This is a genomic window from Paenibacillus senegalimassiliensis (assembly GCF_001486585.1).
Lineage (GTDB): Bacteria > Bacillota > Bacilli > Paenibacillales > Paenibacillaceae > Fontibacillus > Fontibacillus senegalimassiliensis.
In genome coordinates this window covers 439488-496851 of sequence record NZ_LN909044.1, presented here as the reverse complement: position 1 = coordinate 496851, position 57364 = coordinate 439488, and the positions used below count along the sequence as shown (strand labels likewise).

The following is a 57364-nucleotide window of genomic DNA, read 5'->3' as shown; positions in this document are numbered from 1 at the left end:
CCCGAGACAACAACCGTTTTGCCTGCAAAGCTTTCGCCCCGGCTGGCCAGCATCTCTGCTGTAAAGTAGACCAGACCGTAGCCGGTAGCTTCTGTGCGGGTCAGACTGCCGCCGTAAGGCAAGCCCTTGCCTGTCAGTACGCCCGTTTCATTGCCATAAAGGCGTTTGTATTGTCCGAACATGTAGCCAATTTCCCGCGCGCCAACGCCAATATCCCCCGCAGGAACGTCGGTGTCGGGACCGATGTATTTGGATAACTCGGTCATGAAGCTTTGAGTAAAGCGCATGACTTCCAGATCGGATTTACCTTTAGGGTCAAAGTCCGATCCGCCTTTACCGCCGCCAATCGGCAGGCCGGTCAGCGAGTTCTTGAAGATTTGCTCGAAGCCGAGGAACTTGATAATACTTGCATTCACGGACGGGTGGAAACGAAGGCCCCCTTTGTAGGGTCCGATCGCGCTGCTGAATTGGACGCGGAAGCCGCGATTGACTTGCACCTTGCCTTGATCATCGACCCATGGCACACGGAACGTAATTAATCTTTCCGGTTCAACGATCCGTTCCAGGATGCCTTGTTCTTGAAATTTCGGATGCTTCGCGAACACAGGAACCAGCGAATCCAGAATCTCCTTAACGGCTTGATGGAATTCATGCTCCCCCGGATTTCTTTGCTGTACCGCTTGATACACTTGCTCTACATAATGGCGTGCGCTGTCCAAATTCACTTCGCGCTGCTGCGTAATCGTCATGCCAAGCTCCACCTTTCTCTGTCCATAATGAAGATGAGTACGTTCACCTTTTCACGATAATTATGACCTTTATTGTAATATCGATGTAAGCTTTAAACAAAGCTAAATTGAGATCAAGTTGATGATCTAGTGAGATGAACTATGTAAAAGTGCGTAAAAAAACACCTCCAAAGCGGCCCCATATCGTAAAGTATGGCGGCTTGCGCTTGAAGGTGTTGAATCAATGCATGACTGATTGGGTACGCGTGAAAAGTTTACTTATTGAAGGAATTCCAATAGGTTATGTCATCTACGGAAAGGCGTGGCGATGGATGCGCCGGCTTGGCGGCCTTGCCGAGTGCGATTAATATCGTTGGCTTCAAAGTCTCGGGAATTTCAAAGACTTCGGCAAATAGCTCGGGATTATATCCGCCCATAGGCACGGTATCGTATCCTCTGGATTTAGCCAGCAGCATGAGCTGCATAGAGACGAGTCCCGCGTCAAACAGATTGATTTGATGTAGTCGCTCAGGCCCGATATCGCCATAATTTTTCTGTATCCGTTCAAGGTTGGTCTTCTTGATCTCCTCCGTCATTACGCCAAGCTTCACGGTTTGACTATAAATAGTATCTGCTTGTTCAAATGAACGAAGATCACTCAAAACCGCGATGATTGCCGCAGAATTCACCACTTGCTGCTGGTTATTCGTGATGGGCAGCAGCTTCTGCTTGAGGTCGGGCTCATCGATAATCAGGAAGCGCCATGGTTGCAGGTTGGAGGAAGAAGGCGCAGAGGTGGCAAGCTCTATAAGCTCCCGCAGCTCCTCACGCGAAATTTTTACCGAGGGGTCATAGACACGTACAGCATGGCGATCTTGGAGTACAGTATGGAAGTCATTTAAATTGGGCTGATCTGTAGAATTCATATGGGTTCCACCCTTCTTTATATCTTGATCTACGAGGTTATCCAACATTCAGTATAAATCCTAACGGTGGTTACAGCAAACGGGCATACGAGTGGGAAATCCTCCTGCTAATTTGCCCAAATCGGCTGATTTTCGAGGTTTAGCTGGAAAATCTCCCTATAAATCCGCGGATTAAACTCATTTCGGGCCATTAGAGCCGCATTATATGGAGGAATTCCAGTTAATTGCTTGGAATGGTAATACCCCAAAGTTTTAGCTGGAGGATTTCCTGCTAATGATCCACAACCCCACAAACCTAAACTCCGGCTCCCGAATTTCCCCTAAACCAAGCAATTTTCAGCAAACTTGAACACACATTCTACTTTTTCACTCTCCGCTGCGTCAGTAATCAGGTTTAAGCAATAGAGGCTTGAGCTTCTGAGGAAGAACCGTTATCTTAAGGAGGTAAGAAAACGCAGTCATGAACAAGGAGGATGGCATATGGCACTACATATCGGAATTATTGGCACGGGCTGGTTCAGCAAGGTGCATGGAGATAACTTGGCCGCGATGGACGGGGTTCAGATCAAAGCCGTAGGTGGAACGAGTGCAGCCAAGGCGCAGGCCCTGGCAGATCGTTATCCGGGAGCCATCGGCTTTGGTAATTTGGCGGATATGCTGGATGCGCAGAAGCTGGATGCTGTCTACATCTGTGTTCCTCCTATGGCACATGGCGAGATCGAGGCTCAATTGATCGAACGGGGCATTCCCTTCTTTGTTGAGAAGCCACTGGCTACGGATCTGGACACGCCTTTGAGCATCTTGAATAAGTTGCAGCAAAAACCTTTAATCCATGCGGTAGGCTATCATTTGCGCTACAGGGAATCCATTCGCAAGATGAAGGAGACTTTGGAGGGGCGAACTATCGGCATGGCGCTGGGGACCTGGATGGGGGATATGCCTCAAGTAGCCTGGTGGAGAGATTTGCAAGGTTCGGGTGGTCAGTTCGTAGAGCAGACCACACATATCGTCGATCTGCTGCGCTATACGGCAGGAGAGATTGAGGAAGTTTACGCCGCCTTTGGCAGCCGGTTGATGCATGAGGTGCATGACAACGTTACGGTTCCCGATGTGGGAACGGTGACGATGAAGCTGAAGAATGGAGCGGTAGCAACGGTATCCAATACTTGCATCTTGCCGGGCGGAGTGCACGAGGTGGGACTGCATTTGTATACGGATATGGGTATTCTCGACTGGAAGTCGCAGCAACTGGAAGTTACGGCTCCGGACCAGAAAACGACGTATCATATGCAGGACGATCCTTATGTAGCGGAGACGGAGGCCTTCATCCATGCTTTGCGTACCGGAGATACGTCCAGAATTCTGTCGGATTACGCCGATGCTGTAGAGACGCAGCGCGTTACTTGTGCGGCATTAGAGTCAGCTTCTACAGGCCAGCCGGTGCGACTGAATCCATAACAAGATTTTATGCAAAAAAACATGGCTACAATCATACAAGGCTCCTTTCCACTACGGAAAAGGAGCCTTGTTCGTGCTGTTCAGTCCAGCGTAATATTGTAGGTTACAAGATAAGCATCCTGTTCTGAATGATCTACTTCCACGTTCCCCTCAAGCAGATGGATAATTTGAATTAATGGGCCGGTTAACCGGTCATTATAGATTTTGGCCGGAGCTTCCAGCTCCGTTTCCTGACCGTTCACGGTGGCGATGGATGCATCTACCGCGATAGAGACTTTCTGATCGCCATGGGCCAGATCTACCGTCTTCTCCTCGACATTATAGTTAAAGTCAATTCCGGCCGCCAAGGCGAAATCCTTCAGCGGTACTTGTACCTGATCGCCTGTGGAGGGAGGAAGTTCTTCAAAGGCAATCTGCTTGCCATTCACATTGACGGCAACGGAGAATACAGCCCCTTCCTCGTTAATGACCAGGCTCTGAATTTGCTCCTCCAGCAAGTGATTATTCACATCCACATTTTCCGCAGTCACCACATGCGTACCCGCGGCAATCTCCTCCACAATTTGGCGGTTAATAGCTGCGGAATGGTGCGACAAATCCTTAAACTCATCCAGATTGTAGGTGATGGAGCTATCGCTCTGGAAGTCATGAATTTGTACGTTACTGTAAGCGCTGAGGCGCTCAAACATATATGTCTTCATCTCAAGTTGATTGGCGAACCGCTGCGGGTTGAGATCGTACCACATTTGCTGACGCAATATGGAGTAAGGCGGGTAATAGAGCATAAATTGAATGTCCGGATGGGCTTCAATCAGGCTGATTGTATTTTCCTCAAAATTTTGTTTGACCGTATCGAGGGGTGGTTCGCTTGCAGCATCAAGCTGTTCAGCCGAACGGGCCTCAACCCATTTAGCGAACACCTTATCCGGGCCGTAGGTTGCCTTGACATCCCAATTGTTCAGCATATCTAGGTTCCGTAGCTCGGTTAAGCTGTTCTTCGGAAGCAGCCATGCCGCAAACGCATGCTTGACGTCAGAAATATTAAAAAGATATTTATAATCATTCCAGATATTATTGTCATACAAATAGAACGGAAAGTTGGCTTCATCCCTTACGGTATTGGTACGGAAGGAGAAGTAATCAATCCCCCATAGCACCTTCTGGACCTGACCGGTACCGATAGCGACATCGGCGATCATCCGTTGCTCCTTGGCGGTTGAGCCCTCCATCGAGAGCTTGATGACGTCGCCCTCCAGGATGCTTCCAACCTCTGAAGGAACAAAATTCTCTGTCATGGAGCTGCCCAGGATCAGGGTATCATAAGTATAATTCTTGGCCAGGCCCGGATTCTGGTAACGCTGCTGCTTGGTGAACAACGGAGTATAGGACGCTTTCCGGTAGAGCTGTAGCGGGTCTACCGTGAAGACGAGTGTTCCGACCAGAGCAGCAAATAGCAGAACGAAGGCCATAAACCAGGCGACAAAGCGAATGTTCTTCAAGGCGTAATCTCCTTTTTAGCAGTGTGTGATAAGGGCGTGCCCTAGAAAGTGAAATATAAGAATTCACTCACCTGATTAAAGTACAGGAGCGAGAACACGAACAGTCCGGCAATAATAGCAGCATATTTTACGGTAGGCTTGAACCTGGCGGTCCACTCCATGGAATTATGAACGAACAGAGCGACAGCCGCGGCTGCGGCAATAAGCAGCACTTGACTAGCCAAATCCAGGGAAAAGTGAAGCCCATCAAAGCTGAACATTCCGCGAAATACCTTCAGGGCATCATCCCATGTCTTAGCCCGGAAGAATACCCAGGTAGCATTAATGAACAGGAAGGTAATCAGCCAGCCGCACCAGCGCGGCAAGGCGATGCCTGTTCGCTGCCATAATCGCTGCGATACCTGGGCTACTCCGTGCAATAATCCCCATATGATAAAGGTCCAGCCTGCGCCATGCCAGAAGCCTCCAATCAGGAAGGTAGCAATCAAATTGAAGTAAGTACGGTAGGTCCCTTTACGATTGCCACCAAGAGGAATGTAGATGTAATCCTTGAGGAAGCGGCTTAACGTCATATGCCAGCGGCTCCAGAAATCCTGAATACTGACAGCCTTATAGGGAGAGTTAAAGTTGATAGGCAGCTTGATGTTGAACAATAGTGCGATCCCTATTGCCATGTCCGAATATCCGCTAAAGTCGAAATAGAGCTGGAAGGTATAGGCGAGCGACGTCGTCCAGGCTTCGATGAAGCCAAGCCCGGAAGAGACATCAAAGCCCTGAGTAGCAATCGGGGCCAGCGTATCCGCAATCACAACCTTCTTGAACAGGCCGATGCAGAAGACAAATAAGCCGCGAGCCACGTTCCCTGGGATGATGTGTTTACTGCGGACGCGGTCAAACTGCGGCATCATTTCTTTGTGGTGCAGAATGGGGCCGGCGATTAAGTGAGGGTAGAATGTTACGAACAGCACATAGCTGACGATGCTATATTCCTTGGCATTGCCGCGATAAGCGTCAACCAGATAGGCGATTTGGGTGAAGGTAAAGAAGCTGATTCCGAGGGGCAGTGCCAGCTCCAGCAACCGGATATGTGAATCGAACAATGAGTTAACGTTGGTAATGAAGAAATCGGCGTATTTATAATAGCCCAGAAGCAGCAAGTTCCCCGTAATTCCGACAGTCAGCAGCGCCTTCCGCAGCCGGATTGGCTTCGCGGCGGCATGGCTGATCGTTCGTCCCATCACATAGTTGAAGGCGATGGAGGCCAGAATCAGCGGTAGCGACTTGATGCTCCAATAACTGTAGAAGAATAAAGAAGCTACAGCCAGCCAGAGCTTGCCGACCAGAGGAGGGCAGAATCGATTGAGTAGAAAATACACAATAAAAGAGACAGGCCAAAAAATGAAGATAAATTCATAGGAATTAAATAACAAGGATGAGAAGCTCCCCTCTTGTCTCAGTAATTGTAACGAAGTAATCATATAACAGTTACATAAACCGGACAATGACTTTTAAAAAAAGAGACCCCAACGCAAGGCGGGGGCCGAAGAGAAATCATCTATTTAAATTTAGGAGAAACCTGGAGTTAGAAATGCAACAACGATATCATCAGAGGTGCTACACCAAGCGTAAACAAAGCAGCCAGAATCATGGAGATACTGGAGATAGTGCCGGTGAGTGAGCTCAATTCGAAGGCGATGGAGGTACCGGTGCCATGGGCACTGGTGCCGAACAGAACGCCACGTGCTACCTCTCCTTCAATACGGAACAGCTTCATTACCCAAGGTCCCAGCATGGCGCCAAGAAGTCCGGTCAAGATAACGAAGACCGCTGTAATATTGGGCACGCCACCGATAACCTGCGATACGCTCATGGCAATTGGCGTCGTTACGGAGCGGGGAATCAGGCTGGTAATCAGTTCACTATCCAGATGCATCCATTCTGCCAGTAAGGCGGATGAGAACATGGCGACCATCGATCCGCTCAACACACTAATGAAAATTTCCACAGCATGTTTCTTCAATACGTTGTAGTATTTATAAAGCGGTATGGCAAAGGCAATAGTAGCGGGCTGGAGCATATTGCTCAGCCATTTGCCCCCGGAATGATAGGTTTCATAAGGAATCTTAGCCCACAGCAGGACGACCACGAGTACGACAGGGGTCACCAGCAGGGGGGAGAAGTATATTCTCGTCCGGACTTTATATAAACGGGTGGACAAGCGGTAAACGACCAATGTAAAGATAAGGCATAAGAGACCGATAATCATGAGGTATGACGCTCCTTTCGTTTCCCGATGCGGGAGGCGATAAGCCCGGAGCTGACCATCACGATGACGGTGCTAGAGACCACAACGACCAAAATCCGCAGGCCCTCGCTTTCGAGCAAGGGAATATATTGCATCACGCCGACAGCGGAGGGGATGAAGAAGAGCAACAATTCGGCTAGTAGCCAGTTAGCACCTTTCTCGATCCACGACAGCTTGACGACCTTCGTCTTCAAGAGGAGGAATAATACGGCAATCCCCAGAATCGAACCGGGAATCGGTAAATGGAGAAGCTCCGCTATAGCGTTCATGGCAATGGAGACAAAGAACAGGATGCTGACTTGCAGGATGATGTTGCCAATCGTTTTCATTCGATGCATGGGAGCAACTCCTTTCTGTTTATGGTTGGTAATGAAATCTTACACCGATTGTTTTCATGAGTAAAATGAATATACTGAATGATTAGCATTCCATTTGGTTATGGATACATAATACGTATATAGTGTGTGTTCAAAAAGTCGGGTTTTCAGGACCAAGAAGGTTGGATGAAGCTAGGGACTGAGTAGCGGAGCGTAGACAGATCTACGTGAGCAACGGAAGGCCCGGCTGAATTCAAGATTCGATGTCGAATTTACTCCTCGAACTGCTTCGTTCTGGAAAGACGACTTTTTGAACAACCTCTACAAAGGAGTGCAAGGCTGTGGATATTCGGCAAATGCAATATCTGATTGAAGTGGCTCGGCTAGGAAGCTTTACGAAGGCCGCCCAAGCTTTGTATATCACTCAGCCAACCATTAGCAAGACGGTGAAGGCGATGGAAGAAGAACTGGGCGTGGTGCTGTTTGATCGGGTCGGCAAGAAGATCGAGCTGACGGACGCAGGACAGATTATCGTCTCGCAGGCTCAGCAGATCGTCACCTCCTTCCAGAATCTGATGGCAGAACTTGATGATTTGCGAAATATGAAAAAGGGACATATCCGCATTGGACTACCTCCTATGGTAGGCTCCAGCTTTTTTCCTAAGGTTATCGGGGAATTTCACCAGCGCTATCCCGAAATTACGATTCAATTGTTTGAAGATGGGGCGAAAAAGGTAGAGCAGGGGGTGGCCAGCGGAGCTCTTGATGTTGGCGTGGCCGTACTGCCTACCGTAGAGGAAGAACTAAGCTACTTCCCGTTTGTGGAGGAGAAGTTGAATCTGGTGGTACATCCTACTCACCCTTTGGCGGAGCAGGCCAGTGCAGATTTGGCCGAGTTAGCGCAGGATGGGTTTGTGCTGTTTCGCGAGGATTTTACATTGCATGACCGAATTATTAGTGAATGTGCCAAGGCCGGATTTCAGCCCCACGTTATTTATGAAAGTTCACAATGGGATTTAATCAGTGAAATGGTGGCGGTAGGGCTTGGCATTACCCTGCTGCCTGAGACGATTTGCCGCGAAATTGATGACGACAATGTACGAATTATTCCGCTCGTCAAGCCAGTCATCCCGTGGAAGCTGGGCATTGTATGGCGCGATGATCGTTATCTTTCCTTCGCTACGAGGGAATGGATTCGCTTTGCCAGAGAAGTTTTGCTGCCCCGGGATGAGGAGAACTAAGCAGTTGTGACTGGGTGTGTCTGGCAGTTCTGTTTGAATATTGACATACAAAATGTGAGTTGGTTACTTGTACAATTCAGGAAGGGTGCCTATAATTAGCGAAATGACTTGCTAAAATTGACATTAGGGGACAGATATTTCATGAGCTTCTTACGAAAAAAATCGATTGCCTCCATGCTTATGGAGAAGCAGTCGGCCGGTTCCGGCGGCTTGAAGAAGGAACTGGGCGTGTTTGACCTCACCATGCTGGGAGTAGGCTGCGTGGTGGGTACGGGGATATTCGTACTGACGGGCGTCGCCGCGGCGCAGCATGCCGGTCCGGGTCTTATCCTATCCTTTGCCTTGGCGGGAATTGTCTGTGCATTCTGCGCCTTGTGTTATGCCGAATTTGCTTCCATGGTACCGGTCTCAGGGAGTGCCTATACCTACAGCTACGCAACCTTCGGTGAATTGATTGCCTGGATTCTCGGCTGGGATCTTATTCTGGAGTATGGCTTTGCCGCCTCTATGGTGGCGAGCGGGTGGTCCGGTTATTTCCAGGGATTGATAGCGGGCTTTGGCTTTACGATACCTCCGACGATCAGCAGCGCGTTTGACCCGGCCAACGGGACATATGTCGACCTTCCGGCTATTCTGATCGTGCTGACGTTAACCTTCATCGTCTCCCGGGGCTCCAAGGAGTCGTCCCGGTTGAACTCGATTATGGTTATCGTCAAGATTGCCGTTATCATTCTGTTCATTGTTGTAGGCGCATTTTACGTGAAGCCAGGCAACTGGCAGCCGTTTATGCCGTTTGGCTTCAGCGGGGTGGTGACGGGGGCAGCGACGGCCTTCCTGTCTTATATTGGTTTTGATGCGGTGGCGACAGCCGCCGAAGAAGTGAAGAACCCGCAGAAGGATTTACCCCGCGGTATTCTTTGGTCGCTGGTCATCTGCTCCATTCTCTATGTGCTGGTGACGGCTGTATTGACCGGGATTGTGCCTTATCAATTGCTGGATGTGAAGAATCCGGTTGCTTTCGCCTTGCAGTATATCAATCAAACCTGGGTAGCAGGCTTCATCTCACTCGGGGCAATTGTAGGGATTACTACCGTACTCTTCGTGCTCTTGTTCGGACAAACTCGGCTGTTGTATGCCATCGGCCGTGACGGCCTGTTGCCTAAGCGGCTGGCCAAGCTGAATGCCAAGACCGGAGCCCCGTCGAGCAGCACCTGGGTGACGGGAATCGTGGTTGCGATCTTTGCAGGCTTGATTCCACTGAACAAGCTGGCTGATCTGGTCAGCATCGGGACGTTGTTCGCCTTCATTTCCGTTTCACTAGGTGTCGTTATCCTGCGTCGCACGCGGCCAGACTTGAAGCGTTCCTTCAAGGTGCCATTGGTGCCGTGGATTCCACTGCTCGCCGTGGTAACCTGTGGTTACTTGCTAATCAGTCTTCCGGGTATTACCTGGATTGCCTTCCTGATCTGGATGGCCATTGGACTGGCTATCTATTTCAGCTATGGTTATAAGCATAGCGGACTGTCGGGAGAATCCAGTCGCAAGGCTGGAAAATAAATGTGTATAAGTTGAATTAAGCAAAATCCTCTACCTGCCTTCGAGACCTGGTTCCCGGCGGCGTGGCAGGGGATTTTTCTGCATATTTCTGTCCTCTCCTGCAAATAGTATGGGCGATATTATGTGAAGGGAGCGCCAACTTTGAAACTTGCTTTGATCTGCTCGTTGTTGGCCGGTTTGCTGGTTGGCCAGGGAGCTCCGGCTTCAGCCCTGGCTGATGTTGCTCACCATTTCGGATTCAAGAAGAGTGTCGAGGGACGGATGCCCTCCATTAACGAGGAAGGATTCAAGGATATCATTGACAAGAACGGAGCTATCTTTCTTGGTGATACAACACGCAAGGAGCTCTTTCTTACCTTTGATAACGGCTATGAGAACGGGTATACTGCGCCTATTCTGGATACCTTGAAGGCCAAGAAGGTGCCAGCCATCTTCTTCGTGACGGGTCATTATGTCAAGACACAGCCTGAGCTGCTGAAGCGGATGAGGGCGGAAGGCCATCTGATTGGGAACCATTCGTGGAGTCACCCAGACATGACCACCATCTCGGATGAACAAATTCGGGAGGAATTGGAGAAAGTGAAGAGCGCTGCTGCCCAGGTTACGGGACAAACGGAGATGATCTATCTTCGTCCGCCACGGGGGATTTTCAGTGAGCGTACGTTGCAAGTCACTCGGGAGCTCGGATACATTAATGTTTTCTGGTCGGCTGCGTACAAGGATTGGGACGTTAACGCCCAGAAGGGGGCCGATTATGCCTACCAGAAGGTAGTATCCCAGCTCCATCCTGGGGCTGTTCTACTGTTACATGCTATATCGAAGGACAACGCAGAGGCCTTGGGCGCTATTATCGACGAAGCACACCGGCAGGGGTACGAGTTCAAGAGTCTGGATGCACTCGGACAGCCGCATTTATAAAGAGCACTATAAGAATACGAAGTCGTGGGAGACCGCAGTCGTCAGGTTTTTTCCTGTGAACTGCGGTTTCTTTATGTCGATAATTGTCCAAATTTTGACGGCGCTTGATTTTGCCTATCTCACCCTCTTATAATTAGGGATGCGAAATAATAGCATAGCTAATTATTAAACAATGAAAATAAAAAAGGGGGTTTGCCACTTGTTTATCGGTGAGAATCCACAAGCACATAGATTGCTTAAGGCGTTCCACCGCTTCCGGAAGCTGGATATGAGGCAGATGATGTCGCCATCGGTGAAATATAAGCCCAGTGAAGTTCGGCTCTTATTCGTAATTGCCCATGGCTTGGAGATGGATGAGCGCGGTGTGAAGGTGTCAGAGCTAAGTGCGATGTTAGAGGTGGCTCCACCCACAGTGACGCCACTGATTCGCAGCCTGGAGGAACATGGACTGGTGCTGCGACGCAACGATGAGGAAGATCGGCGGGCGGTAAGAGTCCTGTTATCCGACCAGGGTCGGGCCGTACTCCACGAGACGGCCAAGAAGCGATCCGAGGAGCTTATGGGTCTCGTTGAATATTTGGGGGCAGAGAAGAGTACCCAGCTTAGCGAGCTGTTGGAGCAAGTCTATACGTATATGGAAATACAAGTGAATGGCAATCAAGCAGACAAAGACTAGAACATGTGGAGTGATGGGAAATGATTAAACTTTTCCGTAATTTGAAACCCTACCGCTGGGTGGTAGCGGCCGTACTGGTGTTGGTCTTCTTCCAGACCTTATCCGAACTCTATTTACCAACACTGATGGCCGATATCGTTGACAAGGGGGTAGTGACTGGAGATACGCCTTATATCTGGCGTGTTGGCGGCTTGATGCTGCTTGTGGCGTTAGGTGGCATGATCTGTTCCGTAGCGGCGAGCTTCTACTCATCCAAGGCAGCCACCGGCTTCGGGAAGTTACTGCGGGGCAAAGTCTTCAAGCACGCGTCCAACTTCTCCTTGGAGGAGTTCGACAAGATTGGCACTGCGTCGTTAATTACACGCACTACCAATGATATTAATCAGGTCCAGCAGGTGCTCATTATGATGCTGCGGATGATGGTTATGGCACCGATGATGTGTCTGGGCGGCATTCTGATGGCTGTGTCCAAGGACGCTACACTGTCCTTAATTCTTGTAGTCATCTTGCCAGTACTGGCCTTGACAATCTGGCTCATCGCCAGAAAAGGTCTGCCGTTATTCAAAGCGATCCAGAAGAAGATAGACAAGTTGAATCTGGTCATGCGCGAAAGCTTGACCGGCATTCGGGTCATTCGTTCGTTTAACCGTACTGATTATGAGAGCAAGCGCTTTGACGAAGCCAACCTGGACTTGACCGATACCTCGATCAAGGTCAATAAAATCATGGCGTTCATGATGCCGGTGATGATGCTGGTTATGAACTTATCTTCCGTAGCCATTATTTGGTACGGAGGGTTACGTATTGATGCGGGCCATATGCAGGTAGGGGATTTGATGGCTTTCCTGCAATATGCGATGCAAATCATGTTCTCCCTCGTGATGGTATCCATGATGTTCGTTATGATTCCACGGGCCGCAGCTTCGGCTGTGCGGATTAATGAGGTATTGGACATGGAGCCGATCATCAAGGACACGGTTACTGGGAAGAATCCAACCCAGGCAGGGCAACGTGGTCTGGTGGAGTTCGACAATGTGTCCTTCAGCTATCCGGGTGCTGAGCAGCCTGCCATACAGAATATCTCGTTCACCGCTAAGCCGGGGCAAGTGACGGCGATCATTGGTGGTACGGGTTCCGGTAAATCAACGCTGATCAGCTTGATACCCCGGTTCTATGATGTGCAGGAAGGAAGCGTTCGTGTAGGTGGTGTGGACATTCGTGATCTGACGCAGGAGGAACTGCGGAGCAAAATCGGCTTTGTACCACAGAAGGCGGTGTTGTTCTCCGGAACCATAAGCGAAAATATCCGATATGGCAAGGAGGACGCCAGCGACGAGGAAGTACGCCATGCTGCACAAACTGCCCAGGCCAGCGAATTTATTGGCAATATGGAGGAAGGCTTTAATTCGTTGATTGCTCAAGGCGGGACCAACGTATCGGGCGGTCAGAAGCAGCGTTTGTCCATTGCTCGGGCGCTGGTGCGTCCTGCGGAAATTTACATCTTCGACGATAGCTTCTCAGCACTTGACTTCAAGACTGATGCCAAGCTGCGCGCGGCGTTGAAGCAGGAGACCCAAGAGTCCACGGTAATGATTGTGGCTCAGCGGGTGAGCACGGTGCTGGATGCCGATCAAATTATTGTTATGAACGAAAGTCAAATCGTAGGCATCGGCAACCACACCGAGCTGATGGAGACCTGTGAGGTTTATCAGGAAATCGTCCGTTCGCAGCTTTCAGAGGAGGAGATCGCATGAGCCAGGAACAAAAACAAAGAAAACGCGGATTTGGTGGACCTGGCGGCAGACACGGTGGTCCGGGCGGCCCTGGAGGACCAGGCATGGCAATGCCGGTAGAGAAGGCCAAGGACTTCAAGGGCACATTGAAGCGGTTGATTCAGTATTTGAAGCCGCATCGGTTCTATTTATTCGCCGTCATGGTGATGGCTATCTTAAGCACAATATTCAGCATTCTTAGCCCGAAGGTCATGGGGAAGGCGACAACCAAGCTGTTCGAAGGCATTGTGGCTAAGTTCCAGGGAGTTCCGGGAGCGGAGATTGATTTTCAATATATTTGGCAGATTATTATGGTTCTGATTGGACTTTACGTGCTTAGTGCTCTCTTTGGTTATATCCAGCAGTATCTGATGGCCGGTGTGGCCCAGAAGACGGTATACGATTTGCGGCGGGACGTGAACACGAAATTAAACAAGCTGCCGCTCAAATATTTTGATGCTCGGACCCATGGGGATATCTTGAGCCGGGTCACGAATGATGTGGATAATATCAGCACCACGCTTCAGCAGAGTTTAACCCAGTTGATTACGTCGATTCTGACGATTATCGGGGTTATCGTGATGATGCTGTCAATCAGCCCACTGTTGACCTTGATTGCAGTATTGACTTTGCCAATTAGTATTATTGCCATTACCTCTATTGCCAAGCGTTCACAGAAGCAGTTCGTTCGTCAGCAGAAAGAGCTGGGGCAACTGAACGGTCATGTAGAGGAAATGTATACAGGACATAAAATTGTGAAGGCCTTCGGCCGTGAAGGGAAGTCGCTGGAGCAATTCGATGAAATCAATGAACGGCTGTATGAATCGGGTTGGAAAGCGCAGTTTATCTCCGGGGTAATCATGCCTATCATGAGCTTTATCGGTAACATCGGTTACGTGTTAATCTCCGTGGTTGGCGGTATCCTGGTGACCAAGCGTTCGATTGAGATCGGGGATGTGCAGGCCTTTATCCAATATGCCCGTCAATTCACGATGCCGATTACGCAAACGGCGAACATTGCCAACATTATTCAATCTACCGTCGCTTCGGCGGAACGTATATTCGAGATTCTGGACGAAGAGGAAGAGGTTCCTGAAGCAGCCAAGCCTGCTGTGCTGAAGCAGCCTCAAGGCAATGTGATCTTCGATCACGTGCGGTTTGGGTATGACAGCGAGAAGCCGCTCATTGAAGACATGAATATCAACGTCCATCAGGGACAGACCATTGCTATCGTAGGTCCAACAGGAGCGGGGAAAACGACGCTAATCAATCTGCTCATGCGCTTCTATGAGCTTAACGCAGGCTCCATTACCGTAGATGGTGTGAGTATCGCGCAGATGAGACGCGGAGATTTGCGCAGCCTGTTCGGCATGGTGTTGCAGGATACTTGGCTGTTTAATGGCACGATTCGCGATAATATCGCCTATGGCCGTGAAGGAGCTACCGAAGAAGAAGTTGTCAGTGCGGCAAGAACGGCGTATGCGGACCACTTTATCCGCACCTTGCCGGGCGGCTACAACACGGTGCTGAATGAGGAAGCCTCCAATATCTCGCAAGGGCAAAAGCAGTTGTTAACCATTGCCCGCGCCATCTTGGCTGATCCGGCCATCCTCATTCTGGATGAAGCAACCAGTAGCGTAGACACGCGGACCGAGTTGCATATCCAGCAAGCGATGAATGAACTGATGAAGGGCAGAACCAGCTTTGTGATTGCGCACCGCTTGTCAACGATCAAGGATGCCGATCTTATTCTGGTGATGAATCATGGCTCGGTCATTGAACAAGGTACGCATGAGGAATTGCTGGAGCTGGGCGGCTTCTACGCCGACCTGTACAACAGCCAATTCACCCATGGTGAATTTGAACCCGAGGCAGGTTAAGTTACAGACCGACTGTTGCTGGCCGGACACTGCTGGCCTGATATAACTCCATGGCGGCGAAAAGGAATGGCTTGTAGCATAGCAAATGAGATGGAACTACAGGAAACGGCGATGCAAGGGACACTATGTCCTTACATCGCCGTTTTGCTGTTATTTATGGCTGGTGATATGCTTGCACCTAGTCTGCCGTTTAGCCCTCCCCGGCCAAGCGGTGTAAGGCAGGCTCATCAAGGAGACGGAGCTCGCGACGCGCGACCGAGAGAATGCCACCTTCACTAAGCTGACGCAGCTTGCGGCTGAGCGTCTCCGGCGTAGCGCCAATCAGTCCGGCTAATTCTTTCTTGGACACAGGTAGCGTGAAGGCATCAGAGGTGGGAGCAGCTTTCTGGCGGAAGTACAGTAGCATCTTGGCCAGTCTGCGGTCAGCTTCCAATAGCGTCAGCACCGCGGCCCAAGCATCAGCTTCCTCCAATTGTGTACTGAGAGCGGTCATAAAGCGGGCGGACGTGTCCGGGTCCCGGCGTAAAATATCGAGAAAGTCGCCCCGATGTATCCGGCAAACTCCGGTAGTATCGGCAGCATAAGCACTGGCATAGTGTGGCTTCTCTTGCAAAAGAGCAAATTGCCCGAAGAAATCGCCAGGGAACAGTAGCCGAATAATATGCTCCTTGCCGTTGTCCTCCAGCTTGGTCAGCTTAATGATGCCTCGATTGACAACGTACAGCGATTCAGAACGATCTCCCTCCCGAAAAATCAGCTCTCCCTTGCGGTATTGGGCAGTCTGCATAACCGAATGAAGCAATTCTACCTCGCTGCTGCGTAGTCCGGTAAATACCGGGACATGGGCCAGGCATGAGGGGGTATTTTGATGAGTCGTATGGGTTTGGCAAGCACAGGCTTTCACGCTGTTCCCTCCTTCCGGGTTATCCAGGTTACGTTAATTTAACCCTATCAGTGGCTAGGACCCCTTCAGGTGATTTATATCACAAAACAAGTGTCCAATTCTTGATATGAGTCAAGATGGGGTGCAGCTCTATATAAGCTAACTCAAAAAATAAGCAGAACAAGCCAGCGGGAAAAATGATCCTGAGAACGATTATGGCATTCTGATAAGAAGGATATTACCGGTGAAGCTTGATTCAAATCAAGGCTCGTTCCAGAGAAGTATGGAAAAATGAACCTATCATATGATCCGGACTCATACGGACAGATAGGGGGAACTAACTATGAAGAGCTTCACATTTGAGGATTTGCGTCATATCGATCGGTCTACGCTTGGGGGTGAGGTACCGCTGGAACTGTTCCGGGCCATCCGGCTGATCGGAATGCAGCAGGGCTTGCCGATGGAGGGCAAGGGGACAACCGCTTCCATTGGCCGCAAGATTGGAGAAAACCTGCCCGTGAGTACGTTAGAGGAACTGCTTGCTTTATTTGCAGAGCTACGTATTGGACTACCACGTGTGGTGGAGCGCACCGAACGATTGATTACCATCGCCGTGGATGATTGTTTCTGCAAGGGACTTCCTCTGATTGAAGAGAAGAAAGTCTGTGATCTGGAAGGAGCCATCTTGGAAGGAGCACTGGGGCGCATTCTGAACCAGAAGGTCAGCGTGCGGGAGACCAAGTGTAATGTATGTGGGGATGAGCATTGCGAGTATGAAGTCCGAATCTACGCTCAGTAGATTCTGAGTTGGGTAGCACGGGCAGCAACCGTTATAAATGTGGTAAAAAAGTGTGTAAAAAAATGTGGCCAAAAGCGTGGTAACCAACTGTGTGAACCAAGTATCCAAGTGTGTGAACAAGTGAATAAACAAGTGAATAAACAAGTAAATAAACAAGTGTGTTAAACAAGCTACCGCTAGCCAGTGTGGGAAGATGCAGAAACGGCGAGTGTAAGTCCGTGCCGAGCGAGTATCAATCCGTACCAGATATGAATTAACGGGAAAAACTCCCTACAATTCGTATGGAATGGGACGTTTAGAGAACTTAACTGGAAATGCTCCCTATAAATCAGGCGAGTATCGGCATTTACGGCTGAAACAGGTAAATTAACATGATGATTTCCCGCTAAATGGAGAAAAATTGGGATTTTCGGAAAATTAGCTGGAGGATTTCTCGTTAGCTGGGGGATTACTAGCCCAGCTACGCTGGGGAAAAAAGAAGAAGGTGGCATCCAAAGCTATACACGCTTTGGGTGCCACCTTCTATGGGGTTGACTAGGGTGAGCGGGGGATGGAATCCGCTCGCCCTAGTCATCCAGCAGCGCTACGTACTGCGTAAGTAGCGCATCCACGCGGAGCTGCTGAGAGTTGCGAAGCTCCAGCAGCTCCGCGAGCCGCCTGGCCTGCGGTTCCAGGCGGCTCGCCGCTCTGCCTGGCCGGTTCGCTTCCGGCTCGGCCAGCCTCCTTCCGGGCCAGCTCAGCCCGGAAATCGTCGTACCCGCCCAGGGTGACGCTGAGGCGCCCGCCCTCCAGCGCCCAGACCTGACTTGCTACTTTGTTAATAAAGTAGCGGTCATGGGACACCGCCAGCAAGGTGCCGGGGTACTCCTCCAGCGCCTCCTCCAACGCTTCGCGGGCATCGATATCCAGATGGTTCGTCGGCTCGTCGAGCACCAGCAGATTGGGCTTCTGATGCATCAGTACAGCCAGACGCAGCCGGGTCCATTCGCCACCTGACAAGCGGCTGACCTTCTTGAATACGTCCGCGCCGTAGAACAGAAAGCGGGCCAATTGACCTCGAGCCTCGCCAGTCTCAATACCGATGTGGTCCCGGAAGAATTCCAGCACGGTCTCTTCGTGATTGGCAGGTGTGGCCTGTTGGGCCAGGTAACCGGGTTCCACACGGGAGCCTAACTGGACTTCGCCTTCCTGCGGGGGCTCGGTCCCCAGAATATTTTTTAAGAGCGTACTTTTCCCCGTTCCGTTATCTCCAATGAGCACAGCAGCATCGCCATAACGAAGGGTATGGGTTAACTCCCGGTACAGCCAGCGGCCACCTCTCTGATCACCCACCTCGCGCAGGACAATGGCGTCCTTGCCTGAGCGGTCTCCTTGCTGGAGTTGCAGGTCAATGCGCTGCCGCTCCAGAATGGGCTTCTTGAGCTTGGTCATACGATCCAACGCTTTTTGCATAGAAGCGGCCCGGCGGTGAAATCCAGCGTTCGGTGGATTGGAACGATTGCCCCATTCAATCAACTGCTTGATGGATTCCTGCATCTTTTTGATCTTCTTTTGCTGCTCCTGATAATCTGCGAATTGTTGCAGCAGCCGCTGCTCTTTCTCTTCCTTGTACGTACTGTAATTGCCGAAATAGGTGAAGGCTTCACCATCCTCAAGTTCAATGATTTTCTCAGTCACCGCATCCAGGAAAAATCGATCATGTGAGATGACCACCGTGGTCCCAGGAAAGCTGCGCACAAATCCCTCCAGCCATTCCGTAGCAGCCATGTCGAGGTGGTTGGTGGGTTCGTCAAGCAGCAACAAATCCGGAGTTCTTAGCAGCATAACCGCAAGGCCCACCTTCGTCTTCTCGCCGCCAGAAAGGGAGGCGAAGCCACGACCGAACTGCTCCTCTGTAATGCCAAGACCCCCGGCAATGCGCAGAATGGAGGCCTCCATTTCATACCCGCCACCACGCTCGAAGACTTCTTGCAGTGTGCCATATTGGCGCAAAAGTTCATCCAGCGAGAGAGAAGTTGAACCGGAAGCCCCACCAGGCTTAGCAGCCATCTCCCCGTTGTCTTCGCTGGGTTCAAGGGACAACCTGGACATTTCAGCTTCCAGTCGCTTCATCTCAGCCTGCACTTGGCGCAAATCGTCGTAGGCTCCAAGCAAAACATCATAGACGGTATCCTCTCGGCCATAATCCGGAATTTGTGCCAAAGTACCGATGCAGGCGTTCCTGCGGATATGAATTTGCCCTTGATCAGGCGGCTCGCTTCCCGCTAGTAGCTTCATCAGGGTCGTTTTACCCGTGCCATTACGGCCGATAAGGCCTACCCTCTCGCCACTTTTAATTTCAAATGTAACCTCATTTAGCACCAACTCGGCGCCATAATATTTCTGAACATGCTGACATTGGATCATCATGGATATATTCTCCTTCAATTCCCATGCCGTCCAGCCCGATCCTGTCGTTAGTTATAGACAAGCAAATGCCGACAGAGGCGGCGAATGCTCTTATGTGTCTATATAAAAATAAAGAAGGCAGCAGGAAATCCTGCTGCCTTCTTAGGTTCACGGACAGTGAAGTTTAAGGTAGGAGCGGCATTTCGCAATTTGTTATGGATATCGAGTTTGTAAAAATGGACAGACTTCTCCCGTGATGGGCTGTCACATGAACAATGCCAAACATTGCCAGCGGCAGTTGGCTCAATCGATTCCACACAAATTTGCGATCCACACTCCTCACCTCCTTCACAAATAGTTAGTTTGATTATAGTAGCTAAGGGTAGAGAAAGCAAGCCATCGGGAATAGGGCTGGGCCGTTCAGCGGGGCTATGTCCATTTTGTGAAGGAGCTTCTTAAATTCGACAAAAAAATCCAGAAAAAGGGATTGACGAGTATGGATGCAAAGTGTAATATTCAACTATCCCGAGTTAAATTGTAGGGAATAAAGAGTAGAGATGAAGGGGATGGATGTACATGAAAAAATGGAGTTTACTGGTGTTAACGCTGGCGCTGACGGTTTTGGTCGCGGCTTGCGGCAACAATACAAATAGCGATGCGACATCCGGCCAAGGGGCCAATACAGACAAAGCAAATAACGGAGGCAATACGGCGGCTGCTACAAATCTGCTGGAATCAGTTAAAGCCAGCGGCAAGCTGCGGGTAGGTACGGAAGGAACCTATGCCCCATTCACGTACCATGACAAGGATGGGAAGCTGACAGGCTTCGATGTGGAAATTGCCGAGGAAGTGGCCAAGCGTCTTGGTGTGGAGGCTGAGTTTATTGAGACGCCTTGGGATGGTATCTTCGCCGGTCTGGATGCCAAGCGATTCGACACAGTGTTCAATCAAGTAACCATTCGTGATGACCGTAAAGAGAAATATGATTTCTCTGATCCTTATATCGTATCCCGGGCTGTGCTGATCGTAAACGACGACAATGAGGAGATCAAGGCATTTGCCGATCTTAAAGGGAAGAAAGCCGGTCAATCCTTAACCAGTAATCTGAGTGATATTGCCAGAGAGAACGGGGCGGAGATTGAAGCGACAGAAGGCTTTAATCAAGCCATTGACCTACTATTGTCCAAACGAATCGATGCGACCGTCAATGACGGGTTATCGTTCTTCGACTTGAAGAAGCAAAGACCTGATGTGAAGCTGAAGATCGTGGATGAGCTGCCGGATGCGGCAGAAAGTGCGGCGTTGTTCAATAAAGGCAACGAAGAACTCATTGAGGCAGTTAATCAGGCGCTGGCGGACATCAAGAGCGATGGCAAATATCTGGAGATTTCCGAGAAATACTTCGGAGAGGATGTTTCCAAGTAAAGAGCGGCACAAAGTTAAAATAGAAACAAGCTCAACATGAATTAGAAGCGGCCAGTTTGGGGGCCGCTTCTATATGGAAAAGGATGCTTACGATGGATGAAAGAATCTGGAACATTATCGTAGATTCATTTTGGCCGCTTCTGCGAGCAGGGGTTGCCTTTACAGTTCCGCTGACCCTGATTTCCTTTGCGCTTGGCTTGCTGCTGGCGGTGTTGACTGCACTTGCCCGGCTGTCAGCCTTATGGCCGCTGAGGCAGATTGCGAAGTTTTATGTTTGGATTATTCGCGGAACGCCGCTATTGGTGCAATTGTTCGTCATTTTTTACGGACTGCCCTCCTTGGGAGTGACCTTGAACCCGTTCCCGGCAGCGGTGATCGGGTTTACACTGAGCGTAGGCGCGTATGGATCGGAAATCGTACGCGCGGCTATCTTGTCCATTCATGCCGGACAATGGGAAGCTGCCTATTCGGTGGGAATGACCCGTATGCAGGCCTTGCGCCGCATCATTTTGCCACAAGCCTCCAGGGTATCCGTGCCACCGCTTGCCAATTCCTTCATCAGTCTCGTTAAGGATACGTCACTCGCGGCGACGATTACGTATACGGAAATGTTCCGCACAGCACAGCAGATTACGGCTACCACTTACGAGCCGCTGGTTGTATATGTGGAGGCGGGGCTGATCTATCTTTTCTTCAGTAGCCTGCTCTCCGCACTGCAAAATGTTTTGGAGAAACGGCTGGACCGTTTTTCCGCCCGATAAGGAGGGACTTATATGATACAGGTGAGTGGTCTGCACAAATCATTTGGAGCACAGGATGTGCTCAAGGACGTTGACCTGCAAATTGACCCAGGCAAGGTGCTGGTCATTATCGGCCCTTCCGGCTCGGGAAAGACAACATTGCTGCGCTGCCTGAACCTGCTGGAGACGCCAGATGGAGGCTGCATTCAGATTGGTGACATCAGTCTGTCCTTTGGCCAAGGTGTGAAGCACAAGCAAAGTGAAATTTTGGCTCTTCGCAAGAAATCGGGCATGGTGTTCCAAGCCTATTATCTGTTTCCGCATATGACCGCTTTGCAAAATGTGATGGAGGCCCAGGTTCAGGTGCAGAAGAAGAGCAAAGCGGAGGCTCGCTTACGTGCCGAGGACTTGCTTGACAAGGTGGGGCTGGGTGACCGCAAGGACTTCTACCCACACCAGTTATCCGGTGGACAACAACAGCGGGTAGGTATCGCCCGGGCCATGGCGGTTAGTCCCGAATTGCTGCTCTTTGATGAACCGACCTCTGCGCTTGATCCCGAACTGGTTGGGGAAGTGCTGAAGGTGATGAAGGAGTTAGCCCGCGAAGGCCGTACCATGGTGGTAGTGACCCATGAGATGAAGTTTGCGGCTGAAGTGGCGGACCGGGTCGTTATGATGGACGACGGGAAGATTATCGAGTCCGGCACTCCTGAACGGGTACTTGCGCACCCCTCCAGTGAACGGGCGCGCGCCTTCCTGAACCGGATCGCCCAGAAGGATCTGATCTGAGTTTTATTCGGGCCAGCAGTGTCCGCTTGCTTGCTTTTGCTTTCAGCGCTGCTGCTCTATAATAATGACAGAGGAAATGACGTCGAGGCCTCGTATTCTTACTCAAAGCAAGGGGAGTTACGTGAACAGAAGGAAAGCACGGCAAATTATTCGCGAGCTGCTCGACCGTTCGGACGCCGAGGTTGTAGTTCGCTTGCATAACCATTACCCCGGACCACGCATGATTGGTGGCAAGTATAGCATGGGGGATCGTTCAGTAACGATGTACCTTGGGGAAGTAAGGAAACAATGTCGGTTGTTATTTGGTTCCGCCGAAGGGTGGAGAACGTTCTTTGCCATCGTGTTTGCCCATGAACTCGGGCATGCCAGAGACCCGGAGCTTCCGGCGCTATGTGAGCGGCTGGACTCTTGCGAGAGTGAACGAGAGCGTAGCGAGACTGCATTGCGGATTGAAGAGAATGCCTGGAATTATGCACGAACCTTGATTCCGGATATCGATCCGGGAATGCTGGAACGAGTTATCGATAATTCGCTGCTGGCATACCGGCAAGCGGTGGCTGATAAGCTAGAGGGATCACTCGAAGTATAGAAGTGAATTGATCCTAGGCCAAGACAAAGAACAAACAAGCGAGAGACGGGAGTGAAGTTGCTACTCCCAAGCTCTCGCTTGTTTTCATTACCTAGGTTCTATTTAATTCGAATATTGCCAGCAAGTGACCGCACCTTGATGATATCTTCGGTTTGTCGCAATGACTCAGGTGCGGTGATCTCACCCGCTCCGGTTTGCAAGTCATACCAGCCTTTAAACGCCGCATCTGTCGACAGCCTGATCCCACCAAACTGAGCGGAGATATCCAGATTGTCTGCCCTTTGATTGTTAAGCGTTATATTTCCTGAGGTGGTCTTCAAGACACCATCGCCGGTGAAGTTATCTAAATCAATATTGCCAGCCCCCGTGCTAGCTCGGATCATGCCCGCCATATCCCGGGCAGAAATGTTACCTTGCATCGTCTCAGCCGTCAGGGCGCCTTGCAGCGTATCCACCTGGATGCGTCCGGAACGGACCTTAATCTCCATATCTCCCGTGATTTGCTTGGTCGTGATGTTGCCTGCCTCGCTTGTCAAATGCAAACGCTGAGCAGTGATGGCTTCAGCCTTCAAGTTGCCGCTGGAGGTGGATAACGTGATGGTGTCTGCCCGTAAGTTTCGAAACTGTCCATTAGCTGCATGTGCTGAATAGCTGATGTTTTGGAGTGAGTCTGAACCTGCAAGTGCCACCGTAATCTGTTGCCGCGTGGATTGAAAGTTAAGGGAGAGAAAGCTCCCTTTCGGCGAATGCTGTAGCGTGAGTTGCAGGGAATCCCCCGAGAGGTCGGTGTCATTCAAGTGATCAATGATTTCTTGATCCATGTTACCACTAATTTCGACATAGCTGGTCCCGTCCGGGCTATCAATGAACTGTACGTCCACACTGTAAGAACTGTCGATAGACAGGTTCTTGAGTTGTCCCTGTTCAAAGGTCCATCTTTGCTGATGGGTGGGAAGGGTATCACCAAAGTCGAATTTTTGCCAGGCCATTCCTACAAATCCGACGAGAATGAGCCCCAGACCTATCAGTAACCATTTCTTATTGCTGTTCATGTCCAGCATCTCCTTTCACCAAGCGCTTGTTCCATTTGAAATAGGAGACGCTCAGGGCGAGCATAGTCTTGAGTAGCATACGGGCAGGAAGAGATATAAGAATGCCCAAGCCCACCATTGTCACCGAAGCAAAGAGCTTGCCCCAATGGAAATTGTCATGCACCGCGTATTCCAGGCCCACCAGAAGCGGACTCAGGATGAAGCTCAAGGTGGCGAGCCCCAGGCTCACAACCAAGCACCAAAGGGTTAATAAAAAGGGGAGTCCCACAATATTCAAGAAGAACAGCCCTATATAGACGAGCGCCTGAGTGAAGGGATTTCGCCGGGCAATCGGGATAGGGCGGTTCGACATTCCCGTAGCGCTGCTTGCTTGCTGTTCACTGGTCTGGTTGGGCCCGCCATACCAATATATAGGTTCATCAGGAACATAACGGTTACCCAATGCTTCCTTAGCCAACTCAGCCGGATCACCTAACTCGGCAACGATTTCTTCCTCAGATCTGCCGCTTTGAAGCCCGAAGGCAAAATGATTTTGATAATCCTCCAGCAGTTCTTGTTGTTCTTCTGGCGGAAGAGGGGACAAGTGGACTCTGAGGAGTGCTAAAAACTCACTTCTATTCATATCGTGCTTCCTTTCTCAATTAGGGTTGATACGTTATGCACAAATTGTCTCCACTCCACCACTAGTTTCTTGGTATGAGCCTCGCCTGTGGCCGTAATCTTGTAATACTTGCGTGGAGGGCCGCCCGTTGATTCTTGTAAATAAGTAGTACAGAAGCCTTCGGCCACCAGTCTTCGAAGCAGTGGATATAGCGCACCTTCGGCGACTTCGATATGCTTCGAGACGGACTGGGCCAGTTCATAACCATACCTGTCTTGCTCGCGAATCAGTACCAGGACGCAAAGCTCCAAGGCGCCCTTCTTAAACTGAATGCTGATATCCAAGGTTGCTCCGCCCCCATATTGTTTATTAAATACTGCCTTAATATTTTAGAACTCATGTAACCGAGGTACTGAATAATAATTAATACCGTGTGTATACAGTAACACACACTACTGATCAATGCAAGGTAGTGAAAATTAAACGTTAGCTGACCATTTGACCCAGGGTTGTTCCGTTGACTTACTCTGAAATAAGACTTATACTAATTCTAAAAATAAAAACAAGGATTTGATCATATATGAAATCATTAAATCTTACGACCCAGCGTCAAGCTGTGTACGATGTAGTTCGCAATGCCAACGACCATCCGACTGCTGCGGAAGTGATGAACCGTCTGGTAGAGAAGGGTTATAATTTTGCCTACGGAACTGTATACAATTCGCTGCGTTATTTAACGGATAAAGAAATGATTCGCGAGCTTAAGCTGGGGGAAGCCGCCAGCCGTTATGATGCGAAGCTGGATGACCATCAGCATATCCTGTGCGAGGTGTGCGGACGGGTGGATGAGGTAATGAGTGGCTTGCCGCCGGAATGGAGCAGTACCGTTGCTAAAGAAACCGGGTATGAAGTCCATCATGCCCATGTCGTATTCGGGGGGGTGTGCCCGGCATGTCAGCAGAAGAGATAACATCAGAAGAAGAACAGGTAGAAGGAAGAATGGCTTGCCCGATTACCCAACGGGTTATTCTGATCAGCCCGTTCCCCCGTGACGTTCATGAACTTGTGCGGGACTTGTCGGAGGAGTGCTTTGATGTATTGGTGTTCCATCACTGGGAACAAGGCCTGCGCAACTCGCTGCACGCCGATCTATTGATCTTTGACGTGACCTCCTGCCGGGAGGGCGAAGAGATTGAGACGCTGGCGTCGTTAACAGAGCAAGAGACGGGTGGAATTCCCTCGTTGTTGTTAGTTCACGAGAAGATGCTATCCTCCTTGGGCCAAGGATTGACCAATCAGGAGCTGCTGGTCTGGCCTGCTCGCCCGAAGGAAGCGGTGTATCATGTCCAGCGGATTATACGGGCACATGGAACTCTTCCCCGGCCTGTCGCTTCCCAGCTTCTCCCCGGTACTTCCCCGGCTATCTTTAAGGACCTGTGGGTAGACCGGAAGAAAATGTCTGTCTACCGGAGTGGTGCCCGAATCGAGCTCACGAAGACGGAATACGAGCTATTGGTGAAGCTGCTGGAGCAAGAAGGAGCCGTCCTGACGCGGGAAGAGCTACTCGCAGAGGTGTGGGGAACTTCCTTCCTTGGCGGAAGCAACGTGGTTGACGTGCATATTAAGAGTCTGCGCAAGAAGCTGGGAGATAATGCGGCACGACCGATGTACATTACTACCGTTCGGGGCGTCGGATATCGACTAGCCGATTAATTTACCCAAGATCAGTTTGACCAGATATACAGCCGCTTTTCCTTTAGGGAGGGCGGCTGTTTTGCATATTTCAAACCAGAGAAGGAACGAGTATAATTAGGAAGATAGACCTACTAAATATTTCTAATAGAGAAGGGATCAGAAGACGATGAACAAGCGTGTAAGGCTGTCTCTGTTATCAACAACGGTTATTGCCGCTCTTATTCCATGCATCTTGGATTTGCTGTTGAACGGCGAAGTGGGAGGAACCTGGTTCCTGATTGCTGGAATATCCATCGTACTTGCCGCTGTGGCGGCATCGGTGAATATTTGGTTGGTGGTTGTGCCGCTGGATCGATTAGGCGAGACGACAAAGAAGATCAGTGAAGGCGATTTGACAAGACGAGTGGATTATTTACAGCGCAGAGATGAGATCGGAACGTTGGCTAATCAGGTTCAGCGTATGGTGGACAACCTCCATGACATGATCACAAGCGTCCAAAATACAACAAATCAAGTTACGCTATCAGCCGGTCAACTCTCTGCCGGGGCGGGACAAACCACGAAGGCGATTGAGCATGTGACGGTGGCCATTCAGGAGATGGCTACCGGCAGCGACCAGCAGCTGCAGCGGGTAGAGAATGGTGCGGGCGGTGTGGAAGATATGTCGCGTCAGGTCGTGACGATGTCAGAACAGATTCGGGCCGTGACCGAGACGATGGAGCAAACGACAGGGGTAGCTGAAGAAGGTAACAGCTCGGTGCTTAGCGTAGTGGAGAAGATCGAGCATATTCAGCAGACGGTTGAACAATTGGGTTCCGTTATTCAAACGCTGGGTGAACACACCGACAACATTGGCAATATTGTTGAGGTCATTACAGGAATCGCTCAGCAGACGAATCTGCTCGCCCTGAATGCTTCCATTGAAGCCGCCAGAGCAGGTGAAGAAGGCCGGGGCTTTGCCGTTGTTGCCTCTGAAGTGCGCAAGTTGGCCGAAGGCTCCGAGCAGTCCGCTCAGCAAATCGCCGATTTGGTAGAAGGCATTCAGACGGAGATGCAGCGCGCTGTCGCTTCGATGGAGGAAGCCAAACAAGGTGTTTATGACGGCATCCTGGCTGTCGACACGTCCGGGCGCTCGTTCTCCCGTATTCGCAAGGCCGTTCGTGGAGCAGCGGTTAAGATGGAAGACGTGGCTAAGGCGGCTGCCGAACTGGCTGTTGGAGCCGGTAAAGTTACGGATTCGATTAAGGACATTCGTTCCATCTCGGAAGAAACGGCTGGCAATACACAGACCATTTCGGCCGCCGCCGAGGAGCAGCTTGCCTCTATAGAGGAAATAGCCTCTTCCTCTACAGACCTGTCGCGTATGGCGGCTGATTTGAAGGAATTGGCCAGTAAATTCAAGGTTCACCAATCATAGGTGAATAAGATGGTTACATGAAATAAATAAAGTATTAAGCTTCCGGTGCTCCTGGTTCTCCAGGAGCACCGGAAGCTTGCTTATAAAGTAACTTACCCAACAGTATCAGCGTATCAGACAGATCTATTATGATTGTCCGTTAAACGGAGACAATTCCTTATCCGCTCTTTTAATTGCAGCTTCCATTAGATGTTGTGGCTCAAGTGCCAAATTTCCATGACCAGGTGCTATCAGTGAAGGTTTCAATTCTAACAGTTTGCGGGCGGTCTCAATACTTGTTCTTTTGTCCCAGGTTGATAGAGCCGGAAAAGGAAATAACAGTCTCATCTGTCCGGCAATGGCTAAACCTCCCCGAGTTTGAAAAGCATCCCCCACAATTAATGATCTATTTCGAGTATCCATAAAAGCCATTTGTCCTGGTGTATGCCCGGGGGCTGCAATCGAAACCAGGGAACCAATTATATCCCCTTCCTTCAATAATATATCTGGCTTGGCCTTCATTGGTCCAGGTTTTGCTAGTCCACCTCGAATCGGAACGTTAGCCTCGCCTTCAACGAGCGATTTGTCCCCGGCAAGTAACTTGGCTTCGCGCTCTGACAGGTACAATTGCACTTCTGGTAGCAGCCATTTCAAATGATCAACGGCACCCACATGATCGACATGGGTGTGGGTCAACAAAATGCGAGTTATAGGCTTGCCGATCCGCCTTGCGGCCTTAACTATATCTTTTGCATTTATGGGCCAGCCAGCATCTACTAACGTTAAACTATCTTGTTCTTCCACCAAGTAACAGTTTACCGGAAATACATAGGGTAAATGAGTCAGTTGAACAAGATGTTGATGACGAATAAATCTCATGCCTTTCTCTCCTCCACGGCTGATCATTTAAGGTAAACTTTTAATCTAAGCAGGTCCTTAAACGACGGCCCTCTTTTTTGCCCGCTCATCATGTAGCGACATACTTTCAAGAGTTGTATTATTAACATAGCTTGTTTGTGAACCAAGTATATGGCAACTAATCAGAGGGGATCAATACAGGATTTCTGAAATGTTACAGAAAAGGAGATATTGTAATGTCCCATGGATCTCTTGACTTAAAGAAGCAAAAGACAACGGACTTGTTCTATGTTGCGTTAATGGATCTGATGAGAACTAAAAACTTGAATTCAATATCGATTACGGAGCTGTGTAAGAAGGCTGGCGTATCCCGGATGACATTTTACAGATATTATGACATTCTCGAAGATGTGATTTTAGAGTATATTGATCAAATATTTAACAACTACTTCGAGTTAGTTGCAAAAACAGATTCAATCAATAATTACAATATCACCCGCTTGTTCTTTAAGCGCTTCAGGGAAGAGAAGACATTAATTGTTAACTTAATGAACTCAAATGTATCCCAGATATTGCTTGAGAAATGCAACAACTATTTATTCACGTTAACGAGCAGAATTGTCGGAGAAAAGTTGTATGAGAAGCAGAAGGAAAATTATATTGTCAAGTTTATAGTAGGCGGTTTTTTTAACACATTAATCGAATGGACTTTAAATGATATGAACGAAAGCGACGAGTATATGGCCGACATTCTTTATCAATTTTGCGATTAAAGTGGCGGTTTGTATTATTACTTCAAATAGGATTTTTCTGTCTTATGTCGAATAACATACTCGGAGTATACCTTGCTTAGGAGGCACGATATGGCACGGAGACTGGAAGGGAAAAGAATTGCACTCACAGGTCCGCGCCGGGCGGAAGAATTGGGCAAGCTGGTGGAGAATATGGGCGGTATTCCGTTATACCGACCTGCCCAAGGAACGGTGCTGCTGGATGATGAGGATTTGCGCAGCGGGCTTGTTCATTGGATTCAGCATCCCCCGGAATGGTCGATTTTCACGACAGGCATGGGGCTGGAAGCGATATTCAGCATGGCAGAGAATATGGGGGTTGCCCAGCAACTGTGGGACCACCTGCGAGCCTGCTCTATTGCGGCGCGGGGTTATAAGACCGTCAACGCCTTGAAGAAACGGCAACTACTTCCCATCGTTCGTGACGATGATGGCAGTACGGAGGGCTTGATTCGTGGCTTAGCGGAGCACCAGTTGCAGGATCAGGAAGTTCTGCTGCAATTGCATGGCGATCCCGCTCCGCGGCTGGTAGCCTGGCTGGAGGAACAGGGGGCGGTGTGTCGGCAGATTTTGCCTTACCGTCATATTGCGCCAGCGGACGAGCAACTGACGCAGTTACTTGCCGACCTCATTGGTGGACAAGTGGATGCGGTCACGTTCACCAGCGCCCCGCAGGTGCGCTTTCTTATGGAGCACGCCGAGAAGCAAGGTCAACTGAACGAACTGCTGGCTGCACTTGAGGGGCCGGTATTGCCTGTGGCGGTTGGTCGAATTACAGCCATGGGCCTCTATGAAGCAGGAGTGCCACGCGTCCTTGCGCCCAAGGAGGAACGCATGGGCAGCATGATGGTGGAACTGGCCCGTTATTATGCGGGAGAAGCCCAGCCGCTTATGCGTACGCCTGGCTAGAGCGTGATTGAGCACCTTGAGGGCGGAAGCTTGAGATCAATTGCTGGCGGGGGTGGAATTGTTCTTGGCTTTGCAGCCTTGCGTGGTACCCCCTCGGGCGGTACTCCCTTGAGCGATACCTTCCCTACACCCTAGCCTTGTGCTTTAACCTAATGAACTAACCTTGAAGGGTTTTTGCACATGTTTGGGAAATAGACCCACTAATCTGTGGGTTTGGACGGGTTTTCGATAATTAGCGGGAAATTCTCCCGCTAATTTGCGCAAATTTGCTATTATTTCATATTTAGATGGAAAACCTCCATATAAATCAGTGTGTTTGGCCCATTTGTGATGCTTGGGGCAAAATTATATGGAGGAATTCCTGCTAATTGCCTCTAATGGTGAAATAAATAGAATTTAACTGGAGGATTTCCTGTTAAATAAGGGATTTCCTGCTGTTCTAAACTTAAACGTGCGCTCCGCTACTTTCCTCGAAAGATTCTTTTTTTAAAGCCTATCTTCAAAAGCCTATCTTTAAAAGCTTCTTCTTCAAAAGTTTCTCCTCAGAGGGCTTATTCATAAAAGGTCATAATCGAAGGTTATATTGAAAGCCTATATCTAAAGCCTATCCTAAGTTCGGCGTTTTGAAAAAGGCACTCCGGAGACTGTACTTGGGAGCTGCAACTTAACTTTTGGGACAGGCTAGAAGGTTAAGGAAGTCGGGCAAGTCTGGTTGAAGACGCGTGCGCTGGTTCACAGAACTTCCAGAACTCTTTCAAATCTCGAATTATGCATCCATCCGTAACTGATTGCCCTTGGGTGCGCCGTAACTCTTTTGAAACTTGGAAGGGTTCTGTTACAATAAGAGGGCCATTTCCTTAAATAAAAATATTGAGTGGACAAACACGAATTGAGATAGGTTGAGGTGAACTTGTTGACAACTTTTGAGAACATGGGTCTGTCGCCAGCCGTATTGGGTAAGCTGCAAGGGCAAGGCATTACGACGCCAACTCCGGTTCAGGAGGCATCGATTCCGGTGCTGCTATCCGGAGAAGATGTAATTGTACAGGCGCAGACCGGGACAGGCAAGACACTTGCCTTTTTGCTTCCCATTCTGGAGAAGATTCGTCCCGACCGGACTGACGCGCAGGCGCTAATTATTACGCCGACTCGCGAACTGGCCATTCAGATTACAGCAGAGGCTCGTAAGCTGGCGGGGGCCCTTGAAGGGTTGTCCGTTCTGGCTGCTTACGGCGGTCAGGATGTGGAGCGCCAACTTCGCAAGCTGAAGAATGGAACGCAATTGGTCATCGGCACGCCGGGTCGGCTGCTGGATCATTTGCGCCGTGGCTCGCTGACGCTGGGCTCGGTCCGCATGCTGGTGCTTGATGAAGCAGATTTGATGCTCCATATGGGCTTCCTGAAGGAAGTGGAAGAAATTATTTCACTCGTTCCCCGCAGTCGGCAGACGATGTTGTTCTCGGCGACGATGCCAGACAATGTAAAGCGGCTGGCGCGAGCTTATATGAAGCAGCCGCGTGACATCCGTATAACGGAGACAGCGCGGGTGACGCTAGACAGCATTCGCCAGGTTCTGGTGGAATGCACGGATCGCACCAAGCAGGCTGCGTTACTGGAGATGATTCGCAAGGATCGTCCTTATCTGGCGGTGATTTTCTGCCGGACGAAGCGCCGCGCTAGCACGCTGAACGAAGCGCTCCAGGGCGAGGGATTCCAGTCCGCCGAGCTGCATGGTGACTTGTCGCAGGCGAAGCGCGAGCAAGTGATGCGCGCCTTCCGCGACGCGAAGCTGGAGCTGCTGGTAGCCACGGACGTGGCGGCGCGCGGGATTGACGTGGAGGGTGTGACCCACGTGTTCAATTACGATATTCCGCACGATGTAGACAGCTACATTCATCGCATCGGGCGGACGGGCCGCGCGGGAGAAAGCGGCGTGGCGGTGACGTTTGCAGCGCCGAAGGATGTTGAGGAGCTGCGCCTGATCGAGCGGGGCATCGGCCGCAAGCTGGAGCGCCTGCAAGTAGGGAAGCCGGGCGCAGGCGATGGTGGCGAGGGGCGCCGGGGAAGATAACCCGGCGCAGCGCGGTTGCCTGCGGGAGCGTGAGCCTTGGGCCCTGACGCTGCTGGCCTGGGGGCCAGCCCGAAGGGGCCGGAGCATACGCTCCCGCATTTTACCATGCAACATCCTGGACGGGGATCGCCGTCTAAGGGATGTAGAGCACAACAAGAACCGGTCACCCCTGACCGAAGAAATAGGGGCGGCCGTCAGGGAGGAACGACAAATGCATAGCAGGAAGAAAAGTACGTTTGCCGCTGTGGTCGTACTTATGCTCCTTACCGTGATATGGATTGCAGGCTGTGGCGACAAGCAAGCTGAATTACCGCCGACACCAAATGAGAATGGGGCCAATGTATCCGGTGAGAATCAAGGAACACCAGAGAACGGCAGTAACGCGGAAGGATCAGATCAGACGGGAACCGACGACGGAGATCAGGCCGAGGCTCCAAATGACGCTGGGGAAGAGGAGCCAACCTCGGACGGTGCTACGGGACAAGAGCCAGGGCAGGATGGTGCCGGGGACGTTAGTGGCAATACTGGCAATGATGCAGGTCCTGATCAAGCGGCGGCAGCCGACCCGCAGAGCGTGGCCGTACTGATTAACAAGCAATTGGCACTGCCGGAGGACTATGAACCGAAGGATTTGGTCTATCCCGATGTGCGCTTTACGTTCAAGGAGAAAATCGAGAAGCGTATGATGCGCAAGGAAGCTGCTGCTGCTCTTGAGGAGCTGTTCGCGGGAGCGGAGAAAGATGGCATTTATTTGGCCGGGGTATCCGCCTATCGTTCCCACAAGACGCAGACGGCATTGTTTAACCGCTATGTGGCCAAGGATGGCGAGGAATTGGCCAAGACCTATAGCGCTGTGCCTGGCCACAGTGAGCATGAGACGGGCCTGGCTATTGATGTTTCCGGCAGCGATGGCAAGTGTGCGGCAGAAAGCTGCTTCGGGGATACCAAAGAAGCGGCCTGGCTAGCCGATCATGCGGTGGACTACGGCTTTATCATTCGTTATCCAGAGGGCAAGGAGAGCATTACGGGCTACAAATATGAACCATGGCATCTTCGCTACGTCGGTAAGGAAATATCTACCGATATCGGTGAGCATGACATTACGCTGGAAGAGTATTACGAGGCGGTTCCGGTGTCCGGACAGCCTTAATCTCTTCGGTCTGTACATGAACATCATAATAGCAGAAGGTGGGAAAGGAAGGCTTGGCAGATGACAACGGTCTTCCTTTCTTTTTTATATTCCATAGGAACAAGGCCTTGAACCTGGCAAAATAACGGTTGACATATGATAATGATTATCAGTATCTTTAGTTGTAGATGAAAAAATAGATTGCACTTGAGTTGTTTATTAGCTATATAGCCGTATTACGGAAAGGAAGAGTGGTATGGGTTCCTTAAAGACTTCCCATTTAGATATTGCTTATGAAGATCGTCTGATTGTTAAGGATTTAAATATTTCTATCCCGCAAGGTAAAATTACTGCACTGGTAGGGGCCAATGGCTCGGGAAAATCAACGGTGCTGAAGACGATGGCCCGGATTCTGAATCCCAAATCAGGCAGCGTGCTGCTTAATGGGAAATCCATTCATAAGCAGTCGACAAGGGAGGTCGCCAAGCAACTGGCGATTCTTCCGCAGAATCCTACAGCTCCGGAAGGGTTGACGGTCTATGAGCTGGTGTCTTACGGCCGATTCCCTCACCAGAAAGGGTTTGGGGGATTGAAGGCTGAAGATCGTCAAGTGGTAGAATGGGCGATTGAAGCTACCCGCATGGAAGAGTTTAGCGACCGTGCTCTGGAGCAGCTATCCGGTGGGCAACGGCAACGGGCCTGGATTGCAATGGCGTTGGCGCAGGAGACGAGTATCCTGTTCCTTGACGAGCCCACAACCTTCCTGGATATGGCGCATCAGTTAGAGGTTCTGCAACTGTTGGAAGAATTAAATGCCGATTCCGGCCGTACCATCGTGATGGTGGTGCATGATTTGAACCATGCGGCCCGCTATGCTCATTATATGATTGCCATCAAGCAAGGGCAGGCCGTCGCTTCAGGAAGTCCGGAGGAGGTCGTTACTTCTCCTGTGTTGCGGGATGTGTTCGGCATCGAGGCGGATATCGTGACTGACCCACGTAGCGGCGTGCCGCTGTGTCTTCCTTATGAGTTGTACCGTGCAGCTACCGGGGGCAAGGTGCGCAAGAGTAATAACGACGGTCCCGAGATGCCGCCAGTCGCGGCCTCTGCTCAATAGATGTGGCATTTGGCGATAAGCGGCAGGAGGGAAGATCATGCAGGTTGAGGCTCAGATGCTGGAGCAACAACTAGGAATTGTAATGAAGGAACGTACAGATGCGCTGTTCACCATTCCGGCGGCTATTTTGCTGGATCGTGAGCAGCTTGCTGCTTTTCTGGAATTTTATCAACAGCAGATCAAGGGTCGTGACTTGCAGGTAGCAGCAACATATTTTGCTTCCAGTTGGCGAGTGGTATGCGCGGCGCTGCACTATGCACTGGCAGTAGCTCCCGGCAAGTTCAGGTTCTCACTGGACCAGCTTACTGTCCAAATCGTTATGGTGAACCAGTTCCCTTGGGTTTATTATGTCATGAACGGGGAAGCGGGTGAGCCTTGGCCGCTTCGGAAGCATCAGGGTGCCGAGGAGCTTGAGCTTACAGGCTTCTACGATGAGGTGCTACGGCCCGTGTTTGAGCAGCTTGCTGCTGTCTCAGGCTTACCCGTAACGCAGCTATGGGGGCAATTGCCACTTGGGGTGCGGTATTATGTCCAGGCGCTCTCTGGCCAGCTAGAGAGCACCGAGCAGCGTTCCCGGCTACTGGCCAAATTCGAGCTTGGCAAGCAATTGCCGGGAGCGAGCTTTGGCCTGAAGCGCAATCCCTATCTTATTAAAGAGATCAAACTGGATGATCCTTACCGACCAGGGGGGCAGACAACCATGAAGCCAACATGCTGTCTTGCCTACCGGACCGAAGGGGATCACGGCTATTGCTATGGCTGTCCCAAGCTATCCAAGACGGAGCGTGAGGCCAAGCGCCAGAGCATTGTTGAGAGATTGGCAGCAGCGAAAGCGACGTAAGCGCGCAGCTTCCCTAGGGAGGCGGCGCTTTTTTTCTGCCAATGCTTTCTGGAAGCGAGATTGTGATTTATGTTACTTATCCAGAAAAACTGGCGGGCTACAATAGATTGGACAGAAAGAATCGAAACTTTTAAATGGATAAAGGAGATTGGATCATGGCGTATTATAAACCTGCGCAAATTGCTGAAATTACCGTAGAGAACGGGATCAAGAAGGCGCATAACCCGCTGTTGACCGTGCTTATTCTTGGCTTTCTGGGCGGCGCATTTATTGCTCTCGGCTTTTTGCTTGATATTCGCGTCATCAGCAATACCCCGGCAGAGTGGGGGAGTATGGCCAACTTTGTGGGGGCAGCGGTGTTCCCGGTTGGGTTGGTACTTGTCCTGCTGGCAGGAGGAGAACTGCTCACAGGCAATATGATGGCTGTGCCGCTTGCCAGGATGGCGAAGCGGATTACGACCTTAGAAATGTTCAAGAACCTGGTGCTTATCACACTCAGTAACTTTGCAGGTGCTTTGTTCGTTGCTTATTTCTTCGGCCATGTTGTTGGCTTGACCGCAGAAGGACCTTACCTGGAGAAATTGGTCGATATGGTGGCTCATAAGCTGGATGATGGTTTCCTGCAAGCCTTTATTTCCGGTATCGGATGTAACTGGCTGGTTGCTTTAGCCGTATGGCTGTCTTATGGTGCTGATAATATGAGTGGAAAAATCATGGGCATCTGGTTCCCGACGATGGCTTTCGTAGCTATTGGGTTCCAGCACGTCGTGGCCAATATGTTCTTGATTCCTGCAGCAATCTTTGAGGGCTATTATTCCTGGGGCGACTACTTCCGTAATTTCGTTCCGGTATGGCTTGGTAACCTGACCGGAGGAGCGATCTTTGTAGCGGGAGCGTACTGGGCTTCTTATTTGAAGGATAAAGGACATGCGCAGGCTGCTGGACAATCAACCGAGTCGGCATCTATCGGCAAATAACCTATCTGATCCGACTGGATTATAGAATTTACTTTTGGCAAAAACAGCGCAAGCTCCCTGGCCGATTTTGGTGGGAAGCTTGCGCTGTTTGTCTCGTAAATCAGGCTCTTGGAGCCTGAAAATAATTTGATTATCGCATAGGCCGATATTTCTGTTCCAGGTTTTGCACGTAGGATTTGGCATCAGCCAGTGACATCCCGGTAGCCACTCTGACTTCCTTGATAGCCCGGATTGTTTGATTCTCCATAATAAGGGCATGAAGCTTTTGTTCCAAGTCGGGGTTAATGGCTGAAGTAATGGACGAGGGCGCATATGCATTTCCGGTAGTGCCCGATTGCCACTTCAGCGAGCTTAATTCCTCTTTGAGCGAATTCAACTTGCTTTCCAAACTAGATAAACGAATCCACAGCACAACAACAAGTAGGATAGCTACAATTCCAACATACTCCATAACAGCTTTCAACCTCCAATATTCCAGTTCATTATTTAATATCTACCTTAGCATGTTATAACTGTATGGTAACAGGAACTAATGTCATGGCACCGTAGTCACATACGTTATTGGCGATGAATGTACTTGCCTGCTCTGTCGTTTTAAGCGATACTATTCTAATCTGTCTTATATACTGACGTTGATACAGAAGGGAGTGGATAACATGAAATGGCTGCAATCCTATCCACGTGAAGTCAAAATTTTTCTGGTTGCCAGCTTGATTAGCTCGGCCGGGGGCTCATTGATGTGGCCTTTGGTGACGATGTTTGTATTCAAAGTGCTCGGTCGCACCGTTACGGATGCTGGTCTGGTTATTTTGGTCATGTCCGTTGGCGGGATCGCTGGACAACTGCTGGGCGGTGCGCTGTACCACCGTTTGGGGGTGAAGCGACTGATCGTGGGCGGCATCGGCTTCAATGCGCTGTTTCTGTCGCTCCTGCCCTACGGAAGTGGACATTGGCATCTCTTCATGCTGCTGATGCTGCTGGTAGGCTTCTTTAATGCCACCTCAATGCCGGCTATTCAGGCATTTATCGGCTTCCGCTTTGCCGAGCGTCGCGGAGAACTATTCAACGTAATCTATGTTGCCAACAATATCGGCGTTGCTCTGGGGACGGCCATGAGTGGCTTCCTGGCGCAAATTTCCTATAATCTGAGCTTTGTGTTGAACGGCCTGACTTCGGCGGCATTTGCTGTTTTCTTCTGGATTTATTTGAACAAAGTTCAAAAAGATGAGGGCGAATTGCATGTGCAAAAACGCAAAAATACCGTTGAGGGCGAAAGCGTTAAGAAATTGCTACGCCGTTACCCCGTTTATCTGTTTATGGGAGTCGGCTCGTTTTTCCTATGGCTAGGCAATTGCATCTGGAATAATGGTGTATCACCATTTACGATATCCCAGGGGATGCCGGAATGGAATTATAGTATATTATGGACATTAAATGGAGTATTGATTTTCTTGGGACAACCGTTCATTCTGTGGGTAAAACGGGTGTTTGCCGGCTCTGCTCAAGCGCAGATGACGGTCAGTGCCTTATTCTATATGATGGGTTATGCCACCATTCTCGGTTTTCATAATTACCCCAGCATGATTGCAGGGATGATCTTTGCGACTTTTGGAGAAATGTTGATCTCTCCGGCTATTCCGGCCTTTGTATCTGATCGGACAGGCAAGGCGGCGCCATTTTACCTTGGAGTGGTTGGAGGGATGGGAGCAGCGGGCCGTGTAGTTGGTCCCTATGCTATGGGCATGCTATTCGACTGGAACGGACTGATTCCGGTGGCATGGCTGGCCGTCGGCATTGCTGGATTATCTGCGTTGTCCTTCCTGATTCATGCTGTGATGAACCGGGATGATGATCAGCCAGCCAGTCTCACCTCCTGACCTTGGCTCATGAGAATCGTAAGCATATCTATTTGAAGTTAGTTAGAGGGGGTTGATCGGATGAAGCACGAATTCAGTACGCGACTGTCAGAGATGCGTGATGCGGGGGCGCTTATGGACATCGACAAGCTAACTTGGGATCGCCATAATACGCCCGCCGAAGTATTAAGTTGGAATTCGCGCGAGCATTATTTGAAGAACTGTCCTCCTGGCAGTCAGATTGTAGCTTGTCTGGGAGAACAGATATGCGGATATATTGGCTTTAAATCCCCTACCTCGTTACCCAGCAATCGGCATGTGCTTGATTTGAATATCGCTATTCATCCGGCTTACCAGCGACAGGGCCTGGGTCGTCTTCTGATGAATGCCTTTCTTGATTGGGCGGCTGCGCAGGGTGTAAGCAAGCTGTCACTCCGCGTATTGTCCAGCAACCCAGGGGCGATTGCTTTTTACGAGAGTTGTGGGTTTACCGAGCAGGGCCGGTTGATTGAGGAGTTTCTCATTCAGGGGCAGTATGTGGATGATGTTCTGATGTGGCGAAGAGTATAGGCAGCCAGGCATTGAACTATTGGAAATATATCGGTATATTTAGAAGAAGAAAAATCGGGGAAGCATAAACCAATATTTATTGTACGCAGGTTTGAACTTCTATGAATAGAAAGGTGATACCCGTGGAGAACAAATTTACTCCTCCCAATTTCATTAAGAACATCATTTCGGAAGATTTGAAGAGCGGGAAGGTCAAGACGGTCGTAACCCGCTTTCCGCCGGAGCCTAATGGCTATTTGCATGTGGGACATGCCAAGGCAATCTGGATTAACTTTGCGCTGGCCGATGAATTCGGTGGCCGCACCCATCTGCGCTTTGACGATACAAATCCGGTCAAGGAGGACGTAGAATACGTTAACTCCATCAAGGAAGACGTCAAGTGGCTTGGCTTCGAATGGGAAGAGCTTCGCTTCGCTTCCGACTATTTCGAGGAAATGTACCATCGCGCTACCGTATTGATTAAGAAAGGCAAAGCTTACGTCGACGACTTGAGTGCTGAACAAATTCGTGAACTGCGCGGAACGTTGACCGAGCCAGGTAAGAACAGCCCTTACCGCGACCGCTCTGTTGAAGAGAATCTGGACTTGTTCGAGCGGATGCGGGCAGGGGAATTCAAGAACGGAGAGAAGGTGCTTCGGGCCAAGATTGATATGGCATCGCCGAACATCAATTTCCGCGACCCTGTCATTTACCGGATCGTTCATGCGTCCCATCACAACACCGGGGACAAATGGTGTATTTATCCTATGTATACCTTTGCCCATCCGCTGGAGGATGCTATTGAGGGCGTGACGCATTCGCTTTGCTCTACGGAGTTTGAAGATCAGCGTCCATTCTACGACTGGACTATTGCCGAGACGGAGATGCCTAACGTATCCCACCAATATGAATTTGGACGACTTAACCTGACACAAACAGTGACCAGTAAGCGCAAGCTGAAGAAGCTGGTGGACGAGGAGATTGTGGACGGCTGGGACGATCCGCGTATGCCAACAATATCCGGGTTGCGCCGCCGTGGCTACACGCCGGAATCGATCAGATCGTTCGTGTATGAGACCGGAATTTCCAAGGCTTACGGTAGTATTGATGTGAAGATGCTGGAGCATTTCATCCGCGAAGATTTGAAGATGAAGGCCCCGCGCACGATGGCGGTGCTTGACCCGCTTAAGGTTGTCATCACCAACTATCCAGAAGGCCAAACGGAAATGCTGGAGGCCGAAAATAACAGTGAAAATCCTGAGATGGGGAATCGTCAAATTCCCTTCTCGCGCGAGATTTATATTGAGCGGGAGGACTTCATGGAGAACCCGCCAAATAAGTATTTCCGCTTGTTCCCAGGGAATGAAGTACGCTTGAAGCATGCTTATTTCATTAAGTGTAATGAGGTTATCAAGGACGAGCAGGGCGAGGTGGTGGAAATTCACTGCACCTATGACCCGGAAACAAAGAGTGGCAGCGGCTTTACCGGGCGTAAAGTGAAAGGAACGATTCACTGGGTGGAAGCGAGCCAGGCGGTACCGGCTGAATTCCGTCTCTTCGAGCCTTTAATTCTGGAAGAAGAAGAGGTTGAGGGAGTAGCGCTTGACGAATCGCCAGAAGGCTTGCTTGATGTCACCGAAGCACCACTGGATGAATCAGTGGAGGAGAAAACATTCCTTGATCTGATTAATCCGAATTCGCTGATCATTGCCCAAGGCTTTGTAGAGCCAGGAATGAAGGACGCCGAGCCGCAAGATAAGTTCCAATTTTTCCGTCATGGTTATTTCAATGTGGATACCAAATATTCCGCACCGGGGCATCTGGTGTTTAACCGTATTGTATCGCTTAAGAGCTCGTTCCAATTACCTAAATAAATCGAGTCGAACTTTAAAAAAGGGCCCTTCGCCTCCAAGCTACGCTGGACACCAGATAGCTTGGAGGACGAAGGGCCCTGCTTGTATTATTGATTTACGGTTCGCCTCGAAGGATTACCGGAGAATATCCGTGACGGCGGATGCGATACCACATGGCCGCCAGACCTAACGCTCCAATCAACGTCAAGGCAACTCCTGAACGGTACATGACGACAGCTCCGAAATTCTGAAAAATCCAGCCACCGTAGAAGCCAGCAAAAATACCGGCCAGGCCGCTCACGGCAAAGGCAAAGGTAGCTTGTCCGGCTGAGCGTAGCGGCCTTGGCAGGAACAGGCCAATTAACCGGGTGCCTACATAGAAGAAGCCGGCAAACGTGACAGAGTGTAGCAGTTGAATAAACAGCACTTGCTCGGGGCGGGTGACTTCCGACATAAGATCCCAACGTACAGCCGATAGTATGCTGACAATGGTGATGCAAGCCATCAACACGGTCATTTTCTTTTTTAAATATCGATTCATCAGAAGGAATATCAGCATCTCAAAGGCAGTGGACAGGAATACCGCTCCCCCCACTTCAAGGCGTGACCCTCCCAGATCGACAATGAATAAAGGCATAAAGATATTATTCATAAAGTTCGGAATGGCTACCAGCGTGCCAAAGATAACAAAAGCAACAAAATATTTATATTGCATCACCTGCCGGAGTTCCTTCTTCCCGAACCAGGGGGTATGGAGCGTCTGGCGAATGGAGGGCAATAGCAGTGTTGAGCCAATCGCCAGCATGAGTGTGCTACTGAACAGCAAGGAGATGCCATGATGTCCAACCGAATCGATGATTGGCCCGGCAGCCAAGGCGATAAGGGTCCATCCTAACGAACCGAAAAGACGGTAGATGCCAAATTTTCGTTCCGTATTCTCCGTGTAGCCCAATATCAGCGTGTTGCCTTGCGAGAGGATGGGACTCTGGAAGAAATATAGCAACAGTATAGTCAGATACAACATCGAGAACGTCGTTGCTTTGAACACCAGATGCCCCATCAGCAACATGCCTAGCATCATCACAAGCATCACTGCCCGAGGATTCTGCCGTTGATCCCCTAAGTGGCGCCAGAATGGATGGGCCAGTAAGGAGACTAAGGGACCGATTGCCATCAGGCTGCCAATCTCCAGCTTGTCCATACCGATATCCTGTAGATAGAGCTGGAAGAAGGCAGCAAAAATAACCATGGTGCCATATATGAAAAAGTTAAGAAGCCCTAGCGGCATCAACGAAAAGGACGAATGTCGTTTTGTATCCTGCAAACGCGCCATTCCTTTCTATCCGGTCCTGATTCGTCACAATTGCGCATGTGACTATGATCCCAATGTAACACACAGATGAAAAGGGATACAAACCAAGTTTTAATCAAATTTCCATTATTTATAGTCGCCAGAGGTAAATGTCCATATCCTTACAGGCTTGTACGTGAAGACTGACACATACTGTTCAAGTATATGTCAGTTGCTTGCACGATACAATGAACTAAGGGGTGAGTTGTAACAAAGGTCACATTAAAGCGCTTACATATGAGGGTATAATGCAGTTAAGCGATACGTGATCCCCCTTAATCATGTGTCGGTATATGCATCTGAGATGATTTCCGGCAGGAATTAAGGAAGTCATCTTTTTTTAACCCTAAGGCAACAAGGAAGCGCGACAAGTTAAGGAGATGAATTTAGATGGCTATGCTGTTCAAACCTTTGGTCTACACGCAGGAGCAGGTTAAGTGGCTGGAAACTCGCGGATTGGTATATCATGTGCTGATGGATTTCTTGAGCCGTCCTCCGCGAATGTCCCTGATCGCTCAGTGGAGACACAAGCTGGGATTGAACCATAGGATTGAGGGTAGCGAAGGTTGGCGTAAGCTGGAATTGTACCTGGAGAGCATTGAAGAAGACAGCTTCCGCCATGTATGTCATCAGGAGGCTGAAGAATATATCCGCCTGTTCACTGGGCATGAGGCGGTTGTCCCGGCTTGTGAAAGCACATATCGTTCCCGCTTGGAGGGGGTGAGTGCCTTTGCCTGCATCGCCAAAGTGAGCAAAAATTACACGGACAACGGCATCGTGTTCAACAAGCTGAACGGAGAGCGTGATGATCATATTGCGCTGGAACTGGAATTTATGGCCGTACTGGCCGAGGGCATGCTGGCAAAGGCTAATCTGCAACAGAGCTGCCTCGCTTTGGCTGATTCGCAAATCAGCTTTCTAAGACTACATCTGCTAAGATGGGCTCGTCTCTTCTCCAGGGAACTGTTGCAAGCGACGAATAGTCCCTTATATTTGGCGGTGGCTGAACTGATGGATGACTTTCTGACAGCAGATTTGAACGCGCTTTGCGCCTGGCGGAACAATCAACAGGAAGCAGAGCAGTAATCAACGATATTCTCCCTCGAGGTAGTTCAAAAAATCGTCTTTCCAGAACGAAGCAGTTCGAGGAGTAGATGCGGGCGTCGAATCTTGAATTCAGCCGGGCCTTCCGTTGCTCACGCTCTCATGCTTCCGAAGTCGTTTTCTTCGAAAACGTGTAGCTCCGCTACTCAGTCCCTGGCTTCATCCAACCTTCTCGGTCCTGAAAACCCGATTTTTGAACTCGAACTTAAAAAGCTCCTCATGCTGATTCAATACAGCGTGGGGAGCTTCTTTGTGCTTGGCTATATCTTGGGGAAGCGGGACATCATATTCCTGGACATTTTTCATCTACCCAGCTAGGAAGAACGCAAGCGTTCATGTAGAATATAGACAAGCTATTCTCGCGAAAACTCATACAAAGGAGACAACAATGAGACGAGGACTACAAATCACTATCATCGCCCTAGTTCTATTTGCGTTCTACTTCCTTGGATTTGGCGTCTTCGGTAAGTTCGGGGGGACGCTGCTTAGTATATTTCAGACACTTACAGTCATCACCATCGGCTTGGCTATATTCATGCAGAACCGCAATCCTTCCAGTACACTGGCCTGGATCATGGTATTAGCTTTATTGCCGGGGGTTGGGCTTGTTCTTTATTTCCTGCTCGGTCAAAATTACTTTCGCCGACGGAAATTTGATAAGAAGGCCGAGCAAGACCGCTTAAGTTATGAACGGATTGACCGTGGTGGCAAATTGTTGCCTCGTGATCTGTCCCAATTCAGCCCGGGGCAGCAACGGTTGCTGCATCTATCCCAGCGGCTGGCACGGACGCCATTCTCTATGGCCAGCCGAACGCAGGTGCTTACCAATGGAGAAGAGACCTTCTCCACGCTGCTTAGGGAGCTGAAGAAGGCCAAGCACCATATTCATATGGAATATTACATTTACCGTGCGGACGACATCGGCCGGGAGATTCAGAAGACGCTGATTGCCAAGGCTCGTGCCGGAGTTGAGGTCCGCTTTATGTTTGACGCTGTGGGCAGCATTGGGTTGCCTAAGTCGTTTATCAACGAACTCAGTGAGGCAGGCGCCAAGGTTGGTATCTATGGGGAAGTCCGATTTCTGGCCTTATCCAGTCGGGTCAATTACCGCAATCACCGCAAAATTGTGGTGGTCGATGGAAATACCGGCTTTATCGGTGGGCTGAACGTAGGTGATGAGTATTTAAGCCGCAGTACAACCTATGGCTTCTGGCGGGACACGCATATGGTTGTGAAGGGTGAAGCGGTCCGTTCATTGCAAATTATTTTTCTCCAGGACTGGCAGTACGTCACAGGTGAGAGAATTATGGACCCGGCGTATTTGTCTCCAGAATTGGAGCAGGGGTGCAGCGGGGCTGTGCAGATTGTGCCTAGCGGTCCTGATAATGAAAGTCGTACCCTCAAAAATATCTTCTTCGCCATGATTACTTCAGCCAAAAAATCGGTATGGCTGGCCACGCCGTATTTCATTCCTGATGAGGATATTATGACGGCGCTGCGAGTGGCGGGACTGGCGGGAATTGACGTCCGACTCCTGTTCCCGGCCAAACCGGATAAGCGGCTTCCTTTCCTGGCCTCTCATTCTTACTTCCCCTCATTACTTGAGGTAGGAGTGAAAATTTATGAATACGAAAAAGGGTTCCTCCACTCGAAGCTGCTCATCGTCGATGGGGAAGTGGCCACGGTAGGAACCGCCAACATGGATATGCGGAGCTTCCATCTGAACTTTGAGGTGAACGTGCTGCTAGTGCATGACGATAGTATCGAGAAGATGGTCAAGGATTTCGAACGGGATTTGTTGTCGACGAAGCTAATCGACAAGGATGAATTTATGAAGAAGAAGCTTATGGTGCGTGTGGCGGAGTCGGCAGCACGGCTGCTGTCCCCGCTGTTATAGAGGAGGGAAGCTTAGATGAGTCATACATCCGAACGAAAGGCCGAGCATATTAGGCTATGCCTGGAGGAGCAGGTTAATGCAGAGGGGATACGTACCGGATTTGAGCAGTACCGATTTCGTCATCAGGCATTGCCTGAGCTGGATTTCGCCGAAGTTCATTTGAAGACCGTATTTTTAGGGGCATCTCTGCGAACGCCGCTCCTGATCAGCTCCATGACCGGGGGCAGCAAGCTCGCAGGCGAGATTAATGCACGGCTGGCTGAGGCTGCTGAGCGGCGCGGTTGGACACTGGCCGTCGGGTCCGTACGTGCAGCCGTGGAGCATGGTGAACTGGCGTCTACATTTAACGTCAGACGGTTAGCGCCATCTATCCCTATCATTGCTAATCTGGGTGCGGTGCAGCTTAATTATGGATATGGTCCCGATGATTGCCGCCGGGCGGTGGAGATTGTCGGCGCGGATATGCTCGTCTTGCATCTGAATAGCTTGCAAGAGGTGTTCCAGCCGGAGGGGAATACGAACTTCAGCGGCCTGTTGAGCCGCATTGAGCGTGTGTGCCGGGAGTTGCCCATTCCCGTGGGTATCAAAGAGGTCGGCTGGGGTATTGACGGTGTGACGGCCAGAAGGCTGCGTGAGGCGGGAGCAGCCTTTGTCGATGTTGCCGGAGCCGGGGGCACCTCGTGGAGCCAGGTCGAGAAGTTCCGCGGTAGCGATGCCGTCAGGCGGGCCGCGGCAGAGGCCTTTGCCGATTGGGGCATCCCGACGGCCGAATGCATTCGGGAAGTGCGGGCGGTCTTGCCGGATGCTGCACTGATCGGCAGCGGAGGGCTTAATACAGGCGTAGATGCAGCCAAGGCTCTGGCCTTGGGGGCGGATCTCGCCGGATTTGGCAGAGCCTTGCTGGAGCCTGCGGTGCACTCCGAGGAAAGGCTGGACATGCTCCTGGAGCGCGTGGAGCTGGAGCTGCGCACAGCGATGTTTGGGATCGGCGCTGGAAGCATCGGCGAGCTGAAGAACACGTCAAGGCTGATCCGCAGAGAGTAGATATAAGGAGGGATGAGTTATGAAACCTTCATGGTGGGTCTGGAATTCTAGAACATGGGTTGTTACGGGGCTCGGAGCGGTCTTGTATTGGGCGACAAGCTGGATAGGCATTCCCATTACATCAACCGTTGAACTGAGACCGGGAATTGCATTGCTGTCCGTACTGGGTGCGTTATTTGGTCCGGTAGTCGGTTTTATTGCAGGCTTTGTGGGACATGCAATTAACGACTTGATGATGGATGGAACGGTATGGTGGGGTTGGGCGCTGGGATCAGGGATGACCGCAGCGTTTATGGGGCTTATTTTCCTGTACAAGGACTTCGATGCGCATGAGGGAATGATGGGGAAGCGGCACCTGATTCGGTTTGTCCTTTATGGTACAGTGGGTATCTTCGTGTCACTCCTGTTCTCCGGGATATTTGATGCCTTGGTGTTAAGAGAACCGCTGGGTAGTCTGGTAGAGCAGGTCATTTGTGCCGGGGTTGCTAATGCGGGGGTATTTCTCATTGTAGGTTTGCCCGCGGTTTGGGCCTATGCCAAACGCAACCGTGGCCATATCCAGTCCAGCCCGGAATAGATATGACAAATAAGGAAGCAGGGGACAAAATGGTTAAGCTAAGTCGCATGAACGAATCGGAATACCGATTATTTCTTGATCGTTCCATAAGAGATTACGCAGAAGATAAAGTAACAGCGGGTACCTGGAAGGAGGAAGACGCCCTTAGACTCGCCAAGGAATCGATGGAGCAGTATCTGCCGAATCAGCAGCATACGGAAGGGGCACATCTGTTCACGGTGCGGGCCGCAGATAGCGATACTCCTATCGGGCACTTGTGGTTCAATGTAGTAGAGAAGGAAGGCAGCCGGTACGCATTTATTTACGATATTCTGATCGATGATTCTTTTCAGGGCCAAGGTTACGGTCAGGCCACGATGCAGGCGTTAGAACACGAGGTTCGCGCACAGGGATTGGACCGAATCTCCCTGCATGTGTTCGGACATAATGAACGGGCTTTTCGTTTGTATCAGAAGGTCGGATACATGATCACAGACATTACCATGAGCAAATATCTGGGATGATGTCTAAGTATCCTTGAAATATATTCGATGTATCGTTACTATGGTTGAAGGAAGAATGAGCAATTACATGAATAGGAGTTGTCAAACATATGGCTTTAAAGGCAGGAATAGTTGGGCTTCCCAACGTGGGCAAGTCTACACTGTTTAACGCGATAACGCAGGCGGGGGCTGAATCCGCGAATTACCCGTTCTGTACGATTGACCCTAACGTGGGTGTGGTTGAGGTGCCGGATGAACGGCTTGATAAACTGACGGAACTGGTTACTCCTAACCGTACAGTACCTACAGCTTTTGAATTTGTTGATATTGCAGGTCTGGTACGCGGGGCAAGTAAGGGCGAAGGGCTGGGCAACAAATTTTTGGCCCACATTCGTGAAGTGGATGCGATCGTCCATGTGGTTCGTTGCTTCGAGGACGAGAACATCACTCACGTTGACGGGCACATCGATCCTATCAGCGACATCCAGACGATTAACCTGGAATTGATTTTGGCTGATGTGGAAAGTGTAGAAAAACGGATTGAACGCTCGCGTAAAAATATGAAGGGCGGCAATAAGCAATACGCACAGGAAATTGAGGTACTCGAACGGATCAAGGATGCTTTGTATAATGATCAGCCAGCACGAAGCGTGGAACTGACTGATGATGAGAAGCAAATCGTGCGCGATCTGCACCTATTAACCTTGAAGCCGATTCTGTATGCGGCCAATGTGAGTGAAGAAGGCGTGACGGATGCCGATAACAACCCTTACGTGCAGAAGGTGAAGGAATTCGCTGCTGCTGAAGGGGCTGAGGTTGTGCCCATTAGCGCCAAGGTGGAAGCGGAAATTGCTGAGCTTGAAGGTGAAGACAAGGCGATGTTCCTGGAAGAATTGGGACTCAGTGCCTCGGGTCTGGACCGCTTAATCCAGGCTGCTTACCGTCTGCTCGGATTGTATACGTATTTCACAGCGGGTGTACAGGAGGTTCGCGCCTGGACCATTCGCAGAGGAACCAAGGCTCCGGGAGCAGCCGGTGTTATCCACACGGACTTCGAACGTGGCTTCATCCGGGCTGAAGTTGTGTCTTATGAGGATCTTGCAGCAGCCGGGTCCATGAATGCAGCGCGCGAGCGTGGCCAACTGCGTCTGGAAGGCAAAGAGTATGTAGTGCAGGACGGCGATGTCATGCACTTCCGTTTTAACGTCTAGTTCGGAAGTCGCGATATTTCCATTCGTCCGATGATTGGTAATAAATTTCTTGTTTTTTCTGTAAAATCATGATTATACTTAAGCAACTTAGTACACTTTTTAGGGGGAGTTTTAGTGAGTATGGATTACGCATTATCCCGCAAGACTCAATTGGATACCCGCGAATTATTGCTGCTTGATTCCGAGGTTAAGAACTATGGCAAGAACATGGTAGTAGCCTATATCCTGTGGTATTTCCTGGGCATGTTTGGCGGACACCGCTTTTATATGGGTCGCACCGGTTCAGCGGTAGCTCAACTGATATTGTCGATTACAGTGATTGGTATGATCGTTACTTCTATCTGGTGGATCGTGGATGCCTTCCTGGTGCATGCCTGGGTGAAGGATCACAACGCTCAATTGGAGAATCGTGTCATTGATCGCATCTTCGCTGACCGGGGCAGATCTCCGGAGTTCCCTATTTAATGACGTATAGCAAAGGCGATCTATCCACCACTGAGATGATGCTCTTGAACTCGGAGATGAATAAGCGGGAGAAATCTCTGGTTCTGGCTTACTTGATGTTATTGGCTGGCCATTTGGGGGTACACCGTTTCTATATGAAACGAATTGCCTCCGGAATTCTACAACTTTGTTTATTTGTGTTGGTTCTTGTTTTCTATTTTATCTTCCTGATTACCTTCGAGATGGAGAGCTACAATTCACCGGATACGATGTATTTCATGGTTTGGATGGTAGCCTTTCTCGTGATGGGATTAGGTTTGACGGTCTGGGTCATCGTGGATGCCTGTCTGCTGCCACGTATGGTACGAACCTGGAACGAGCGATTGGAACAATCATTGGTCTCACAAATCATATCCCACCGTACGGGGGCGGACAACAAGATTTAATCGATTTGCTGGATTGTAAATGAGGTTAGAGGGATGCCGCGAGCTTCAACATTATGTTGAAGCTCGCGGTTTTTTGTCGTGATAAGGTTCCGGCGAACGGGGGGATCGCTCGGCGGAGAAATGAAGCTGCACGGTGAACACGCAGCAGGCGAGTAATAAGACGCCAACTAGCAGGAAGGAGGCTTGCAGACTTACAAAGGCTGTGAAGAAGCCGAATAGCAGAGGGTCCATCAGTTGGGCGGCACGGTTGGACATCAGCCGCAGACCAATACCTAGCCCTCGTTCCTCTGGTGCGGTGGAATGAGCAATCATGGATAGGGTTAACGGCTGGTTGATGCCTAGAGCGAGCCCTGTAATGAACACCAGTGCTGCAATGCCGTAGAAGTTGGTCAGCAGCGGAGCGATGAACAACAGCGGCAGTGAGACGGCATAGGTCAGGATCAGCATCCAGCCAAAGCTTAACCTGGCCATGAGCCGTGGATAGATGGGTCTGACGAATAAGGCAGACACTGCACCGATGGATACGAGCAAGCCGACTTTGGTATTGGAGATGCCCAGGGATTCCAGATGCAGCGGCAAATAGGCTGTACGCACATCTACGATGAATAAAGAGATAAAGGTCGTTAATAAAATAACGGCAAAGCTACGGTTGCGGAGCAATCCGAGACACTGGCCAAGCCAGTGGCGTATCTTCTCCCACGTGTTCTCCAGCGGTAAGGAAGAGGCATCACTGGCTTCTTTGGAAGGCGCAGTCGAGGGTGCCTCATCCCGGCATTGCCAGGATGTGAAGATGAGCAGTACGCTGGTCAGGATGTATCCGGCAAACACCATTCTGTAGCCGAAATGGTCAGCCAAATAGCCGGAGAGGATTGGTGCGAGCATCTGGCCAATCGCCATGTACAAAGAGAAAGTAGCGAAGCGGCTTTCATTGCCTTGGGCTGGACCTTCCGTAATTAACACTTGCACGGCCAGCCAGACCGCCATCTGGCCAAGACCAGCCAGCAGTTGAGCTAGAGCCAGTGACCAGGGACCGCCTGAAATCCAGTACAACAAGCCGCTGCCGAGCATCATGAAGGAGCCGACGCGCAGGACGGTGGACCTGCCGAAGCGGTCAGCGATGAATCCCCCGGGAATAGCGGCGAGCATAGGTAGCAGGGCATAGACGGCAAGCACGATGCCGATGGACAATCCGTGTAGGCCCAGTGAGGCGGCATACAAGGTGATGATGGGTCTGGTCAGCGAGAAGGCGAACCAGTATAGGCCGCAGGATATCGATACCCAAATGAAGTTGCGATGATTAGCAGGAATGGGTGATGTTGGTTGCAGCATATAAGCGGCCCCCTTGGCGAATTGACGTTATGGGATAACAAAAGCGGAGTTCCCAGGGGCTCTGGGCTCCGCTTTGCTTCATTCCTTGAGCTTGGGTTACACGGTGGCATTGGACTGGCTGGCCGGGAAGTCGATTTTGCTGTCGTGCAGTCCTTTCTCGGTTTGCTTCATATAGTTCACAGCTTCCTCGGTGCTGACCACGTCGGCATACTTGGCGTTCATATCGAAGAGGTTAATGGCATGGGACGCTTCGCCGCGGTCAAAGGTGCACTCTTCAACGACACCGACATAGTAGTTATAGGAGAAAGCATCGATAACTCCGGCTCGTACACATCCGCCGGTTGTGGTTCCGCAAATGAGCAGGGTGTCGATACCCAGATCGGTCAAATATCCAGTCAGCGGCGTGCCATGGAAAGGGGAAGGCTTCAACTTCTCGATGACGATATCTTCTGGCTGTGGAGCAATCTCGCGTACGATTTCATTGCTCCCGTATCCGGCAATGGTCTCGACTTCAGCGGAGCGAGTATTCTTCCGCCGCCAGCCACCAGCATCAAATCCATCGGGACGGCGGTCAATACCGGTGGTATAGAAGATCGGGATACGTTGCTCCCGGGCGGCTTGCAGGAGCTTCTGAATGTAAGGGATGGCTTCCCAGGCGGCTTCGCCACAACTATTGCGCCAGTGCTTGACCGAATCCAAAATTGGTTCCTTCTCATGTCCACAAAATCCGTAGCTGACATCAATCACTAGCAGGGCGGGGCGCTGGCCAAAGCCAGCCTTGGCGTCATAACCGGCACTACCGAATACTTGCTTATCACGATCCGTCAAAAAGCGGTCCCATACTTTCATATTGATACAGCCTCCTTAATAGTGTGGTTATTTAACAAACTGGGTGTCTACAATGTCGCTATAGCCGATGTTCTCGTCTTTAAGCAAACCGGCAGCTCGGACAACCGATAGCCCTGTAGCGACAGATTCTTCGGTGATCTGGCCGGAATACTCCCACATTTCATCCTCGTAAGACCGGTCGATGGTGGCTTCAAGCAGTTCCTGAGACATCGTCGGGAATTCCAGCTTGGCGATCTCCATACTTTCTTCCTTATTGTCGCGTATGAATTCCAATCCCTTGTGGATGCCTTCTACAAACTTCTCAACAGTGTCGGGGTCATTAGTAATGTTGTCCAGCTTGATATTGATCGTGGAGTAGGCGTACGGCCCAAGCTCCTGCGGAACATTGTAGAATGGCTCGCCCCAGATGCCTTCCTCAATGCCTTGTGTCAACAGAGGTTCGGTCACGACGGCTACATCCCCCTGACTTTGTTGCAATACAGCAGGAATGGCTCCATTATCGACTTCCTTGAGCATCAGGTCCTTGTTCAGTTCCAGTCCCCACTCGCCAGCCAAGTAACGGATGATCGAGTTGGGCGTTCCGCCGTATTGGGATACGGCTACGGTCTTGCCCTTCATAAATGCGGCGATATCTGTACCGGGGTCCAGATCAGACCTTGCTACCAGGTAAACGTTGCCCCGGTTTACAATGTTGACGATGGCCCGAAGTTCGGCACCCTTGGCTTTGGCAAAGGCATTATGCTCAGGGCCGCCGATGAAGCCAAAGGCCTGGTCGGTCAAGACGGCATTGGTATGCGCGCTTCCACCGGAGAGGGTTACTGCCTTAACGCTCAGTCCGTCAAACAGATTTTTGCGAATGGCGATGTACAGTGGTAAGTAACCGGTGCTATGAACGGGTTCGGCAATCGTCAATTCCTTGACGGAAGTGGAGCCACCTGTGTTGCTGGCTTCTGCGCCTCCAGCCGCAGCATCTGCCGGGGCAGGTGCCGGACTCTGTGCGGCATTGCTGCCGCATCCCGCAATAATTGTGATGACTAGCGCCATGGCAAGCAGCCAAGCGTGACGAGTAAATAACGAGCGTTGATTCATGATAGTTCCCCCTCCATATCCGTGTTCTCTTTATGTGCGACTTTTTGAACAACCTATCTATGATTTATTTGTGGGTGAAGCCTTTGAGTAAATACCCTTCCAGCCTGCCGACCAGGATGTACAGCAGCATGGACAGGATGGACAAGTTGAAGATGTTCGCCCAGATCAGACTAATCTCGTAGGTTTGTCCGGCATAGAAGATCATTCGGCCCAGACCTTGCTCGGAGCCGATATATTCGCCAACGATAGCCCCTGTAAGCGCCAATCCAATATTGATACGCAGGGCAGAGATCATCGCGGGAATGGCCGTTGGAACGATCACCTTACTAAATACCTGCATTCTGGAAGCGCCCAGAGAATACACCATGCGAACCAGGTCTTTGTCAACGCTCCGTACCCCGTTATAAGTGGTCAGGGTAGTAATGACGACGGTGATAGCGAAGCCCATGGCTACCTTGGAGCCCATGCCAATCCCGAACACCAATACGATGATGGGAGCAAGGGCCAGCTTGGGCATGGCTTCAAACATAATGATGAACGGTTCAAAGATACGGGCGTAATATTTGGACCACCAGAAGGATAAGCCCAGCAGCGTGCCGCCTGCGGTTCCTAGCAGGAACCCGTATACGGTGGATCGGAAGGTATAGAAGGTATCCTGCCAGACGGCTCCCGTCTGTACCCCGATCAACCAGGTGCGGGCGATCTCTGATGGCTGACTCCAGAAGAAGGAGTTGACCAATCCAACACTGGCGCCCAGTTCCCACAGCAGAAGAACGGCCAGGAATAACGCGAGACGGCCAACATTGACCAGCCAGGGCTTGGGTGTGGACATTTCGTACTTCAAGGCGTTGGTTCGTGTGCGGGGAGCAGAAGAATTTCTTAGCTTACTCAGGCTTCCCTTGCGTTCTACGACATCCTCACTTGGCATCGTTGCTCACTCCTTTCTGTTTTGGCATTAAACGGCAGCTTCTTGCTGATAGGCCTTGAGGGTTTCTTCGGAAAGCGTACGCAGTGCTTCTTCCTTCAATTGGGTGAATTCCGGCGAAGTGATGATCTGCGGCTTCCGTGGACGAGGCAAGTCAATCATCAGATGCCGCTTGATTGTGCCTGGACGGGAGGTCATAATGTATACCTCATCGGAGAGGTAAATCGCCTCTTCCATGTCATGGGTGACGAAGAGAATCGTTTTTTGAAAGTCGTCCCAGAGGTCGAGCAGCCACTCTTGCATCATGGCGCGGGTCTGAGCATCCAGAGCGCCGAAGGGCTCATCGAGCAAAATGACGTCGCGATCATACAGGATGGTGCGAAGCAGGGCGGCCCTCTGTCTCATGCCTCCGGAGAGCTGGGCGGGGAAATGATACTCAAACCCCTTCAGGCCATATTTGTGTAGCAGGGGTAGCGCCTTGGCCTTGGCCTCCCGCTTGGAAGTGCCCTGAATCTCCAGGCCAAGTATGACGTTGTCCAGAATCGTCCTCCAGGGAAGCAGCAAATCCTTCTGCAGCATGTAACCGGTGATTCCGGTCAATCCATCGACACGGTTACCGTTGACATAAATGGCTCCTTCCGTATTGTCGAGCAGCCCGGAGATGATGTTGAACAGGGTGGACTTCCCACAGCCACTAGGGCCAACGATGCTGACAAAGCGGTGGTTGGGAATCCGCATATCGATCGGACCTAGTGCTTGAACCAGGGTGCCGTCTGCTGACGGATAGGTTTTGCTGATATTCTCAAGCTCCATCTTGTAAGGGTTCATCTTCATCGCCACCTCCTTTGTGTTAAATACATAGTAGTATATATAACACAACCTAGGTGATAAGAGGTTTTTATGTTAGATAATATTACATTAACATTACTTCATGATTGAGGGTAAGTGGAAGAGGTGAACTATTGATTCCCGTTATTACGGAATTGATCTACTTGAGCAATAATGCCAGCTTGCAGATTGGGCAGCAAATTGAGGATTTGATCGGATGCAGAATGTAAATACACACAATAAAAGCTTTGTTGCAGGTGGATTTCGGGTAGGGAGATTCTTTCAATAGCGGCATCTCGGCCGGAAGGCCATAGGGAAGATACAGGCAGAAAGGAGCAGCCTGTCCCTTGTTCAACCATTTGGCGAATGACGTGCGAGGCGTCCACCTCGATCAGCTTTTGGGGATACATCCGTAAGGGGGCAAACAACTGATGCTCCAACAACTCTCGCAAAGGCATATGCCTTTTGAGCAAAATAAAGGGAACCTCCTCCAGATAGGTAGCCAGGCTACGATAGCGAGGGAATGTTGGTTGTTTTGGTCCAATGAAGGCAAGAGGTTCTTCAAATAGCTTGACGCTGTGAAGCTGGGGGAGTGGCGAGAAGGTTTGGTTAATGAAAGAGATGTCCAGTTCCCCGGAAGCCGTGCGAAGGGCCAGATCCAGAGATTGGCCGGTGCTAATCTTCCACTCAATTAGAGAGGCCTGCTCTTTCATGGATTGAATAATGGAGGGGAGCATTACATGGGTCAGTGATTCTACAATGCCGATGCGCAGCTTCTCTTCTGTGGGCGGGGCGGATAGCATGCGGAGGGATTCCTGCCCGGCCTCCAAGGCACTTAGGGCATATTGGGCGTAGAAGTAAAATTTGCGTCCCGCTTCTGTCAGGAAAGCGCCGGAGCGTGTCCGGTGAAACAGCGAAGCGCCGAGCTCGGCCTCCAGCCCTGCGATACGAATGCTAACAGCAGGTTGTGTCAAAGCGACATAGTGGGCCGCCTTGCTCATGCTCTCCGTTTCGGCTACGGCAATAAATACTTTCAGGTCCAACATATCCACGGGTGCTGCCTCCTCGCTTCTGTTAAACATCCGGTTCAATAGTGTGAGATTATTTTACATGAAAACAGCGGGTGTGGCACTGGTTAAATTTCCCTTGAGTTAAGTTGAATTCTGCTCGAATCTGCCACGGAGGGGAGCCGCTAACGCAGGGTTTAACTTGATTTTGCTTTTCTCTTCAATTTGCTTGAATACGTTACTTAAGTTAGCCCTACTGAAGTATTTAAGCGAAGTAATGAAGTGTTAAAGAAATCTTTGCACACGAGTGGGAAATCCTCCTGCTAATTTCAGTGAATAGGCTGATTTTGAGCATTTAGCGGGAAAAACTCCTTGTAAATTTACCCTTTGAGGCTATTTCTGGCGATATGGTCGAAATTATATGGAGGAATTCCAGTTAATTGTTTGGCAATGGGGAAAATGTGAATTTTAGCTGGAGGATTTCCCGTTAATTAATGAGGGGTGGCATGAGAGGTGATAATATGTTAGGTGACAATAGGTGATTGGCCTGTGGGGTAGCTATTCAATTCCCGTATTTTATGCTATAATAAAAAGTCGTTTACCCCGGTTTATTGAAGAATTACTATGTGTAAGAATTATTGTGAAATGTGAAGAGAGGTGACTTCCCTTGTTGGACCGACTACAATCCCTGGCCGACCGTTATGAGAAGCTCAGCGAGCTGCTGTGTGATCCGGATGTGGCGAATGATTCGAAGAAGCTTCGGGATTACTCCAAAGAACAATCGGATTTGCAGCCGGCTTATGAGGCGTTTGTTGAATATAAGCATGTCATTGAAGAGCTGGATGCGGCAAAGGCAATGCAAGCCGAGAAGCTGGATGATGAAATGCGTGAAATGGTAAAAATGGAGATTGAGGAATTGAGTGCACGCCATCAGGAACTGGAAGAAAAGATTCGTGTGCTGCTGCTTCCCAAAGATCCAAATGATGAGAAGAACGTAATTGTGGAAATTCGTGGTGCGGCCGGTGGAGACGAAGCGGCGTTGTTTGCTTCCGATTTGTACCGGATGTATACGCGTTATGCCGATTCCCAAGGCTGGCGTGTCGATATTATGGATATGAACGAAAGTGACCTTGGCGGCTTCAAGGAAGTGATCTTCATGATCAACGGACGCGGAGCCTACAGCAAGATGAAGTATGAGAGCGGCGCGCATCGCGTGCAGCGTATCCCGACGACGGAATCGGGCGGACGGATTCATACCTCTACCTCCACGGTTGCGGTGTTGCCGGAAGTGGAAGATGTGGATATTGAAATCATGGATAAGGATATCCGGGTGGACACCTTCTGTTCTAGTGGGGCAGGCGGACAATCCGTTAACACCACCAAGTCGGCGGTGCGGGTGACGCATATTCCGACAGGCATCGTTGCGACCTGTCAGGATGGAAAATCGCAGAACTCCAATAAGGAGAAGGCGTTGCAAGTGCTTCGCGCCCGGATCTTCGACCTTAAGCGTCAAGAAGAGGAAGCGAAGTACGCTGGCGAACGGAAGAGCAAGGTGGGTACCGGGGATCGCAGTGAACGTATCCGGACCTATAATTTCCCGCAAAGCCGAGTGACTGATCACCGTATCGGACTAACTTTGCATAAGCTGGATCAAGTGATGAACGGCGAGATTGAAGATATCGTTTCGGCACTGACGATTGCAGAGCAGGCTGATCTGATGGATAAAGGAGAATAAGACGATTGAACAGTGAAGGCTACCGGTTATCCGGAACAGTCACCATTTGGGAAGCCCGTAAAGAGGCTTCTTCTTTTTTAGCTACGGCTGGTATCGCTGAGCCAGATTCCAACGTTGAACTGCTGCTTCGCCATGTGCTGGGACTTGAGGGGGCGGCTTATCTCGCCGCCCTGCGTGATCCCTTCCCGGCAGAGCGCAGAGACGCCTGGGAGGCAGTTATCCGCCGCAAAGCGGCGGGCGAGCCAGCGCAGTATATTATTGGGGAACAGGAGTTTTACGGATTGACCTTCCAGGTCAATCCGGCGGTGCTGATTCCCCGGCCCGAGACGGAGCTGCTCGTGGAGCGGATCGCGCTTGAAGGCGATTCGCTGTGGCCTGGCGGCACGCCCCGCGCCGCCGATATCGGCACCGGCAGCGGCGCGATTGCCGCCGCGCTGGCTTCCCTGCGCCCGGCGTGGCAC

54 protein-coding genes and 1 pseudogene (1 of these 55 running past the window's edge) are annotated in these 57364 nt (G+C 50.4%); 35 read left to right on the top strand and 20 right to left on the bottom strand.

Annotation, left to right across the window (positions count from 1 at the left end):
* On the bottom strand, positions 1-749 hold the 5' portion of the coding sequence (gene gdhA / locus BN3279_RS08110) for an NADP-specific glutamate dehydrogenase (protein ID WP_059050122.1). Its footprint begins 628 nt before the window's first position; only the first 749 of its 1377 coding nucleotides appear in the window; the start codon lies at positions 747-749; its stop codon lies off the left edge, out of view.
* A gap of 254 nt (positions 750-1003) precedes the next feature.
* Entirely contained in the window at positions 1004-1654 is a 651-nt protein-coding gene (locus BN3279_RS08105; RefSeq protein WP_059050489.1) for a nitroreductase family protein, read from the bottom strand.
* Between the two features lie 480 nt (positions 1655-2134).
* Between BN3279_RS08105 and BN3279_RS08100 the strand changes: the two genes are divergently transcribed.
* On the top strand, positions 2135-3112 hold the full coding sequence (locus BN3279_RS08100; RefSeq protein WP_059050121.1) for a Gfo/Idh/MocA family protein: 978 nt from the start codon (positions 2135-2137) through the stop codon (positions 3110-3112).
* 80 nt (positions 3113-3192) lie between these two features.
* Here the strand turns inward: BN3279_RS08100 and BN3279_RS08095 are convergent, their stop codons facing one another.
* From BN3279_RS08095 to BN3279_RS08080, 4 genes are all read right to left on the bottom strand, one after another.
* Complete coding sequence (locus tag BN3279_RS08095; RefSeq protein WP_059050120.1) at positions 3193-4611, bottom strand: copper amine oxidase N-terminal domain-containing protein; 1419 nt, start codon at positions 4609-4611, stop codon at positions 3193-3195.
* Positions 4612-4652: 41 nt separating this feature from the next.
* Entirely contained in the window at positions 4653-6041 is a 1389-nt protein-coding gene (locus BN3279_RS08090) for an MBOAT family O-acyltransferase (protein WP_059050119.1), read from the bottom strand.
* 152 nt (positions 6042-6193) lie between these two features.
* Positions 6194-6877: a CidB/LrgB family autolysis modulator gene (locus tag BN3279_RS08085; RefSeq protein WP_082672982.1), complete on the bottom strand. Its 684-nt coding sequence runs from the start codon at positions 6875-6877 to the stop codon at positions 6194-6196.
* Complete coding sequence (locus BN3279_RS08080) at positions 6874-7245, bottom strand: CidA/LrgA family protein (RefSeq protein WP_059050487.1); 372 nt, start codon at positions 7243-7245, stop codon at positions 6874-6876. Before BN3279_RS08080 ends, BN3279_RS08085 begins: the two co-directional genes overlap by 4 nt.
* A gap of 329 nt (positions 7246-7574) precedes the next feature.
* Here BN3279_RS08080 and cidR point away from each other — a divergent pair, with 329 nt between their 5' ends.
* The 6 genes from cidR to BN3279_RS08050 all read left to right on the top strand — a co-directional run bounded on the left by cidR (position 7575) and on the right by BN3279_RS08050 (position 15277).
* A complete protein-coding gene (cidR, locus tag BN3279_RS08075; RefSeq protein ID WP_082672981.1) occupies positions 7575-8474 on the top strand; it encodes a cidABC operon transcriptional activator CidR in 900 nt (299 codons plus the stop codon).
* Positions 8475-8615: 141 nt separating this feature from the next.
* Positions 8616-10031: a branched-chain amino acid transporter BcaP gene (locus BN3279_RS08070; RefSeq protein WP_059050118.1), complete on the top strand. Its 1416-nt coding sequence runs from the start codon at positions 8616-8618 to the stop codon at positions 10029-10031.
* Between the two features lie 141 nt (positions 10032-10172).
* A complete protein-coding gene (gene pdaA / locus BN3279_RS08065; RefSeq protein ID WP_089153441.1) occupies positions 10173-10949 on the top strand; it encodes a delta-lactam-biosynthetic de-N-acetylase in 777 nt (258 codons plus the stop codon).
* Positions 10950-11148: 199 nt separating this feature from the next.
* Positions 11149-11625, top strand: a complete 477-nt coding sequence (locus tag BN3279_RS08060) for a MarR family winged helix-turn-helix transcriptional regulator (protein ID WP_059050117.1) — start codon at positions 11149-11151, stop codon at positions 11623-11625.
* A 20-nt stretch (positions 11626-11645) separates the two neighbouring features.
* Entirely contained in the window at positions 11646-13379 is a 1734-nt protein-coding gene (locus BN3279_RS08055) for an ABC transporter ATP-binding protein (protein WP_059050116.1), read from the top strand.
* A complete protein-coding gene (locus BN3279_RS08050) occupies positions 13376-15277 on the top strand; it encodes an ABC transporter ATP-binding protein (protein ID WP_059050115.1) in 1902 nt (633 codons plus the stop codon). Before BN3279_RS08055 ends, BN3279_RS08050 begins: the two co-directional genes overlap by 4 nt.
* A gap of 190 nt (positions 15278-15467) precedes the next feature.
* Here the strand turns inward: BN3279_RS08050 and BN3279_RS08045 are convergent, their stop codons facing one another.
* Positions 15468-16181 carry a Crp/Fnr family transcriptional regulator gene (locus BN3279_RS08045; RefSeq protein ID WP_059050114.1) on the bottom strand — a complete coding sequence of 238 codons (714 nt, stop codon included), beginning with the start codon at positions 16179-16181 and terminating at the stop codon, positions 15468-15470.
* Between the two features lie 322 nt (positions 16182-16503).
* On the opposite strand from BN3279_RS08045, the gene BN3279_RS08040 reads away from it, so the two are divergent.
* On the top strand, positions 16504-16959 hold the full coding sequence (locus BN3279_RS08040; RefSeq protein WP_059050113.1) for a V4R domain-containing protein: 456 nt from the start codon (positions 16504-16506) through the stop codon (positions 16957-16959).
* A 570-nt stretch (positions 16960-17529) separates the two neighbouring features.
* Here BN3279_RS08040 and abc-f read toward each other — a convergent pair.
* Positions 17530-19368, bottom strand: coding sequence for a ribosomal protection-like ABC-F family protein (gene abc-f / locus BN3279_RS08035; protein ID WP_082672980.1), 1839 nt, complete (start codon positions 19366-19368; stop codon positions 17530-17532).
* Between the two features lie 555 nt (positions 19369-19923).
* On the opposite strand from abc-f, the gene BN3279_RS08030 reads away from it, so the two are divergent.
* From BN3279_RS08030 to BN3279_RS08015, 4 genes are all read left to right on the top strand, one after another.
* A complete protein-coding gene (locus tag BN3279_RS08030; RefSeq protein WP_059050112.1) occupies positions 19924-20772 on the top strand; it encodes an amino acid ABC transporter substrate-binding protein in 849 nt (282 codons plus the stop codon).
* Between the two features lie 92 nt (positions 20773-20864).
* Positions 20865-21533 (top strand): ABC transporter permease subunit, encoded by a 669-nt coding sequence (locus BN3279_RS08025; RefSeq protein ID WP_059050111.1) that lies wholly within the window; start codon positions 20865-20867, stop codon positions 21531-21533.
* 12 nt (positions 21534-21545) lie between these two features.
* A complete protein-coding gene (locus BN3279_RS08020) occupies positions 21546-22301 on the top strand; it encodes an amino acid ABC transporter ATP-binding protein (RefSeq protein ID WP_059050110.1) in 756 nt (251 codons plus the stop codon).
* A gap of 121 nt (positions 22302-22422) precedes the next feature.
* The gene (locus tag BN3279_RS08015) at positions 22423-22890 is read left to right on the top strand and encodes a hypothetical protein (RefSeq protein WP_082672979.1); all 468 of its coding nucleotides are present in this window, start codon (positions 22423-22425) and stop codon (positions 22888-22890) included.
* 98 nt (positions 22891-22988) lie between these two features.
* Here BN3279_RS08015 and BN3279_RS08010 read toward each other — a convergent pair whose 3' ends face one another.
* From BN3279_RS08010 to BN3279_RS08000, 3 genes are read right to left on the bottom strand one after another with little or no spacing between them, the layout of a single operon-like run.
* Positions 22989-23942, bottom strand: coding sequence for a DUF4097 family beta strand repeat-containing protein (locus BN3279_RS08010; RefSeq protein ID WP_059050108.1), 954 nt, complete (start codon positions 23940-23942; stop codon positions 22989-22991).
* On the bottom strand, positions 23929-24564 hold the full coding sequence (locus BN3279_RS08005; RefSeq protein WP_059050107.1) for an HAAS signaling domain-containing protein: 636 nt from the start codon (positions 24562-24564) through the stop codon (positions 23929-23931). The genes BN3279_RS08010 and BN3279_RS08005 overlap by 14 nt, the downstream gene beginning before the upstream one ends.
* A complete protein-coding gene (locus BN3279_RS08000; protein ID WP_059050106.1) occupies positions 24561-24887 on the bottom strand; it encodes a PadR family transcriptional regulator in 327 nt (108 codons plus the stop codon). Before BN3279_RS08000 ends, BN3279_RS08005 begins: the two co-directional genes overlap by 4 nt.
* Before the next feature lie 236 nt (positions 24888-25123).
* Between BN3279_RS08000 and BN3279_RS07995 the strand changes: the two genes are divergently transcribed.
* From BN3279_RS07995 to BN3279_RS07985, 3 genes are all read left to right on the top strand, one after another.
* The gene (locus tag BN3279_RS07995; RefSeq protein WP_059050105.1) at positions 25124-25513 is read left to right on the top strand and encodes a Fur family transcriptional regulator; all 390 of its coding nucleotides are present in this window, start codon (positions 25124-25126) and stop codon (positions 25511-25513) included.
* The gene (locus tag BN3279_RS07990) at positions 25495-26256 is read left to right on the top strand and encodes a winged helix-turn-helix transcriptional regulator (RefSeq protein ID WP_059050104.1); all 762 of its coding nucleotides are present in this window, start codon (positions 25495-25497) and stop codon (positions 26254-26256) included. Before BN3279_RS07995 ends, BN3279_RS07990 begins: the two co-directional genes overlap by 19 nt.
* A gap of 148 nt (positions 26257-26404) precedes the next feature.
* The gene (locus BN3279_RS07985; RefSeq protein WP_059050103.1) at positions 26405-27655 is read left to right on the top strand and encodes a methyl-accepting chemotaxis protein; all 1251 of its coding nucleotides are present in this window, start codon (positions 26405-26407) and stop codon (positions 27653-27655) included.
* A 126-nt stretch (positions 27656-27781) separates the two neighbouring features.
* On the opposite strand, the gene BN3279_RS07980 is transcribed toward BN3279_RS07985, so the two are convergent.
* The gene (locus BN3279_RS07980) at positions 27782-28513 is read right to left on the bottom strand and encodes an MBL fold metallo-hydrolase (RefSeq protein ID WP_059050102.1); all 732 of its coding nucleotides are present in this window, start codon (positions 28511-28513) and stop codon (positions 27782-27784) included.
* Between the two features lie 215 nt (positions 28514-28728).
* On the opposite strand from BN3279_RS07980, the gene BN3279_RS07975 reads away from it, so the two are divergent.
* The 7 genes and pseudogenes from BN3279_RS07975 to BN3279_RS07945 all read left to right on the top strand — a co-directional run bounded on the left by BN3279_RS07975 (position 28729) and on the right by BN3279_RS07945 (position 36327).
* The gene (locus tag BN3279_RS07975) at positions 28729-29265 is read left to right on the top strand and encodes a TetR/AcrR family transcriptional regulator (protein WP_059050101.1); all 537 of its coding nucleotides are present in this window, start codon (positions 28729-28731) and stop codon (positions 29263-29265) included.
* A gap of 90 nt (positions 29266-29355) precedes the next feature.
* Positions 29356-30192 (top strand): uroporphyrinogen-III synthase, encoded by an 837-nt coding sequence (locus tag BN3279_RS07970; RefSeq protein WP_059050100.1) that lies wholly within the window; start codon positions 29356-29358, stop codon positions 30190-30192.
* 931 nt (positions 30193-31123) lie between these two features.
* Positions 31124-32212 (top strand): annotated as a pseudogene (locus BN3279_RS07965) (DEAD/DEAH box helicase); the annotation flags it as partial.
* A 262-nt stretch (positions 32213-32474) separates the two neighbouring features.
* The gene (locus BN3279_RS07960) at positions 32475-33413 is read left to right on the top strand and encodes a M15 family metallopeptidase (RefSeq protein WP_059050484.1); all 939 of its coding nucleotides are present in this window, start codon (positions 32475-32477) and stop codon (positions 33411-33413) included.
* 235 nt (positions 33414-33648) lie between these two features.
* A complete protein-coding gene (locus BN3279_RS07955) occupies positions 33649-34509 on the top strand; it encodes an ABC transporter ATP-binding protein (protein WP_059050099.1) in 861 nt (286 codons plus the stop codon).
* Positions 34510-34546: 37 nt separating this feature from the next.
* Entirely contained in the window at positions 34547-35350 is an 804-nt protein-coding gene (locus BN3279_RS07950; protein ID WP_059050098.1) for a (2Fe-2S)-binding protein, read from the top strand.
* A gap of 155 nt (positions 35351-35505) precedes the next feature.
* Positions 35506-36327: a formate/nitrite transporter family protein gene (locus BN3279_RS07945; protein WP_059050097.1), complete on the top strand. Its 822-nt coding sequence runs from the start codon at positions 35506-35508 to the stop codon at positions 36325-36327.
* Between the two features lie 130 nt (positions 36328-36457).
* On the opposite strand, the gene BN3279_RS07940 is transcribed toward BN3279_RS07945, so the two are convergent.
* Positions 36458-36778 (bottom strand): hypothetical protein, encoded by a 321-nt coding sequence (locus BN3279_RS07940; protein WP_059050096.1) that lies wholly within the window; start codon positions 36776-36778, stop codon positions 36458-36460.
* A 205-nt stretch (positions 36779-36983) separates the two neighbouring features.
* Here BN3279_RS07940 and BN3279_RS07935 point away from each other — a divergent pair, with 205 nt between their 5' ends.
* The 3 genes from BN3279_RS07935 (at position 36984) to BN3279_RS07925 (ending at position 40606) form a co-directional block, all read left to right on the top strand.
* On the top strand, positions 36984-38204 hold the full coding sequence (locus tag BN3279_RS07935) for an MFS transporter (RefSeq protein ID WP_059050095.1): 1221 nt from the start codon (positions 36984-36986) through the stop codon (positions 38202-38204).
* 60 nt (positions 38205-38264) lie between these two features.
* The gene (locus BN3279_RS07930; RefSeq protein WP_059050094.1) at positions 38265-38753 is read left to right on the top strand and encodes a GNAT family N-acetyltransferase; all 489 of its coding nucleotides are present in this window, start codon (positions 38265-38267) and stop codon (positions 38751-38753) included.
* Between the two features lie 101 nt (positions 38754-38854).
* Positions 38855-40606, top strand: coding sequence for a glutamine--tRNA ligase/YqeY domain fusion protein (locus BN3279_RS07925; protein ID WP_059050093.1), 1752 nt, complete (start codon positions 38855-38857; stop codon positions 40604-40606).
* 94 nt (positions 40607-40700) lie between these two features.
* Here BN3279_RS07925 and BN3279_RS07920 read toward each other — a convergent pair whose 3' ends face one another.
* Complete coding sequence (locus BN3279_RS07920) at positions 40701-41918, bottom strand: MFS transporter (protein ID WP_059050092.1); 1218 nt, start codon at positions 41916-41918, stop codon at positions 40701-40703.
* Between the two features lie 408 nt (positions 41919-42326).
* Here BN3279_RS07920 and BN3279_RS07915 point away from each other — a divergent pair, with 408 nt between their 5' ends.
* From BN3279_RS07915 to BN3279_RS07875, 8 genes are all read left to right on the top strand, one after another.
* Entirely contained in the window at positions 42327-43022 is a 696-nt protein-coding gene (locus BN3279_RS07915; protein ID WP_059050091.1) for a TorD/DmsD family molecular chaperone, read from the top strand.
* Between the two features lie 406 nt (positions 43023-43428).
* Positions 43429-44937, top strand: coding sequence for a cardiolipin synthase (cls, locus tag BN3279_RS07905; protein WP_059050089.1), 1509 nt, complete (start codon positions 43429-43431; stop codon positions 44935-44937).
* Between the two features lie 15 nt (positions 44938-44952).
* Positions 44953-45981 carry a type 2 isopentenyl-diphosphate Delta-isomerase gene (fni, locus tag BN3279_RS07900; RefSeq protein WP_059050088.1) on the top strand — a complete coding sequence of 343 codons (1029 nt, stop codon included), beginning with the start codon at positions 44953-44955 and terminating at the stop codon, positions 45979-45981.
* 19 nt (positions 45982-46000) lie between these two features.
* Positions 46001-46558: an ECF-type riboflavin transporter substrate-binding protein gene (locus BN3279_RS07895; RefSeq protein WP_059050087.1), complete on the top strand. Its 558-nt coding sequence runs from the start codon at positions 46001-46003 to the stop codon at positions 46556-46558.
* 47 nt (positions 46559-46605) lie between these two features.
* A complete protein-coding gene (locus tag BN3279_RS07890) occupies positions 46606-47061 on the top strand; it encodes a GNAT family N-acetyltransferase (protein WP_232436783.1) in 456 nt (151 codons plus the stop codon).
* An 89-nt stretch (positions 47062-47150) separates the two neighbouring features.
* Positions 47151-48251: a redox-regulated ATPase YchF gene (ychF, locus tag BN3279_RS07885; protein ID WP_059050085.1), complete on the top strand. Its 1101-nt coding sequence runs from the start codon at positions 47151-47153 to the stop codon at positions 48249-48251.
* Positions 48252-48371: 120 nt separating this feature from the next.
* On the top strand, positions 48372-48716 hold the full coding sequence (locus BN3279_RS07880; RefSeq protein WP_059050084.1) for a TM2 domain-containing protein: 345 nt from the start codon (positions 48372-48374) through the stop codon (positions 48714-48716).
* The gene (locus BN3279_RS07875; protein WP_059050083.1) at positions 48716-49141 is read left to right on the top strand and encodes an NINE protein; all 426 of its coding nucleotides are present in this window, start codon (positions 48716-48718) and stop codon (positions 49139-49141) included. The genes BN3279_RS07880 and BN3279_RS07875 overlap by 1 nt, the downstream gene beginning before the upstream one ends.
* Before the next feature lie 51 nt (positions 49142-49192).
* Here BN3279_RS07875 and BN3279_RS07870 read toward each other — a convergent pair whose 3' ends face one another.
* The 6 genes from BN3279_RS07870 to BN3279_RS07845 form a co-directional block, all read right to left on the bottom strand.
* The gene (locus BN3279_RS07870) at positions 49193-50470 is read right to left on the bottom strand and encodes an MFS transporter (protein ID WP_059050082.1); all 1278 of its coding nucleotides are present in this window, start codon (positions 50468-50470) and stop codon (positions 49193-49195) included.
* A 96-nt stretch (positions 50471-50566) separates the two neighbouring features.
* Positions 50567-51319 carry an isochorismatase family protein gene (locus BN3279_RS07865; protein ID WP_059050081.1) on the bottom strand — a complete coding sequence of 251 codons (753 nt, stop codon included), beginning with the start codon at positions 51317-51319 and terminating at the stop codon, positions 50567-50569.
* 27 nt (positions 51320-51346) lie between these two features.
* Positions 51347-52408: an ABC transporter substrate-binding protein gene (locus BN3279_RS07860; protein WP_059050080.1), complete on the bottom strand. Its 1062-nt coding sequence runs from the start codon at positions 52406-52408 to the stop codon at positions 51347-51349.
* Positions 52409-52472: 64 nt separating this feature from the next.
* Complete coding sequence (locus BN3279_RS07855) at positions 52473-53336, bottom strand: ABC transporter permease (RefSeq protein ID WP_059050079.1); 864 nt, start codon at positions 53334-53336, stop codon at positions 52473-52475.
* 27 nt (positions 53337-53363) lie between these two features.
* Complete coding sequence (locus BN3279_RS07850) at positions 53364-54161, bottom strand: ABC transporter ATP-binding protein (protein WP_059050483.1); 798 nt, start codon at positions 54159-54161, stop codon at positions 53364-53366.
* A gap of 131 nt (positions 54162-54292) precedes the next feature.
* The gene (locus BN3279_RS07845; protein ID WP_232436812.1) at positions 54293-55207 is read right to left on the bottom strand and encodes a LysR family transcriptional regulator; all 915 of its coding nucleotides are present in this window, start codon (positions 55205-55207) and stop codon (positions 54293-54295) included.
* Between the two features lie 628 nt (positions 55208-55835).
* On the opposite strand from BN3279_RS07845, the gene prfA reads away from it, so the two are divergent.
* Both prfA and BN3279_RS23965 read left to right on the top strand, forming a co-directional pair.
* A complete protein-coding gene (gene prfA / locus BN3279_RS07840; protein WP_059050077.1) occupies positions 55836-56903 on the top strand; it encodes a peptide chain release factor 1 in 1068 nt (355 codons plus the stop codon).
* Positions 56904-56908: 5 nt separating this feature from the next.
* The coding region (locus BN3279_RS23965) for a N5-glutamine methyltransferase family protein (protein ID WP_392396848.1) at positions 56909-57364 on the top strand (456 nt) is incomplete at its 3' end.

Excerpts from the sequence above, each read along its gene's own strand:
- BN3279_RS08105 (WP_059050489.1), bottom strand. The coding sequence starts at position 1,654 with ATGAATTCTACAGATCAGCCCAATTTAAATGACTTCCATACTGTACTC.
- BN3279_RS08100 (WP_059050121.1), top strand. The coding sequence starts at position 2,135 with ATGGCACTACATATCGGAATTATTGGCACGGGCTGGTTCAGCAAGGTG.
- BN3279_RS08085 (WP_082672982.1), bottom strand. The coding sequence starts at position 6,877 with ATGATTATCGGTCTCTTATGCCTTATCTTTACATTGGTCGTTTACCGC.
- BN3279_RS08080 (WP_059050487.1), bottom strand. The coding sequence starts at position 7,245 with ATGAAAACGATTGGCAACATCATCCTGCAAGTCAGCATCCTGTTCTTT.
- BN3279_RS08070 (WP_059050118.1), top strand. The coding sequence starts at position 8,616 with ATGAGCTTCTTACGAAAAAAATCGATTGCCTCCATGCTTATGGAGAAG.
- BN3279_RS08055 (WP_059050116.1), top strand. The coding sequence starts at position 11,646 with ATGATTAAACTTTTCCGTAATTTGAAACCCTACCGCTGGGTGGTAGCG.
- BN3279_RS08050 (WP_059050115.1), top strand. The coding sequence starts at position 13,376 with ATGAGCCAGGAACAAAAACAAAGAAAACGCGGATTTGGTGGACCTGGC.
- BN3279_RS08040 (WP_059050113.1), top strand. The coding sequence starts at position 16,504 with ATGAAGAGCTTCACATTTGAGGATTTGCGTCATATCGATCGGTCTACG.
- abc-f (WP_082672980.1), bottom strand. The coding sequence starts at position 19,368 with ATGATGATCCAATGTCAGCATGTTCAGAAATATTATGGCGCCGAGTTG.
- BN3279_RS08030 (WP_059050112.1), top strand. The coding sequence starts at position 19,924 with ATGAAAAAATGGAGTTTACTGGTGTTAACGCTGGCGCTGACGGTTTTG.
- BN3279_RS08025 (WP_059050111.1), top strand. The coding sequence starts at position 20,865 with ATGGATGAAAGAATCTGGAACATTATCGTAGATTCATTTTGGCCGCTT.
- BN3279_RS08020 (WP_059050110.1), top strand. The coding sequence starts at position 21,546 with ATGATACAGGTGAGTGGTCTGCACAAATCATTTGGAGCACAGGATGTG.
- BN3279_RS08010 (WP_059050108.1), bottom strand. The coding sequence starts at position 23,942 with ATGAACAGCAATAAGAAATGGTTACTGATAGGTCTGGGGCTCATTCTC.
- BN3279_RS08005 (WP_059050107.1), bottom strand. The coding sequence starts at position 24,564 with ATGAATAGAAGTGAGTTTTTAGCACTCCTCAGAGTCCACTTGTCCCCT.
- BN3279_RS07995 (WP_059050105.1), top strand. The coding sequence starts at position 25,124 with ATGAAATCATTAAATCTTACGACCCAGCGTCAAGCTGTGTACGATGTA.
- BN3279_RS07990 (WP_059050104.1), top strand. The coding sequence starts at position 25,495 with ATGTCAGCAGAAGAGATAACATCAGAAGAAGAACAGGTAGAAGGAAGA.
- BN3279_RS07985 (WP_059050103.1), top strand. The coding sequence starts at position 26,405 with ATGAACAAGCGTGTAAGGCTGTCTCTGTTATCAACAACGGTTATTGCC.
- BN3279_RS07980 (WP_059050102.1), bottom strand. The coding sequence starts at position 28,513 with ATGAGATTTATTCGTCATCAACATCTTGTTCAACTGACTCATTTACCC.
- BN3279_RS07975 (WP_059050101.1), top strand. The coding sequence starts at position 28,729 with ATGTCCCATGGATCTCTTGACTTAAAGAAGCAAAAGACAACGGACTTG.
- BN3279_RS07970 (WP_059050100.1), top strand. The coding sequence starts at position 29,356 with ATGGCACGGAGACTGGAAGGGAAAAGAATTGCACTCACAGGTCCGCGC.
- BN3279_RS07960 (WP_059050484.1), top strand. The coding sequence starts at position 32,475 with ATGCATAGCAGGAAGAAAAGTACGTTTGCCGCTGTGGTCGTACTTATG.
- BN3279_RS07955 (WP_059050099.1), top strand. The coding sequence starts at position 33,649 with ATGGGTTCCTTAAAGACTTCCCATTTAGATATTGCTTATGAAGATCGT.
- BN3279_RS07950 (WP_059050098.1), top strand. The coding sequence starts at position 34,547 with ATGCAGGTTGAGGCTCAGATGCTGGAGCAACAACTAGGAATTGTAATG.
- BN3279_RS07945 (WP_059050097.1), top strand. The coding sequence starts at position 35,506 with ATGGCGTATTATAAACCTGCGCAAATTGCTGAAATTACCGTAGAGAAC.
- BN3279_RS07940 (WP_059050096.1), bottom strand. The coding sequence starts at position 36,778 with ATGGAGTATGTTGGAATTGTAGCTATCCTACTTGTTGTTGTGCTGTGG.
- BN3279_RS07935 (WP_059050095.1), top strand. The coding sequence starts at position 36,984 with ATGAAATGGCTGCAATCCTATCCACGTGAAGTCAAAATTTTTCTGGTT.
- BN3279_RS07930 (WP_059050094.1), top strand. The coding sequence starts at position 38,265 with ATGAAGCACGAATTCAGTACGCGACTGTCAGAGATGCGTGATGCGGGG.
- BN3279_RS07925 (WP_059050093.1), top strand. The coding sequence starts at position 38,855 with ATGAATAGAAAGGTGATACCCGTGGAGAACAAATTTACTCCTCCCAAT.
- BN3279_RS07920 (WP_059050092.1), bottom strand. The coding sequence starts at position 41,918 with ATGGCGCGTTTGCAGGATACAAAACGACATTCGTCCTTTTCGTTGATG.
- BN3279_RS07915 (WP_059050091.1), top strand. The coding sequence starts at position 42,327 with ATGGCTATGCTGTTCAAACCTTTGGTCTACACGCAGGAGCAGGTTAAG.
- cls (WP_059050089.1), top strand. The coding sequence starts at position 43,429 with ATGAGACGAGGACTACAAATCACTATCATCGCCCTAGTTCTATTTGCG.
- fni (WP_059050088.1), top strand. The coding sequence starts at position 44,953 with ATGAGTCATACATCCGAACGAAAGGCCGAGCATATTAGGCTATGCCTG.
- BN3279_RS07895 (WP_059050087.1), top strand. The coding sequence starts at position 46,001 with ATGAAACCTTCATGGTGGGTCTGGAATTCTAGAACATGGGTTGTTACG.
- BN3279_RS07890 (WP_232436783.1), top strand. The coding sequence starts at position 46,606 with ATGAACGAATCGGAATACCGATTATTTCTTGATCGTTCCATAAGAGAT.
- ychF (WP_059050085.1), top strand. The coding sequence starts at position 47,151 with ATGGCTTTAAAGGCAGGAATAGTTGGGCTTCCCAACGTGGGCAAGTCT.
- BN3279_RS07880 (WP_059050084.1), top strand. The coding sequence starts at position 48,372 with ATGGATTACGCATTATCCCGCAAGACTCAATTGGATACCCGCGAATTA.
- BN3279_RS07875 (WP_059050083.1), top strand. The coding sequence starts at position 48,716 with ATGACGTATAGCAAAGGCGATCTATCCACCACTGAGATGATGCTCTTG.
- BN3279_RS07870 (WP_059050082.1), bottom strand. The coding sequence starts at position 50,470 with ATGCTGCAACCAACATCACCCATTCCTGCTAATCATCGCAACTTCATT.
- BN3279_RS07865 (WP_059050081.1), bottom strand. The coding sequence starts at position 51,319 with ATGAAAGTATGGGACCGCTTTTTGACGGATCGTGATAAGCAAGTATTC.
- BN3279_RS07860 (WP_059050080.1), bottom strand. The coding sequence starts at position 52,408 with ATGAATCAACGCTCGTTATTTACTCGTCACGCTTGGCTGCTTGCCATG.
- BN3279_RS07855 (WP_059050079.1), bottom strand. The coding sequence starts at position 53,336 with ATGCCAAGTGAGGATGTCGTAGAACGCAAGGGAAGCCTGAGTAAGCTA.
- BN3279_RS07850 (WP_059050483.1), bottom strand. The coding sequence starts at position 54,161 with ATGAACCCTTACAAGATGGAGCTTGAGAATATCAGCAAAACCTATCCG.
- BN3279_RS07845 (WP_232436812.1), bottom strand. The coding sequence starts at position 55,207 with ATGTTGGACCTGAAAGTATTTATTGCCGTAGCCGAAACGGAGAGCATG.